The organism is Agarivorans sp., from assembly GCF_050295395.1.
In the GTDB taxonomy this organism is placed as follows: Bacteria; Pseudomonadota; Gammaproteobacteria; order Enterobacterales; family Celerinatantimonadaceae; genus Agarivorans.
The window spans coordinates 1-50,902 of the sequence record NZ_JBNKPP010000022.1 but is presented as its reverse complement, the minus strand read 5'-3'; the positions used below and the strand labels follow the sequence as shown (position 1 = coordinate 50,902).

Below are 50,902 nucleotides of genomic sequence, written 5' to 3'. Positions count from 1 at the left end.
AGAGTTTCTCGAAAAACAAGTACAAGTGCTCACGTATGTTTCAATTGGCTTTACTTTGCAAAAGTTTAACTCTATAGCTGAAATGGACAAGTCAATAACTCGGTTGTTCCAGGTGGTCGATAACCCGAAAATTTTGGATTCTCTTTATGCTTCTCGTGGTGAGAGCTTTGACTTCGGTGAGCAATAAAAACATGACAAAGTATTTAAGAGCGATTTACAACGCTTGGTATTTTTAGTTTAAGGTTGGGTTTTGTATCTTAGTTGTATGATTGGGCTTTGTGGTAGCGTTGCTCACTATTGAATGCGGCGTTAATTGCCATTTGCTAACAGGTTTTTTCAAAATAGTGGCAAAGCTTAGATACTAAAAAAGCCGCTGTTGCGGCTTTTTGTTATTAAGGGTGGCAGTTTAGAAGGTGGGCGGGGTGGCCGCACTAATTAATTCACACTCTTCTTTGCTTTTATTGCGGAAACGGTGTGGTCTACGCGTTTCAAAGTAGTAGGAATCACCGGCCTTGAGTACCTTAGACTTGCTGCCTACGGTGATCTCGATTTCACCACGAATGATGATGCCGCCTTCTTCGCCTTCGTGTTGAATAAACTCGGTGCCGGTATCGGCGCCAGCGGGGTAAACTTCGCGCAATATGGCGAGCTTGCGGCCATTGTGCTTGCTGCCCACTAGCAACATTTTAACTAAGCCGTCACCCAAATCGGTTAACTCATCTTCGCTATAGAAAATTTTATCGTCGCTCTCCATTTCTAGGGTGAAAAACTCACCCATGGAAATGGGAATGGCGTCGAGGATTTTCTTCAACGAGCCCACCGAAGGATTGACCTGATTCTGTTCGATTTGCGAGATCATGCTGTTGGTGACCCCGCTAATTTTGGCGAGTTCGCGTTGCGAAATACCGCGCATTAATCGAATACTTTTTAGGCGTTTTCCAACATCCATTAATTTTTTCCCTCAATAGAAACGCTTAGCTTGCATTGGCTGTTTTCAGCTCCTGCATGCGGCGTTTTTCGGCCTTGGCCATGACCCACCAGGCAATAAATGTTGCTACTGATACTACAGCAATAATTAAGGTAGCAAGGGCATTAATTTTGGGACTTACCCCTAACCTTACGCTAGAAAATACTACCATCGGTAAGGTGGTTGCACTGGGGCCTGACACAAAACTGGCAATCACAAGATCGTCTAAAGAAAGGGTGAAGGCTAGTAACCAACCCGCTACCAAAGCAGGCAGAATAGTGGGTAAGGTTATCACAAAAAACACTTTAAAAGGGGTTGCGCCTAGGTCCATTGCGGCTTCTTCGATACTTTTGTCCAGCTCTCTAAGGCGAGAGCTCACCACCACCGAGACATAGGCGGTACAAAAGGTCACATGGGCGATCCAAATGGTGAGCATGCCGCGTTGGCTAAAGAGGTCAAACACTTGGCCTAAAGAGATGAACAAAAGCAGTAGGCTTAAACCAGTAATCACCTCGGGCATTACCAGCGGAGCGGTAATCATGAAGGCAAAGCTGGTTTCACCACGAAACTTCTTAAAGCGGGTCATCACGAAGGCGGCTAGTGTGCCTAAGATTACCGCGGCACTGGCCGACAGAAAACCGATGGTTAAACTGAGGGTAATGCCGTTCATTAATAGGGTGTCTTCAAACAGCGCGCCGTACCACTGGGTAGAAAAGCCACTCCATACGGTCACTAAGCGGTTAGCGTTAAATGAATAAATGACTAAGCTGAGAATAGGTAGATAAAGGAAGGATAAGCCCAAACCTAAAATTAGCCATTTCCACTTGGTTTTATAGACTGGTATTGCGTCCATTAAGCCGCCTCCATCTCACGTTTCTGATAACGATAGAACAATAATATCGGTACCATTAAGAGTAATAACATCACCGATGCAACGGCTGCTGCCACTGGCCAGTCTCGGTTGTTGAAGAATTCTTGCCAGAGGATCTTACCGATAAGGATAGAGTCTGGACCGCCGAGCAATTCGGGAATCACAAATTCACCCACAGCTGGAATAAATACCAACATCGAACCGGCGATAACGCCTGCCTTAGTCAATGGCAATAGCACCTTAAACAGTACGGTGGAGGTGGATGCACCTAGGTCACGCGCCGCTTCAACTAAGGAATAATCCACACGCATTAGCGCGGTGTACAGTGGCAATACCATGAAGGGCAAGTAGGTGTATACAATGCCGATATATACCGCTGTATCGGTGTGCAAAATCTGTAATGGCTCGTCTATGAGCCCAAGGTAAAGCAGGATGTTGTTGAGAAAACCGTTGTTTTTCAGAATGCCTATCCACGCGTAAACACGGATTAGAAAGCTGGTCCACGATGGCAAAATAATTAGCATTAACAATATATTACGGTTAGCCGGGCTAGAATGAACAATCGCCCAGGCCATCGGAAAACCAATGATCAAGCACAGCAGGGTGGAAACTGAAGCGATCCGCACCGATTCTAAGTAGGAGCTGATGTAGAGATCATCACTAATCAGATAAGCGTAATTGCCTAGGTTAAGCAGAATTTGCACCTGCTCATCCACCATGGTCACCAACTGGCTATAAGGTGGTATGGCGATCATCGCTTCAGAGAAACTAATCTTGAAAACGATGAAAAACGGCATTAAGAAAAACAAAAATAACCAAAAATAGGGCAGCGATAATATCGCGCAGCGCCCACTGGGAATAAGCCGCGCCAAGCGCTGCTTAAACTTGTGCTTTGCTTGAGTTGTCATATTTTTAGTACCACGCAGCTATCGGCTTGCCAGCATAAGTAAACTTGGTCTTCCCAGGTAGGCATATTATTGCGATGGCGGCTGCTATTGGGCATGGCAACGGTAACGCGTTTACCACTGGCCAATCGCACGTAATAGATAGATTGTTCACCCAAGTAGGCGATATCTTCAACCTTACCCTGACAGACGTTGTTATTGCGGCCTTTTAAGGTTTTAAAAATGCTCATTTTTTCTGGACGAACTGCCACCATGAAGGGCACGCCCGGTGCGGCAGAAACCCCGTGATTGAGGCTGATGGGATAACCTAAATCTGGGCAATCGATGGTGGCGCTGTCGTTGTCGTTATCGCTAACTACCCCTTCAAATACGTTTACCGAGCCAATAAATTCTGCACTGAAACGCGAGTTGGGGTACTCATAAATCTCTTCCGGTTCACCCACTTGCACAAACTGCCCGCGGTTCATAATGGCGATGCGACTGGCCATGGTCATGGCTTCTTCTTGATCGTGGGTTACCATTACACAGGTCACACCAACCTTTTCAAGAATATCAACCACTTCTAGTTGCATTTGCCCACGTAGATTTTTATCTAGTGCGCCCATGGGTTCATCCAGTAACAAAAGCTTAGGGCGTTTGGCTAGGCTGCGTGCTAAGGCGACCCGTTGGCGTTGGCCACCCGAGAGTTGATGGGGCTTACGGCGTGCATAGTCTTTCATGCGTACCAGCTCTAACATTCGAGCCACGGTATCACCGATTTCGTCTTTGGGTAGTTTGTCTTGCTTTAAACCGAAGGCAATGTTTTGCTCAACCGTCATATGTGGGAACAAAGCATAAGATTGGAACATCATGTTGACAGGGCGTTGATGGGGGGGAACACCAATTAATTCCTGTTTATCGAGAATGATTTTGCCTGCACTGGGTTTTTCAAAGCCAGCTAACATGCGTAATAAAGTTGACTTACCACAACCAGAAGCACCTAACAGGGCAAATATTTCGCCTTTGTTAATGGTTAAACTAACATTGTCAACCGCGATGGCTCCATCGTAATCTTTACTAATATTTTCTATCTGTAACAAAGGCTCTGGAGCCGTTTCACCGTCTACCGGAAGCTTTTGTATGTGTGACACCGCAGCCATTGCGGACCCTCCATAAAGAAACAAAAACGTGCTTGCCACCCGAGGGTGGCAAGCGACTAGTTAGTTTTGAAGAAACTTCGTCCAAGAACGAGTCAGCGTTCTAGATACCTTAGCTGGCATTATTTTCGAGCCATACAGCTTCGCTAGGGTCTCGTCGCTGGGGTAAATACCGGGGTGGTTGATAATTTCAGGGTCAATAAACTCTTTTGATGCGGGCGTTGGGTTGGCATACCACACGTAGTTAGAGATTTCTGAAATTACCTTAGGCTGCAATAAGAAGTTAATGAATTTATGAGCGTTGTCTTTGTGCGGAGCGTCGGCAGGAATGGCCATTAAGTCAAACCACGCCAAGGCACCCTCTTGAGGAATCACGTATTCCACTTCAACACCATTATCAGCTTCGGCGGCGCGGTCTGAAGCCTGTAGTACGTCACCCGACCAACCTACAGCAACACAAATATCGCCATTGGCGAGGTCGTTGATGTACTGAGAAGAATGGAAGTAGGTGATGTAAGGTCGCACAGCTTTTAGCAATTTATAGGCTTCGCCGTCGTCTTTATAATCGTTAGGATCTGTACTGTTGGGATCTTTACCCAGATAGTGTAGAGCCGCTGCAAATAATTCCGTCGGAGCATTTAAGAAAGCTACGCCACACTGTTGGAGTTTTTCCATGTTTTCTGGTTTAAACACTAAATCCCAACTGTTGACGGGGGCATCTTCGCCTAATACTTCTTTAACTTTGTTTGTGTTGTAACCTAAGCCGGTGGTTCCCCATAAATAAGGCACTGCGTACTGATTACCAGGATCGGCAGTTTCGTCAAGCATGCCCATGATTTTAGCATCTAAATTGCCGTAATTGGTGAGTTTTGTTTTGTCTAATTTCATAAACGCACCGGCTTGAACTTGCCGAGCTAAGAAGTCTGAAGTGGGGACAACGATGTCAAAACCGGTTGAACCCGATAAAATTTTAGCTTCCAGTACTTCGTTTGAGTCGAATACGTCGTACACAACCTTAATACCGGTCTCGGCTTCAAATTGAGCGATGGTATCTTCGGCAATATAATCTGACCAGTTATAAACGTTCAGTACTTTATCTTCTGCTGCCTGCAGATTCATCGCGCTGGCAGTTAACAGGGAAGCTAGGGTTAGCTTCAGGCTAGCGTTTTTCATCTTTATTCTCCAATTCCTTGTGGTGATTGCTCGTACTGCTTCGCGGATTAACTCAATGCCTGCAGAGTGTCATCCAAACTTTGTTTTGCCAGTGTGACTAACTGGTCTATTTGTTGTTTTGTTATCACTAATGGTGGCGAAATAATCATGGTTTGGCCACAGGCACGCATGATTAAGCCATTGTTTATACATATATCACGGCACACTTCACCGGCGTTAACTTCTTTAGCAAAGCGTTGCTTAGTTTGCTTATCGGCCACTAACTCTAAAGCTGCAACCATGCCTTTGCTGCGAGCTTCGCCAACTAAAGGATGGTCGGCCAACTCTTGCCAACGCTGAGCCAAATAAGGTGCAAGCTCGTCACGCACTCGGCTAACGATGTTTTCCTGTTGCATGATGCGAATATTTTCGATGGCTACCGCACAGGCGGCCGGATGACCAGAGTAGGTGAAACCGTGGGCAAATTCGCTATTGGCATCGGTAATTACCTTGGTCACTTCATCAGAGACCATCACCGCTCCCAGCGGCAAGTAGCCAGAGGTAATGCCTTTGGCCAAACACAGTAGGTCGGGTTTGATATTGAAGGTGTCGCAGGCAAACCATTCGCCAGTGCGGCCAAAACCACAGATCACTTCATCTACCACCAACAAAATATCGTATTTGTCGCAGATCCGTTGGATCTCCGGCCAGTAGCTTTCAGGAGGAATAATGACTCCGCCAGCGCCTTGGATAGGTTCGGCAATAAACGCCGCTACCTTGTCTTCGCCTAATTGCAGGATCTTCTGCTCTAATTGACGAGCGCGTTCTAAGCCAAATTGCTGAGGGTCTTGCCCCTGGCCTTCTTCAAACCAGTAGGGTTGGTCGATGTGGCTAATATTAGGGATGGGCAGGCGACCTTGCTGGTGCATAAAACCCATGCCGCCCAAACTTGCCCCAGCTATGGTACTGCCATGGTAGGCATTTTTACGGCTAATGATTTCTACTTTATCGGGCTGGCCTTTGCTGGCCCAATAGTGGCGAACCATGCGTACTACGGTGTCATTACATTCTGAACCCGAGCCAGTAAAGAAAGCATGATTTAAGCCCTTTGGCGTTAATTCGGCTAACAGCGTGGCGAGTTCAACAGCTGGGCTGTGAGTGGTTTGAAAGAACAAGTTGTAATAGGGCAACTGTTGCATTTGTTTAGTGGCCGCATCCACTAGCTCTTGGCGGCCATAACCTAAATTTACACACCATAAACCGGCCATGGCGTCGAGCAACTTGTTGCCCTCACTGTCGTATACAAAAACACCTTCGCCTCGTTCTATCACTCGCGCTCCTTTAGCATTTAACTCCTTGAAGTTAGTGAAAGGATGTAAGCAGTGGGCGCTGTCCTGTTGTTGTATCGTCAATGTTGTGCTCATTTCGCCTCCTTGTGGCTTGAGTTTGCTCAGTCCTTAAACATTAAGTAGTAAGAACTCTCGTTCCCATGAACTGATCACTTGAAAATAGGTTTGATATTCTTTGCGTTTTACTGCGACGTAGCAGTTAACAAAGCGTTCGCCGAGGATTTCTTTCAGTTCTTCAGATTGCTCCAGTTCGGCCAGTGCTTCTTCCAGTGTACCTGGCAGGGTGTAGCGGTCTTCACTTACGTCAGCGGTTTCTTGTGCTGAAGGTTGTAGTTGCTGCTTCATGCCAAGATAACCACAGGCTAAAGTGAGGGCCATTGCCAGATAAGGATTCGCATCGGCGCCGGCAAAGCGGTTTTCTACTCGGCGGTTACGTGCATCACAGTGAGGAACACGTAGACCAACGGTACGGTTATCCACCCCCCATTGCAGGTTGATGGGGGCCGAATCGCCAAACATCAAACGACGATAGCTGTTTACGTTGGGAGCATAGAAAGCAATGCTGGCAGGGGTGTATTTTTGTAAGCCTGCGATATAGCTTAAAAACAGTTGGCTATTGCTACCATCACTGTTTGAGAACAGGTTATTGCCCTCTAAGTCTTCCAAACTTTGGTGAATGTGCATCGCGCTGCCAGGCTCGTCTTCCATGGGTTTAGCCATGAAGGTGGCATAAATATCGTGTTGCAAAGCGGCTTCGCGCATGGTGCGCTTAAATAGAAAAACCTGATCACATAAAAGAGTGGGTTCACCGTGGTCGAAGTTGATTTCCATCTGCGCCGCGCCAGACTCATGCACTAGTGTATCTACTTCTAGTTGCTGAGCTTCACAGTAGTCATACATGTCTTCAAATACTGGGTCAAATTCGTTAACCGCATCGATGCTGAAAGATTGACGAGCGGTTTCTGGGCGACCATTTCGACCGATTGGCGGTTCCAGTGGGTAATCCCAGTCGAGGTTTTTCTTCACTAAGAAGAATTCTAACTCGGGGGCGACGATTGGCTTCCAGCCTTCTTTTTCATAGAGGCTCAACACCCGTTTTAATACTGAACGGGGAGCAATTTCTATTAGTTTGCCGTCGCGGTCGTAGCAGTCGTGAATTAATTGAGCGGTGGGTTCTTTAGCCCACGGAACGAAGCGTACGCTATCAGTGTCTGGCTCAAGGTTCATGTCCTTTTCGGTCCAGTCGAAGTGCTCTTCTCCCTCGTCTGGCCATTCACCAGTCACTGTTTGGTAGAAGATTGATTCGGGAAGGCGCATCCCACCTTCTTTAAGGTATTTATTTGCCGGGATAATCTTACCGCGAGCATTGCCTGTAATATCGGGTATCAGACATTCAACTTCGGTTATTTGGTTCTCCGTAAACCATTTCCTGACGTTTTCCATAATCACCTGTCATAGTTTGTTAAGTAAACAGGGACAAAAATCATAATTGATGAATTTTCGCTCCGTGCTATTAAGGAATGTCAGAATTTGCCGTCGTTGTCAATAAGGTGTTAAATAAAAACTAAATAACCGCCTATTTTGCAGTTATTAACTAAAATAGTTTGCATTATACTTAACACTGTGGTGTAAATTTAAGGGCTAAAAGGGATGCTTTTACCAAAGGACTGTTAATTATGTTGAAACACCAGCCGCAAATTCAGCCAGTCAGTTTACTGCAACAAGCCGAAGATTTTTTGGCGCTTCACCCGGGCTTAGAAAGCATCGATTTGATGCTTTCTGATATGAATGGGGTGATTCGAGGAAAGCGTATCGAAGCCGCTTCGCTGCCTAAAATCGCCGAAGAAGGCATGTGTTTACCCGCATCGGTATTTGCTTTAGACATTTGTGGAGAAACGGTCGAAGAGACTGGGCTTGGCTTCGAGCAGGGCGATAGCGATAGAATTTGCCATTTATTACCACATAGCTTAAGTCTGATCCCTTGGAAAAAAAATGCCGGCCAAGCCTTGGTGAGCATGCATGAAGTGAACGGCGATCCATTTTTTGCTGACCCTCGACAACTGCTAAGCAAAAAGTTGGCGAGCTTACATCAGCAGGGCTTATTTCCCTGTGTGGCGATTGAATGGGAATTTTATCTGTTAGACGCGCGCAGTGAAAACCGTCAGCCGCAAGCGCCCTTGTTACCTAAATCGCAACAGCGAATGAAGCAAACCCAAGTGTATTCTTTAGATGAGTTGGATGAGTTTGCCGAGTTTATTCGTGATATTCAAGATTATTGCCATACCCAAAATATCCCTAGTGACAATGTTATTGCCGAGTATGCCCCTGGCCAGTTTGAAGTTACTCTGCAACATCAAACCGATCCATTACTGGCCTGCGACCAAGCGATTCTATTGAAGCGGGCGATTAAAGCGGTGGCTAAGCAGCATGGCTATGTGGCCACCTTTATGGCAAAACCCTATGCCGAGCATTCTGGCAATGGTTGTCATGTGCACATTAGTATGTTGGATCATCAAGGTAAAAATCGTTTTGCTAACGATTTGCAGTTATTAGAGTATTCCTTGGCTGGGTTACTAGAAACTATGCCGCAGGCGATAGCCCTGTTAGCGCCTAATGCTAATTCTTACCGTCGTTTTCAGCCTGATATGTTTGTGCCGCTACAGGCCAACTGGGGCTGGGATAACCGCACCGTTGCTTTACGTATTCCCTCAGGCAGCAAAGCCAATCGACGTATTGAACACCGCGTGTCGGGCGCCGATTGTAATCCTTATATTGTGATGGCAGCCTTGTTTGCCGGTATTGAATATGGGATTAGCCAGAAATTAGAGTGTCCACCACCGGTGAGTGGTGATGCCAGCAAAGTACCTGCGCCAGCCTTGCCCATTTCATGGGAGCAAGCCTTGGACGCGTTTTCCGAATCTACATTGTGGTCACTACTGGGTGACGACTTTAGCCATGTTTATTACGCCAATAAGCTGAACGAGTTACAGCGCTTTGAATCACAAGTAACGCCACTTGAGCAGCAGTGGTATCAGCAAATGGTATAGCAGCCCTATTCGGTCAGAAACAGTCTCAGCAGAGGCTGTTTTTTGGGTTGCAGACAAAGACAGAATTATTTTCACAATCTAAAGGGGAGTGTATGAAAGAGCAGCATGCAAATTCATATTACGCGGCGAGTGCTAACTTACAGTTAGATTATCCGCAGTTGCAAGGAGAGCAACAAGCAGATGTATGTGTAGTGGGGGCCGGAATTACTGGTGCCACCACCGCCTTAGAGTTAGCTGAAAAAGGCTATAAGGTGATTTTACTTGAGGCCGAGCGCGTTGGCTGGGGCGCTTCTGGGCGCAGCGGTGGTCAGGCTATTTTTGGCTGGGCGGCAGAACAGTCCACCCTAGAAAAGCTCATGGGTAAAGATGATGCTAAAACCATGTGGGATCTGTCGGTGGAGTCTTTGGCGGTCACTAAGGAAAACATCCAAAAACATAACATTGACTGTGATTGGCAAGATGGCCAAATGCATGTGGCAGTGAAGCCGCGCCAGGTAAAAGAGCTAAACTTCTGGCTTCGTCAGCTTCGTGACGATTATGGTTACGAACATCTAGAATACTGGGACCGCGAGAAACTGGCCAGCCAACTCAAAAGCCCACGTTATTTAGGTGGCATGTTCGACCCAAATAGTGGTCACTTGCATCCGCTTAATTACACTTTGGGTTTGGTTAAAGCCGCTGAGTTGGCCGGGGTTGAAATTTACGAAGACAGCAAAGTCACTAAGCTGACTCACGGCAATAAAGTGACCCTAGAAACGGCTCAAGGCAAGGTGACTTGTTCGCATGTGGTATTAGCCTGTAATGCTTATATGCAAGGTTTGAACAGCAAGCTAGAAAGCAAGGTGATGCCGGTGGGCACCTATATCTGTGCCACCAAACCGCTGGGCGAAGAGCGGATCCGCGAGCTGATTGGTAATAACATGGCGGTGTGCGACATTAACTTTGTGTTGGATTATTACCGTTGTTCTGCCGACCATCGTATGTTGTTTGGTGGCCGCGTGAGTTATTCGGGCATTGAACCGAGAAACCTCGCCGCCACCATGAAAAAACGTATGGATTGGGTCTTCCCCCAATTAGCGGATGAGCCAGTGGAGTTTGCTTGGGGCGGTAATGTAGGCATTACCATCAACCGCGCACCGCATTTCGGGCGGATTGCGCCTAATGTGTATTTTGCGCAAGGCTTCTCTGGCCACGGTATTGCGGCTACAGGCTTAGCTGGGCGCATGATGGCAGAATCCATTAGCGCAACTTCGGAGCGCTTTGATATTTTTGAAAAAATTCCACACATGCCGTTCCCTGGTGGGCGTTTATTCCGCACCCCGGCATTGGTCTTGGCCATGACCTACTATCGCATTAGAGACCTACTCTAGTTGCTCACAAGGGCCTGTTGTTGTTGGCTGGTAATATCTAAGCGCAACCAACAATAGGCCCTGCTTAACTTGGCTAGAACCGCCTAAGCATTCGTACCATAGTTCGTGTTTTTATCCTGGCTACGCTTCGAGCTCACTTCGGTTTACCGCTATACTTGCGCCATCGTAGTATTTACTGAGGTTGCTAAGTTATGGCTGAATCGCCAATTAATCATTTTTTTCCACAAGCTAGCCGTTTAGTTTACGGTTGCATGGGTCTAGGTGGCTCATGGGACGGTAGCGAGCTAGAATCTCATCATTTGGCTCAAGCTCACGCGGTGGTTGATGCCGCACTGGAGATAGGCATCAACTATTTTGACCATGCCGACATTTATACTCTGGGCAAGGCTGAACAAGTCTTTGGTCGAGTTTTGGCCGAGCGCCCGGAACTACGCCAGCAAATCATTTTACAAACCAAGTGTGCGATCCGCTTTGCCGATGAACAATGGTGCGGCCGTTATGATTGGTCGGCCGATTATATTCGAGAAAGTGTTGAAGGCTCATTACGTCGCCTGCAAACCGATAGCGTGGACGTGTTATTACTGCATCGCCCCGATCCTTTAGCCGAGATGGACGAGGTGGCTGAAGTACTACAAGCATTGAAAGACAGCGGCAAGGTACAGCAATTTGGCGTTTCCAATATGAGTGGGGCACAATGCGCCTATTTGCAAGCGGCGTTGGGAATGCCGCTGGTGGCTAATCAGCTAGAAATGAGCTTAGCTAAGTTAGATTGGCTAGAGCACAATATTGCGGTAAATGACGAGCAAGTTAAAGGACATAGTTTTACTGCCGGAACTTTAGAATATTGCGCCATGAACAAGCTGCAAGTGCAAGCTTGGGGAAGTTTGGCGAAGGGGTTATTTAGTGGCGCAGATTTAAGCCAAGCGACTCAGGCTCAGCGCGATACTGCCAACTTAGTTGGCCGATATGCTGAACAACTGAATAGCTCGCCAGAGGCGGTGGTATTAGCGTTTTTATTGCGCCATCCCGCGGGTATTCAGCCGGTTATTGGCACCGTTAATGTTGACCGGATCCGCGCTTGCGCCGATGCCACTCAGCTAAACTTAAGCCGCGAACAGTGGTATCAGCTATATGTATGCTCTCGCGGTCGAGCTTTGCCTTAGGTTTGATAAGCATGGTTAGTGTTGGCGGAGCTGCTGGCGTAACTTGATTAGCCAGTAGCCCACCACAAAACTTAAGAGCACCGTGGATAGCGGCATCACTAACCAGATGCCGCTAATCCCGAACAAGACCGGCAGTAGTAGCATAAAGGGTAATTGAATCAACATATTACTCACCGAGATTAGGTTGGCTCGTGAAGCTTGATTGAGCGATTGAAAGACCACTGCGGCAGTAAATATCAAACCATCTAATGGCATTGCCCAAAGGTGTAAACGGATCCCCAATACCGTGGCTTCCAGCAACGCCGGATCGTTGTTGTTAAATACCGCTACGCTCAGTTCACTAAAGCTATTTAATAACATCACACAGGCAATACCACTGCCGATGATAATGCTAAAGCCTAGGCGCAAAACCTTTAGTACATTGTCGTAACGTTTTGCCCCATAGTTATATGAAATCAGCGGTTGCATGCCGTTGGCAAAGCCCTCGGCAATGAAATAGTAAACCACACTAATGTATAACACGATGGCGTAGGCGCCGGTTTCTGTGACACTGCCATATTTCAAAAATAGGTAGTTATAAATCACGGTAATAAAAGCGGTATATAGAGTGGTGAAAAAGCTACTTAAGCCTAAGTTCGCGATGCGATAAAAGTAGCGGGGCCTAAAGTCAAAGTTTGGCTGGAACAATTTTAGTTGGCTGCTGGCTGAGCCAAAGTAGACTAAGGCCAGCAGCAATACTAAGGCCTGTGCCGCTAAGGTGGCATAAGCTGCTCCTTTTAAATCCCAATTCCATTGCACAATAAAAAGATAATCGAGGCCAATGTTGGCCAGTGCGCCTACTACCATCAAGCCGGTGGCGTAGTTAGGGGCGTTATCGTTGCGCACTAAGATCGGCAGAGCGCAGCTTGCCATAACTAGAAAGGATCCGTATCCCATGATGCTGAGGTAGTGTTCGGCCAATAACTGAATATGGCCAGACGCACCTTGCCAGCGAATTGGCGCCGCTTGCAAGTAATGTAAGCTCAGGCTGATTAAAGCAGCTAACAGCATGATTAATAGCAGCGCGTGGCCAAACAGGTTTTGGGCTTTCTCGGGGCGTTTTTGACCTTGGGCAATGGAGATTAACGCGCCGCCTCCCACTCCAATCATTAAGCCCATGCCGGTCACTAAAAACATGATTGGCCAAGCTAAGTTGATGGCGGCTAGGCCGTTGGCTCCCAGCACTTGGCCGATAAAGATCCCATCCACAATTAAGTAGATGCCACTGACGATCATCGCCATTACCGAAGGGATGGAAAAACGCCAAAATTGTCGGCTAATGTTTTGACTGAGCATGGGTCGCCGTTGCTTGAGCTAAGTGATTAAAAACGGGGCAAAAGTTTGCACCTGCTCCATCATAGGCATTTTAACAAGCGAGGCAATCAACAACGCTGCAATTTTTGTAGCTGCTTATTCATTCTTCGGTTATTCGGTTTAAACCTAGACGATATAGTGGTAAAAGTGTTTAAAATTAGATACTCACTCTTGATTGAGCGGGAAAAAAGTGGACTTTTATTAATCAGTAATAAGCGGCGAACTAAGAGGGTTGTTGGAAAATTCTGCAATCACCAGTTTTTTTATAAAATGTCTGGACAGCGTCGAGTGAAAACCCTAATATACGCCTCCGCCAGCGTTGAGCACCCGTAGCTCAGCTGGATAGAGCGTCGCCCTCCGGAGGCGAAGGTCACAGGTTCGACTCCTGTCGGGTGCGCCATAGCTTCGGATTTGCTCGAAATACTCAGTGGTGGGTATAGCTCAGTTGGTAGAGCCCCGGATTGTGATTCCGGTTGTCGTGGGTTCAAATCCCATTACTCACCCCATTATTTAAATATGAGGCTGGGCCTTGTATTGACAACGTTACATGGAACAACAAGCGCTTAATCGCTGATTGAGTTCGCTTTAACAAACGCCATGTAAAATGCTAAACTTAGTTTAGATTAGACCGATGATACGCCACTTGATAGCGCGGTATCACAAGGTTTAAAATACTAGGTAATTGGCGATTAGCGCAGCTTGGTAGCGCATCGTCGCGAAGCTCATAAAGGGCGGGACCAGAGGCTTGTTTAGCTCAATGTATCAAGACAAATCGGTGATTAGCGCAGCTTGGTAGCGCATCTGGTTTGGGACCAGAGGGTCGGGAGTTCGAATCTCTCATCACCGACCACATTTAGAAAGCCCCGTCAGTAATGACGGGGCTTTTTTGTACTTGATAGTTAAGAACTCGGAGTTCGCCTTTTAATCTTGGCTCATCACCGACCACCTTCAAAAGCCTGCTCATTTGAGCAGGCTTTCTTCGTTTCGATTACTTGTTTGTGAACTTGTCCAATTCATTTATATACGCTTAGCTATAGCTAGGGCATGCGTTTAATGTTCAGTTAAATTTCTGAGTAAATGGGTGGTAATTGCTGCCTATTCGTCAGTTTCTTTTGCAATGACTTTGTACAATGCGCCTATGAAGATGAATACTATATTTTGGAGTAAGTTCTCGCTGGCTATGCTGTTATTGTTTGGTTTGGGCCAAGTCAATGCTTCAGTGTTGGTGATTAAGCATGCTCAAGCTGAAAGCCAAAACGATCCGCGTAACCAATACTTCTTAGATCTGCTTCGCTTAACTTTAGATAAAACCGTTGCTACAGATGGCCCCTACAGTATCCAAGAATGCGAGCAGCGTATGCCGCAGCGTCGAGCCCTGCAGCAGATGCAAAAGAAGCGTTGTATCAACCTTGTGTGGACCATGACCAACACGGAGCGAGAACAGCAGGCCTTAGCGGTTCGTATTCCGTTGCTAAAAGGTTTGCTCGGCCAGCGGGTATTGTTGATTCGTAAGCATGATGTGGCGCGCTTTAAAGATATTCAAACTTTGAGTCAACTGGGGGAAATGTTAGCTGGTCAGGGAATGGGGTGGCCGGATGTGGATATTCTTAAGGCCAATCAGTTACCGGTAATTGAAGGTACCTTGTATGAGGGCTTGTTTGGCATGTTACAGCTTGGCCGTTTTGATTACATGCCACGCGGACTTAGCGAGGTGGAACAAGAATTAAACTTACATCCAGAATTGGATTTGATGGTAGAGCCTCACTTACTACTAAGTTATACCGCACCCATTTACTTCTTTGTTAAGCGCGATAACTATCACTTAGCTGCTCGCTTAGAAAAGGGGCTACGTTTAGCCATTGAGGATGGTAGCTTTGATGCCTTATTCAAACGCTACCGCTACCATGAGCTATTAGCGCAGCTGGGGCAGCGACGAGTATTAAAACTTTATAATGTGAATTTGCCAGCTAAAACGCCGGTGGGCGACGATAGCTTATGGGTTATCCCCGAACGACAGCGAAGTTTTGGCCAAGACTAATTTACTAAACGGGCTTTACTGTTTGTAGTTCGGCCAACAATCCCCTTGGGATAGATGAAAACGTCATCACCATCGTCAAATTAACTGTGATTCAGCTCCGCTTTTTGTTGATAGGCCCATTATGATTTTTCACTGTTAAGTTGAATTGTGTGTAGCATCATGAACCTGCTCTGAAGCTCAGATACTATCGGCATATTTGCGGGTTTGCTGGGCCTTTTCCCCCGCAAATCTTCGTCTTTTTTTTATTACCAAGGAGTATTTTAATGCCACTCACACAGCCAACACAAAAAGTGGAAACGTTTACCCTCAAAAACAATCGAGGTAGTGAAGCGACTCTATTAGCTTGGGGGGCTACCTTAGCTAGCTTTAAAGTACAATTAGTCAGCGGTGAGCGCCGCGAAGTAGTATTGGGTTGCGATAGCATTGAAGACTATCAAAAACAAGAAGCCTACTTAGGCGCAACCGTGGGGCGTTACGCAAATCGGATTAAACAAGCCACGATTAGTCACCAAGGGAACGCGCTATCGTTAACAGCTAACCAAGGTGTGCACCAATTGCATGGGGCCGATGATTTCAGCCATCGAGAGTGGCAGGGTGAACAGTTGGCCGATAATAAGGTAAGTTTTACTCTATTTTCTGCAGACGGCACTTGTGGCTACCCCGGCAATATGCAGGCACGAGTGGACTATACCTTAGACGACGATAATCAGTTAATTATTGATTACTCTGCCAGTGTAGATAAAACCTGTCCGGTAAATTTAACTGATCATAGCTACTTCAATTTGAACGCAGCGGCAGATTCCACGATCAAACAACACCAACTGTACATCGCTGGAGACTATTATCTCCCCGTTGATAGTGAAGGCATTCCTCAAGCAGGCTTGAAGTCGGTAGAGAATACTGGTTTTGATTTCAGACAGGCGAAAACTATCGCAGAAGACTTAGGTAAAGATGACGATCAAAAACTGGTTGGCGGTTACGACCATAGCTTCTTACTGCAGCCAGCGGTGATTGAACGTGGCGAGGCGGTGGCGCGCATCGTAGCCGATGACCAGTCACTCGCCATGGAGGTGTATACCGATAAACCGGCTATTCAGTTGTATACCGGAAATTTCCTCGCTGGCACACCGGCACGCAGCGGCGATAGTTATCAAGCGCACTCTGGATTGGCCTTAGAGACTCAGTATTTACCTGACTCTCCCAACCGCCCAGACTGGCCTCATAAAAGCTGTTGGTTGGAACCCGGACAAGGCTATTGCACGCAAACTCGTTACCGGGTGTATGAACCAAATAACTAACTTTGGCTGATTTCGTCAACGAGGCGGAAAATATCGCGAGTTGGCACTATAGTGTATGCTCAAAGTAGGTATTTGAAGGTAGGTAAAATTTATGAAACATATATTGGTAATGCTGCTGGCTATGGTGACTTTAAGTTTTCAAGCGGTAGCGGATGACTACCAGTCAACCATTACTACATTTAGACAAGCGCCAGAAACAAAACCGTTTTTTTCTAACGCTTATGCTTATGCTGTGTTTCCTACTATTGGTAAGGGGGGCATTGGTATTGGTGGCGCCTATGGTGAAGGTAAGGTGTATCGCGGTGGCAGTGTGACCGGTTCGGTTAACATGGCCCAGCTTACCCTTGGTTTTCAGTTAGGTGGGCAAGCTTTTAGCCAAATTGTGTTTTTACAAGATAAGCGTGCTTACGATGAGTTTACCAGTGGTAGCTTTGAATTTGGGGCGCAAGCTAGCGCTGTAGCGATTACCGCTGGGGCTTCTGCTCAAGCTGGTTCCACGGGGACGGGTGCGGCCGCTGGTAAATCTCAAGCTAAAGCTAATTATGTGAGTGGTTACGCGGTGTTTACCGTGGCCAAAGGTGGACTGATGTACGAAGCCAGTATTGGCGGGCAAAAGTTCAATTTTAAGCCTAATTAAGCGGCTCATTAAGAGAACAAAACGGACCTTTATGGTCCGTTTTTGGGTTTTAGCACCGAGTAAGGAATCAGGCGTATAGCTTGGTATGCTTAAGTCACCTGGCTTATTTGGGGCCAAGGATGACTATTCCAAGGAAACGATGCCAGTATCTATGGGCTGTGGCTCAAAGTGGCTCGTTTTCGGCGGCAGGGCGTATGTTGGGGGATGGTGTATATAACTTTGCACATGGCCGCTTTAAGTTGCGTAATTAAGATACTTATAATGTCGTTCTAAGCTACACGAGTTGAAAAATGCGCAGCAGCTGCTTTGTGCTGACTTGGTTGAGCAGTGAAATGCGGGTTATCAATATGCCCAGTGGAGTCGCTGTGAGCTGGAACTAGCCTCTCACTAAGCTAAATAGTTCAAATAACCGCCCTAGTTGGGGCGGTTTTGACTTGTCTCTTGTTATAAGAAAAAGGAATTTCTCTAGATGATGGATTTACAACAGCGATTTAGTCATTACTTACAGCAGCTGAGAGCCATGCTGTTGAAAGTGCCCGAGCCGCTATTCGACAGCAGTTTAGCGCCAGATATGTTTCCTTTGGCCACCCACGCCAAAATTGCCGCTAACTTTAGTTTACGCGGCTATTGCCCCTTAATCGGCTGTGAGCCGGTGTCATTTATTCGCCCTGAGCAGACGCGAGCCGCAGTACTTCAGCAGATTGATGATAGTTTGCAATATCTGGCTAAGGCCAAGCCGGTTACTCAGTTTGATGATAGCGTGATGCTAAGTGATAAAGCGGGCTTTAATCAGCTTGAGCTATGCCAGTCTGACTTTATCAATGTCTATATTTTTCCTAATTTCTTGTTTCATATCAGCATGGTGTATGCCATCGCTCGGGCTAATGGCGTGGCCTTAAGTAAGGGCGATTTTGATGGCTTACACAGTTATCCAGAAGGTTTTAGTTTCATCGAATAGCGGTGATTTAGTGAGTTGTTTACATCGTACTAGGTTACATCAAGCTGACTGGACTAACTAGAATAAGCTGCACTGTAGTTGTGTCTTAGCTCCCACGCCTTGAGAGCGGCGATTTAGTGGTATAATCAAGGCTCACTAGCAGTGGGTGTAATTAGGCCCTAGTTATTGGTCAATTTTATGAGGCAGTTAAGTAGTATGACGTGGGTCAGTAAAAGTATTAGCAGGGCAAAGGAGTTGCAGTTAGGCTTTTCCATAGTGGTGAGTATTGTGCTGGTGGGTTGCTCGGCAACGCATTGGAGTAGCAGCGTTACCCCGGATGAAGGCAGCATTCAAAAATTATTATCAAATACCCGTTTGTCTGAACGTGAAGACCATTATTTTTACCATCACCAACAACTGGAAATGCCGCAAAATGTGCGTCCTTGTTGCGCCTTTGGTAATAACCAGCAAGTAGAGCTGGGTAAGATGAAAATTCCTTTCTTCCAGTTATCCAATACCGTGGGGATCGACGATATTGGTCCGCATATTCATAACGCCAGTCAATTTACCAAACGAGTTGATGAGCGTAAGGGTAAAAAAAGTACCGAAAATAATGGCATTGTTTATACCTTGCGCGGCGGTTTCATCGACTTAGCCCACGTACGTGATACTGCCGACAATACCTTCAGTTTGTTCTACAACATCTACCAGCATTTGGGTGAAGCCTTCACTATCGAATTGCCTGCAGAGTTAGGTGAGCGAAAAATCACCTTTAGTGAAGTCGATCTTTCCCACTTAAGTAGCCAAGACCGCAAGTTTGTGAGTATTCAGCTGGCCGCCTATTACGCCTTTAAAATGGCAGCTGGTCACGAGATATCGCAGTGGCATGGTTATGAAAGTGTGCCAATGTTTTCTGAATTAGTTTCGGCTTACTCTCCGGAAGATTTGTTTTCCAATATGCTAGGAGCCAAGTTGGCAGCTAACTTGCTGGTGGACGACTTAGCTCGTTCTAGTGATGATTTTAATCGCCACATGACCTTGTGGTTGGATCAAGCCTTACGTTACCTTGGCGCCGTCACTAAAGAGCAAACCGCTTTAGCCTTTGAAGCGGTGGACGGACTGTGGTGGGATTCCAGCGCACGGATCCCGCAAAAGTATTTGGTGCTTAAACGTAATTACAATGTAACCCCAATTCAAACGCCGCTGGTGATTGATAGCCATAAGATGGCTGAGCAGAATTATGCTTTAGTGGCGAACTTTGTTCCGCTGCAGCTTGAGCCCTTAACCATGTCTTTACCAGTGAGTGATTATGGGGTTAACTTTAGTTTGATTTCGCGTTTCACCATGAAAGTCGATGAGAAGTACCGCGAGTCGTTTGCTCATATTCCCGAGCAATATTATCCCAACTTTGAGTTAGACAGTGTTAACTTCAGACACATTGCCCAATACGATAAGGCCTTTGATCAGCAAGAATATGCTGAATATGTAGTCGAACGAGAGGCGAAGCAGCAAGCTAAGTAGTCGACTTAACTAGGCCTGCCAATCTGCAGGCCTAGTGATTTAAAGCGCTAAGGCGGCCTAGCTTAAGTGAGTGGTTCTTAGCAAACTAGCGGGCTGGCGCTGTACCAGTATTTCCCCTTGGCGCACTGAATATAGCACTTCTCCCTGTTGCTGAATCACCGCTAAGTCATCGCAGCCCTGCAAGATGATGAAATTGGCTGGTTTTCCTTCTTCGATACCATACTGCTGTTCTACTTGCAGGGTTTTAGCACCGTTGATGGTGATTAAGTCCAGTGCGGTGGACAAGTCGCGATAACCCATCATGTGACAAATATGTAGGCCAGCATCTAATACTCGAAGTAGCTTACCATTGCCGAGGGTATACCAAGGATCTTGGATCGAGTCTTGAGCAAAACAAACGTTCATGCCGGCTTCGCGTAACTCTTTGACGCGAGTAACGCCGCGACGCTTGGGATAAGTATCGAAGCGCCCTTGAAGGTGAATGCTTTCGGTGGGGCAAGAAACAAAGTTAATTTTGGACTTTTTCAGTAGCCGAAATAATTTAGAGCAATAGGCATTGTTGTAAGAATGCATGGCGGTAGTGTGGCTGGCGGTGACGCGTTCGCCCATGTCTTGTTCCAGGGCGGCGGTGGCGAGCACTTCCAAGAAGCGCGAGGCTTCATCATCAATTTCATCGCAGTGCACATCTACTAACAGCCCATGTTGCTTAGCCAAGGCTACCACCCAGTGCATAGACTCCACGCCATATTCCCGGGTAAATTCAAAGTGGGGGATGCCGCCAATCACATCGGCTCCATGCTCAATCGCTTGCTCCATTAGCTGTTTGCCATTAGGAAAAGAGCAGATCCCCTCTTGAGGAAAAGCCACAATTTGTAGCTCAATCACCTTAGATAATTTTTCTTTTAAGCCGGCAATGGTTTTCAGCGCCGTCAGTGAAGGATCGGTAACATCCACGTGAGTTCGAATATATTGCACGCCATTTTCTACTAATAGCTGCACTGTTTTTAACACCCGCTGTTCAATGTCTTCGGGAGTGAGCTGGGGTTTGCGTTCACTCCAGCGCTCAATCCCTTCAAACAAGGTGCCGCTTTGGTTCCACTTAGGCTGACCGGCGGTGAGGACCGCATCCAAATGGATGTGCGGCTCGACAAAAGGCGCGCAGACTAAGTTGCCTTGTGCGTCTATTTCCGATGGGCTCGCCGATGGGCTTAGCGTGGCGGTTTGCGGCTCAATGGCGGTAAATACGCCTTGCTCAACACGTATGCTATATAACGAAGTTTGGCCACGCAGGCGAGCGTTAATGATGTTCATAATTATCCTTATTCTTTAGTTGCTTGGCGCTGAATAGCCAAAGGCTCCATCAACAAAGCATTTTGTAGCTCTAAGCGTTGCTGAGCATGATTAAGTTGGCAACCGGTCAGCGCTTGCAGTTTGTTTAAGCGATGATTCAGGGTATTACGGTGAATGTTGAGTTCTTTAGCGGTTTGCCGCAGTGAACCTAAATTGTCGAAATAACAGCGTAGAGTATGTTTTAGCTGGCTCATGGCTGGTTGTGCATTACCAAACAAGGGGCCCAACCTGAGCCGACAAAACTCCACCAGAAGCTGGCTGTCTTCTACCGCGGCAAATACCCGACTAATGCCTAAATCGAGATAGTGCACAATGGCACTATGTTGTTGCAGTTGGGCGAATTCGGCTGCTTGCTTAGCCTGTTGGGCGGCCTGCCCTAGCTGTAACCAGCCGCCTAAGCTGGCACTAATGCCTAAATTGAAGTTAAGCTGTTGTTGTTGCAAATGGCGCTTCAGCCCAAGCCAATGACTGCGCTGTTGTTCAATGGAATCTTGCGCGGTTAAGGGGAGCAACAAATACCAACCATGATGATACTCAAGCGGAGGGTAGGGGCTGTGCACATGATTTAGCCACTGCTTTAGTTGAAAAAGCCAGACGCTAAGATTGATGTCTTCATCTTGCTGCGGCTGGAGCAGGGCTACGCCCATCGCTTGATTTAAATTTATACCTAATTCTTGCCCTCGTTGTTGTGATAGCGATGACAGGGGTTTAGGGCTGCCTAGCACATCACTTACAAAGTGTTGTAGTGAATGGCTAGATAGATTGTCTTGGATTAAGGCGTTACAAATTAACTCGGTGACCTTTACCATGGGCAGCGAGTAAGGTTGCTCTAAAATAGCAAAGTGTTTGCTGCGCGCGTAATCCAGCACTCCGGCGGGTATGTGGTCAATAAACTCCGAGTCGGTGAGGATCACGATACCGGCAGCGGATTTTTCCAAGGCTTCATCAATCAGCTGGCAGTATTCTTGTTCGCTGCGTTGTAAGTTAATGCCGGTGACAAACACTAGTTCGCCACCAACTAACCAAGGGGCTAGTTCGCGATTCTCCGCCAGATAAGGCCAGCGAATCGCTTGCTGTGAATGTTCGCCGGTGAGCAGCTTGATGCTGCCTAAACCGGCAATTAAAGGAATGTCACGAGCGCGTAAAGCCAAGTTAGCTCCTAGCTAGCTGAGGGTTTGGCCACCGGTTGAGCTGAACGGATGTATAGCAATAGCGCATAAACACTGGCTGATACAACAATACCCACTAACGGTGCAATCCAAGGTGAGAAATAAGCAGCAGCAGAACCCACGGCATAAGCGCTCAAACCACAGGCATCGAAGGCTGGCAGTTTGATATTATCTAAACTGGGTGGGTTGCTGCGATGTTTAAACCAAAAGTCAGCCATGATGATGGCGCCAATTGGCGGAATAAAGGTGCCGAGTAAAATCAGGAAGGGGATCAGCATGTTATACATACCAAACACGGCTAATACCGTACCAATGGCCGCCCCCACAACGGTAATGGTGCGTCGTTTGTCGGTGCGTAATAGGTTACAGCCGGCGGCGGCAAAGTTGTAAATGGTATTGTCTTGCGTGGTCCAAATATTGGCAAATAACATCAGTACCGCAATCAGTATGAAGCCCTGAGCAACCAGTACATCAACGATGTCGGCTTGTTGATAAATCATCGCGCCGAAGGCTCCCACAAACACCATTAAACCGTTGCCAATAAAGAAGGCCAATAAGGTGGTCACTACCGCAATTCGTCCGCTTTTGGCAAAGCGGCTCCAGTTGGTGGCTTGAGTACCACCACTTACGAAGGTGCCAAATACCATGGTGATGGCGGCGGCTAAGGGCATGCTGTCAGTTGGCGCGATGTCGCTTAGTTGCGCTAGGCCGCCGATGTCGATGCTGCCTTGGTAAATCGAAATACCAATAAACGCCAACATGGCGGGCACCGATATTTTAGATAGCAGCGCTAAGGCCTGATAACCGATGAATGCGGTCACGCAAAAGCCGAAGCCGAATACAATCATTAATGGTGTGGTATAGCTTTCTGGCCACTCTAATAACTTAACCAAAATAATGGCGATGGTCGCCGTGCCCCAGGCATACCAACCAATTTGGGTGAAACCCAATACAAAATCGGCCAACTTACTGCCTTGTTCACCGAAACAATAACGTCCCAACAAGACCGAATTTAAACCAGTTTTATAGGCTACGTAGGCAAGGCCGGCGGCGTAGCTGCCGAGTAATAGGTTACCAATTAAGATGATCCAGAGTAGCTCGCCAAAGCTAAAGGATGTCCCCAGTGTGCCACCGGCCCACATGGTAGAGGTGAAAAAGGTAAAACCTAACAGAACAAAAGCGGTAGACCAAAATCCTTTGCGGGCGCTTTGTGGCACCGCCGAAAGGGGATAATCATTGGTTTGGCTCATAGTGTTAACTCCATTTAGTTACGGCGACAAGCGAAACTGCGAGTTGTCACACCGTGTGATGTTGAAATCCTAGCTCTAACCCTCCAAATCCTATGCCAATGTTGCGTCTTCTTTCGACTCAGTAAACTTGTGCAGCGGGTGATTTTTGCTCAGCTAAAAATGTACCATTTGCACAGTTAAAATGAAATAAACGCGTTCGTTGCTCTGCTTAGTCAAAACTGGGAAAAACGCTGCACTAGATTGGCGCGCCCTTGCTAAGCAATGGGGCGTAATTAGCTTGCTTAAAGGCTAGTAAACTGGGCTATGAGTTAAGCTCTTGAATGGTTGATTTAGCTGCCAGAACGCGTTATTCGCACTAAACCGGAAGGGCTAATAGCCAAGCGAACGCTTAAGCTGAGAGTACAGGCCAGCGATAAACATAGCATCACCAGAATAGCGACTAAGATCAGAATTTGATACTTCACCGCAACTAGGGGATCGCTGCCGCCAAGAATTTGCCCGGTCATCATGCCGGGCAGGGTTACCAGCCCCACGGTACTCATCGAAGCCAGTAATGGCGCCAGTGCTTGTTGCATGGCCGATTGCACAAAGCTTTCGGTGGCTTGTTGGCGGTTCGCTCCCAGCGCTAAGTAGCCTTGATATTCGATTTGTTGTTCACTGAGAGCGCTAAATAAGCGTTGCAGGGCGACGATATTTCCACTGAGGCTATTGCCCAGCAACATGCCCGCCAGCGGAATTAGGTACTGGGTATGGTACCAAGGCTGCAGCTGTAGCACACCCAATAGCAAGATTAGCAATACCGGGCTTAAGCCTAGTACTAAACCTGCTAATACTGGCAGTAGTAGTAATTTTTGCGGTAGCTTCGCCTTGCTTACAATGGCGCTAGCGCCTACTAATAACATTAGTGTTAGCCAGCCTAGGTTGAGCCAAACATTGTTAAGCTGAAACAAATACTGCAAGTAAAGCCCAATTAAAACCAGCTGTACCAGCATACGTAGTAAGCTGCTAATTAAGTCTTTAGCAAGCGCTAACTTAAAGTAATGGTTTAAGCCTAGAGGAACCACTAGTATCAGAGAAAAGCTAGCCAAGGCCAGCCAGCTAATGTCGGCGCTCATTTTTGGATTTCCTCGGCAACAACAGGGTTTACGGCGGCTAGCCACTACTATACTAGACTGAGCGCTTCGCCGAGTATAGCCCTTAGCTCACCTGTTTTTGCGCCGAATCTTGATATACCCGCACACAGTTTTTACCGTCGGCTTTGGCTTGATAAACCGCTTTGTCGGCGGCTTTGATCAGCATCTCATGATGCTCCATGCTCTTATCTAGTGAGGCGATACCAATGCTCACACTGACCGAGTATTTGCTGTTGTTGAGCGGCATTTGGCTGATCCGTTCGCGTAATGAGTGGCCTAATTGATGGGCGTCTTGCAAGTTGGTATTAGGGCAGATTAACAGAAACTCGTCTCCTCCTAAGCGGGCCACCACATCGTCGTTTCGTACCGATTCTCGTAGGGCTCTCGCTAGTAACATTAATACTGCGTCACCTGCATCATGGCCATTGTTGTCATTGATTTGCTTGAAGTGGTCGGCATCTATCATCATGCAAGATAAAGGTTGCTGCAGTTGCGCGGCTTGTGTCCATAACTCCTTTAGCTGCAGCATGGCGTGACGTCGATTGGGTAAGCTGGTGAGTACGTCGGTATGGGCTAAGGATTGTAAATGCCGGTTGGTTTTCTGCAAGGCTAGGGTGCGCTCTTGAACCTTCTTTTCCAGATTCTGGTTGAGCTCAACCAGTTCGTGGTTGCGAATGCTCACCTGATGAAATAACCCGCGTAAGGCGCCAATTAGGGGTTCGGTGGCTAAGTCATTCGGTTGCTCACTGTCCTCATAAGCTTGGGCTGCTGAGTGGCCTTGTTGAATGGCTTGTAACTGCTTAGCTAGCACTTGGTCGATGCCCAAAATGTGGTAGGCCAACCACTGGATTAAGTAATCAAGTAGGTTTTTAACCTGCTGATATTTTGCTGATTGGTCGAGTTGATTTAACTTGGAAATTTCATTCAAAAACTCATGATGGGCTTGCACATGCGGCTTAAGATGGCGAACATCGACTCGATGTTGCGCCATTAACTGCTCTTCGGTTTGAAAGTGTTCTTTTACGTAGGTATGCAACTCGATGTTGAGCGATTTTAGTTCGCTGCTTGAGGTTTGGTTTTCAGTGAGTAGTTGACCGATTTTATTAATCAAGTTGATTAGCTGGCGATGCTGCTGGTCGACCTGAGTGATGCCTGTCTCAAAATCTGCAGTCCAACGAAATGATTCCATAGTGTGTTATATCCAGCTTACCATAAGACAAAATTTTCCCTATTTAGCGATGTCTATCGCAGTTACCGCTCAGCCTAGCTAGAAACCAATTGGGCTGTATCAATCTACATCAAATAAAGCTCATTTTAGAAGCTAAATTGTATAAAATTTACTCTATCACAGTGAAGATAAAGATTATCCATAATGATGATTTATAAATGGGTAAAGAATGGCTGTTTCAGAGCGGGCTTTGGCGTATTCTCTATCGTAGGTATCTAACGATAAGAACTATTTCTAGCTTCAAAGAGGTGAACGTGGAACAAAATTTAAGCCTTGAACAACTGCGAGTGATAGGAGCCCTATTAGAAAAGGAAACTACCACTCCAGATCAGTACCCCTTGTCGCTCAATGCGCTGACTTTAGCCTGTAATCAAAAAAGCAATCGAGAGCCAGTCATGGCCTTAAGCGAAGCCGAGGTACAAGATGTTTTGCAGCAATTGCAAAATCTGCGTTTGGTTACCGAAGCGCCAATGTCGGGGCGAGTAGTGCGTTACCAGCATCGTTTTTGTAATACCCCTTTTGGTGGTTTACAACTGAGTGAGCAGCAGCGAGCGATTATTTGTTTATTGTTTTTACGTGGCCCGCAAACGCCAGGAGAGTTGCGTACCCGTAGCCAGCGTTTAGCTAACTTCGCCAGTGTTCAGCAAGTGGAGCAAAGTTTGAACGAGTTGGCCGAACATGCAACTGGAGCCTTAGTGGTAAAACTCGAGCGTGAACCTGGCAAGCGTGAGTCGCGTTATGCGCATTTGTTCTCTGCAGAGCAGCCACTAGCAGTAGCGAGCGAGTCGCCGGTAAGCCCTGTAACAGAGACTGATTTACAGGCGCAAATTGACCAGCTAAGGGCTGAATTGGTGGCGCTGACTCAGCGGGTACAAGATTTGGAATCTGAGGCTCATTAAGTAAATAGAATCTTAAACGGGCTAGCTAAGGCTAGCCCTAAATGATCACTTAATGGAAGGGGAATATGTAGTTCAGCCAGCCTTGCATTCTAAGCAATACTTTACGCATCACCGAAAGGTGATGGAAGTGCTCAGTATAAATGGCAACTTGACCGCTGACTCCCATGGGAAAGTCAAATTCGTCAAAGCGAGGTTCGGGGTCTATTAGTACTAGGCTGCGACTGTGTTTAAAAAATACCTCTGCGCCCAGTAGTCGTCCGTTGGCTTGAAACTCGCCTTCGGCAATGGCTGGCAGCACTTGGCGCACTTTACCCTTAAATACCATGCCCGGTTTAGCGTCCACAATAAACTCAGCAGGGTCGCCTTCTTTTAAGCGGTGAATCGAGTTTTCCCAGAAGGCGCCTACAAACAGTGACTGCTCTTTGGGAATGAAGGTCATCACCGGGCGCAATGGCATGGGTACCGCCACCATACCAACTCGTAAGCCTAATTGCGTGACATAGCCGTCGGTGGGCGCGCGAACTACGGTTTGCTCTAGATCGAATAAGGCTTTGTCTAATAGACTTTGTAAGCGCGCTACGTTGGTATTTACGCCGTCAATTTGTGAGTCATAAGCCATTCTTGCTGCGCTTTCATTCGACAAGGCCACCTGTAATCTGGCTTCGGCGCTAAGATAAGCCTGTTGTCGATTCTCTACTTCTAACTCACTAAAGGGGCTATTGGCTCCGCCTTTTTTACGCCCTTCGGCATAGCGCTGATAAGCTTTTTGGGTGCGATCGCGTTCTGCTTTGGCGGCGTTAGTAGCGGCTTGTGCGCTGCTAAATTGAGCCAATAGCTGTGGTACTTGTTGTTGCGCTGCTGCCACTTCGGCACGGCGTTGGTCAACCACCGCTTGAAAGGGCTCTGGATCTAACTTAAATAACACATCGCCTTGTTTTAACAGCTGATTAGGCTGAACCGGCACCTCAATCACTTTGCCTCTTACCAGTGGCATAATTGGTACCGAAGTATAAATTTGCCGACCATTGGCGGTGTAGGGGTGGTTATAGTTCATCAGAATAATCAACGCCCCGACCATTACCACCCCACCTAATACGGCGGTAGGCACGGTCCACTTGGTGAGCGGAATATTAAAGATTTTAAAGATGGCGATACACACACTGGCGTAGGTGAGAATGAGCAATAAATCCATTATTTACCCTCCCCTTGTTCGAGCTGTTGAACGTGCTTGCTGATGATGGCCACCTGACGTTTTAGCTTGGTGATCTCTTCACTTAACTCTTGCTCTCGTGAAGCCAGTTGTTGCTCGTCTTGTTCTAACTGTTGTTCTTTTTTCTGCAGTTGTTGAAAGCCCCAGCCTCGCTCTTCGCGATAAAGCGTGGCCCAAATCCAGAGGAAGGGCCAAAGTACATGTAAGGTAAATAAGCTGACCCAACCAGCAACATGGATGGCATCTTGGTGAGGGTGGTTGCGGTGCTTGGATATTTCATAGGGAATATCGTGAATGGCGATGATCCCGTAAAATAGAGTGAGTCCAACAAAAAGCAGTAAACCTAGCGCGAAGAAATCCAAAAACATACTCCCTCCTTGGGGTATTTTTGCGATCAGTAAGATAGTTTATCTCATTGATAATAGCTGATTGTAAGGCTAATTCATTAATAAATGTGTTAAATGATAAAGTGAATATTATGGCCAGCTAGGCTTATTCGGTTCGACTTAAGCGAGGCACACTATCGCTTAAGCCGAGTCGCCTATTAGGCCTTAGAAGTTGTAGCCAAAACCAAAGGCGGCAATGCTGCCTTTGCTGTCGTAAAAGCCAATATTGGAGTCACTTTGGCTGTAACCTGCGAGAAGGTTGAAAAAAGCGTTTTTCCAGGCAAAAGGTTGGTTGTAGACATACAGGGCGAATAAGGAATAGCTATCATCTTGCTGAGTTTGATTGGCGAATACCGGGTTGCTAGCAGAATATTTGGTATAGCTATATTCGGCATTGAGGTTGAGCAAGTGTTGTCCCGAACGGTATAAAGCATTCAGTCGCAGCGCGTATTGGTTGAAGTCGTTAGCACTGCCCTGAGCCTTGGCGGTGGTATACGCTAGCGCAGGAGTAAAGGTCCACTTTTTCGAGAGAGGAACGAAGCCTTCGGCGATAATACGATGTAAGTCTGCTTCTCGGCGCAGCGCTTGGGCTTGAGTCGAGTTCGCGCCAAATAGCGCGTGGCCGCTGGTTTCTTTGTCTATAGTGCGTTTAGCATAGACATACTCTAAGGTCACTGGACTATCGCCTATCGCTTCATAGCGCAGTCTGCCCCCTTGATAGTTTTCTTCGGTTTCCTGTCTAGCTACATTGGTCAGATAAGGATCGCTCCAGGTTTCATTCAACAGTGGAAGTTCGGGAAAATAAGCCAGAGTCAGCTTGCTGCGCTGGCTTAGCATGCGGCGATAACCTAGTTCGTATTGAAACTGAGCACGGCCTAAGTTTTCGCGACTGTTCCCTAAAAAGAACTGGTTACGTAAATCTTGGCTGGTGTAATTAATGGTGAGCAATGGGAAGAGCAGCGCAGAGCTAATGGTTTCACCGCTGTTATTCAAGTCGCTAGTGACCTGGTTGTCGTCATCGGTAGAAAACTGATTCTGGCTATTGCTGTAGCCTAGGTTAAGGTTAATTGCCCCCGACCAGCCAGCAGGCTCAGATATCGGGCGAGCATGAGCTGTTATGCTAAGCAGCAGACTTAAACCGAGTGCGGGACTGAAGTATTTTGGCATCTTAACATCCTTATTCGATACGAGATTATCTAGCTATAAAAAGAATTCAATTAATAGCCATAGTAACGAAGTTTTTAGAAACTTGGATTACCATTGCTGAAAAAAAGCAAACTTTAGCCACCGAGTTTTGCTGAGATGTAAAGCGTTATAGACATTAGATTAGTGCGTGTTGCCTCACCGAGCTTAAATGCTCCGTGAGGCTGAGTGGATGTGGTGCTTAATCGAGTTCGGAGAATAGGCTGCGATCAAAGGATTTCTCGCAGTAATGGCATTTTAATTTAATCTCTTGCTGCTGGTGGCGCACATAGAAGTTACTGTCTATGGGTTCGTTATGGCTAATGCAATTACTGTTAGGGCAGGCAAAGACCCCTTTGATTTGTTCCGGAGTAGATACATGGAATTTACGTACTACTTCGAAATCTTCAATTACATTGATGGTGGCGTTAGGTGCGAACAAGGCCAGCTGATTGGCTTGGTTCTCGTCAAATACGGTATTTTCTACCTTGATAAGATCTTTTTGTTGGCGCTCGCCACTGGGTAAGTTAAGCCCTACGGTGATTCGCTCTTGTGCCGCAGACAGTTGGAAAAACTTTAAGATTTTAATGCCTTGGCCAGCCGGAACGTGGTCGATTACCGTACCATGAGCAATTGCTTCTACCTGTAGTTTTTTCTTCATGATTAGGCTCCAAATTCGTTGGTCATTACCAGCGCCAACAAGGCTTGGCGAGCATATACACCGTTTTCCGCTTGCTCAAAGTAGTAGGCGTAAGGGGTGCTATCAACATCGGTGGTGATTTCATCTACCCGTGGCAGCGGATGAAGAATTTTTAAATTGTCTTTTACCTCGGTCAGCATACTGGCGCGCAGAATGAAGCTCGATTTCATGTGCTGATATTCGGTCTCATCGAAGCGCTCTTTTTGTACACGCGTCATGTACAAAATATCTAATTCGCCGACCACCTCTTCAATGCTGTCGTGCAAGCTGTAGCGAATATTGCGTTCATTCAGCTCTTCGATGATGTAGTCAGGCATGGCTAGGGCACTGGGGGCGATGAAGTAGAACTCACAGCCAAATAAAGATAAGGCTTGGGTGAGAGAGTGAACCGTGCGGCCATATTTTAAATCACCGACAAAGGCGACTTTTAGGCCTTCTAAAGAACCTTGGGTTTCGTAGATAGTAAATAAATCTAACAAGGTTTGGGTAGGGTGTTGGTTAGAACCATCGCCGCCGTTAATCACCGGCACCGAGGAAAACTCACTGGCTAGTCTGGCTGCGCCCTCTTGCGGATGACGCATAAAAAACGCGTCGCTGTAAGACGAAATAACCTTCACCGAATCGACCAAGGTTTCGCCTTTTTTCCCTAAAGAGGTGTTTGCTCCATCGGCAAAGCCGATCACGCTGCCGCCTAAGCGTTGTACTGCGGTTTCAAAAGACAAACGGGTGCGGGTAGAGGCCTCAAAAAAACAGCTGGCAACCACTTTATTTTTAAGTAATTCAGGGCGGGGTTGTTGTTTAATACTTTGGGCAGTATCGACAATTAACTCTAGATCCTGACGAGATAAATCAGGGATGGAGATAATGTGCTTTTGGTAAAGCGGGTTGTTCATGCTCGCTGATCCTAATCCGATGTGAAATCGGAGTGGAATTATAGCAGCGAGCAGGCCTAGTGAATATGATCTTAATAAGGAATACTAAGATTATTTATCAGCGGTTTAAGCGTACTGACTATTTTTGCGTTCGCGGTAATCTTGGCAGTCGATACAATAGCGAGATTCTGGGCGAGCATTGAGGCGCGCAACGCTAATATCTTCACCGCAGCCTTCACAAAAACCATAGTCTTTATCTTCAATGCGGCGCAGTGCGTCTTTTATGCTTTTCACATGGGCAAGATCATGTTGACGACGATTAAGCTGCAGTTGCTGAGACTCTTCTTGGTTGGCCCGGTCTACGTCATCGCCTAAGTCGCTCTTATCTTTAATTAGATGGTCGTCTTGTTCTAGGCGTTGTTGGATTTCACTGAGTTGTTGGCTCAATAGTTGACGTATGGTCTCGATTTGTTGATCGCTAATCATTGTTTTTTAGGTCTTCCTTCCTGTTGTGTTAAGCGCTCTAAGTCCAGCTATGGCGCAGTTTATTGCCGTAAATTTAGGCTAATCGTCGATTTTAACGAGGAGTAAAGCCTTTTCAAAGCGCTTTTTTGGATAAATGTTAGCCAGCTAGCACTTGGGTTTCGGTTAATTACCCGTTACTATCTCGCGGCGCTTTTAACTGGCCAAAAGTCGTGTTTTTGTCGGCTGAACAGCGCCTCTTAAACTAAACTGAATATTTAACTATCACCGTGGTGGTTTTACTGTCACCCGATATTGAGGATTGCATGAGTGAATAGAATAAACATGGCGCTGGTGAGCTTATTAGCGTTAAGCACTAGCGGAGTAATAGCTCAAGAAGAGAAAGTACTTAATGTTTACAATTGGACTGAGTACATCGCAGAAGACACTATTTCTGAGTTTGAAAAAGAAACCGGAATTAAGGTGATTTACGACGTATTTGACTCCAATGAAGTATTAGAGGCCAAGTTACTTTCGGGTAGCACGGGTTTTGATATTGTTTCACCCTCTCACGACTTTTATGCGCGACAAATTACCGCTGGGGTTTATCAAAAGCTAGACCGCAGTAAGTTGAGTAACTGGGATAATCTTGATCCTAAATTGCTGGCTACCTTGGAAAACTTCGACCCAGGCAACCAATACGGTATTCCCTACATGTGGGGAACCACCGGTATTGGCTACAACGTGAACAAGGTAAAAGAAATACTGGGTGAAGACGCAGAGATAAACTCTTGGTCTTTAGTGTTTGATCCAGCGATCGTTAGCCAACTAAGCGAATGTGGGGTGGCCTTTTTGGATGCGCCTAGCGAAGTGGTGGCGGCGATGCTGAACTACATGGGCAAAGATCCTAACAGCAGTAAGCCTGCTGACTATCAGGGTGAAATTGAACAGTTAATGGAACAATTGCGTCCCCATGTTCGCTACTTTCACAGTTCGCAGTACATTAATGATTTAGCCAGCGGTGATATTTGTGTGGCGATTGGTTGGTCTGGTGATGTATTGATGGCGGGTGACCGAGCGGCTGAAGCCGATAATGGTGTTGAACTGGAATACATTATTCCGAAAGAGGGCGCTGCGGTTTGGTTTGATATGTTTGCTATTCCTAAAGATGCCAAACATCCTGAGAATGCGCATGCCTTTATCAATTACATTCTTCGTCCTGAAGTGATTGCTAAAGTGACTGACTATGTGTGGTACGCCAACCCTAACCTTAAAGCGACTGCGCTAATTGACCCAGAAATTGCTGCCCATGAAGGGATTTACCCTAGTGAGGAAGCGGCGGAACATCTTTATGGTTTTGTTAGTATTCCACCTCGAGTAGAACGAGTGCGTACACGTTTGTGGACTAAGTTTAAAACCGGTATATAAGTTAACTTCAGCTAAGAAAAGTGCCGATGTTTCATCGGCATTTTTGTTTTCAGCCCTTGGGCTACCTTAGGTAACGATGACGTTGTTGATAATGTGCCCAGAGGCTGGCGATAATAAATGAACAACTTAAACCGAAGTAGTTAAGTAGTAGGTCGGTTAAGTCAAAGTCTCGAGTTGGTAGCGCGATCTGTGCTAACTCGTCTAGGGTAAATATCAAATAAAGTAAACAGTACAGTTTGGGTAGGCCAAGCCAACGCTTGATTCTGAAACTCGGCCAATAAGCCCATTGCAGCAAAGTTGCCACCACAAATGCGCTGCTCCAATGGATGACCCCGTCGCCACCGGCTATATGTTCGATGTTTTGCAGCTCAACATTAAAAATGCCAGCGGACTTCATTATGCTGCTAATTAAGGGCAGCAGGCATAGAACAATAACAATGGCTCTTAGATGTTTGTCTTTCACGATGATTCGATTCACTTGATAATTTTATTAAATGCTAAGGATTATATATACCTTAAGTTGCCAAGGCTGATGCCTTTTGCTTCAAAGGCGACGCTGCTAACCAGTATCGGATACAAACATGACTCAATATAGTATCAGAAGCTTGTTGATTCATTGGTGATTACTTTTGAAGCCATAACCGCTCTAGCCGAGTGTTGAGGTGCCTTATTCATCTTGCTGATGCTGTTACATATCAGTAGGCTTGAGAACAGCAACAACCAAACGATGCCGTTACCGAGCATGGCCCCACTCGATGCGGCTGAAAACAGCAGCACGCCGACCATTATCGCTACTATCATGGCTAAGAAATTGGCATGTTGAGAACTCGGCGTGGCGGTTAATAGTGCGCCGACGGCAGCACGAATTAATAGCCCTAAAAATAATATTGAGGTGGGGTAACCCACGCCTAAGATGATATCTACATAGGAGCTATGAGTGGATTTCGCTTCCCAGCCAAATTCACTGGAAAACTGCAACATAATTTCGGGGCGATGAAAGATGCCTAAGCCGTAACCCAATATCGGCTTGTCAAAACTGAGTTGCACCAGTACATCCCATAGACCGGTGCGCCCGGTAAGCGAAGGGTCTTTGCCAAAGAAGGCTAAAATGTCTTCTAAGTAAGTGGTTAATAAGGTATAGCCAGCGGTGAGTATGCTGGCATAGCCGATTAGTAGCCATAGTTTGGCGCGACTAGACGATAGCTGAGTCACTAGCATCATGACCTGAAAGGAGCCGATACAGCCCAATAAAATGAAGATGGCGGTGGTGGAATGAGCGAGCAATACGAAGAGGCAACTTAGGGCAAATAACAGGCTGTAAACATTGAATTTGCTGCGCTGATAATAAAAAGCTTCAAAATAAAGTAAGCAACTGGTTAAGGCAAAAAAACTGCCAGCCATATTTTTATGGACGAATAAACCGCGCCATGCGCCAGCATGGTTGGCACTCATAATGCCATATTGAGGAAAGGCTAAAACATAAAGAAAATTGATGATGATGCAAGCCATGGCAAAGTTTAGCCAAACTCTATATAAGGCATAACTGCCATAAAAGCGGTAAAACACATACAGTGGTAGGGTAATGGCGAGCATCGATATTAAAAAGCGTAAAGCCAGCAAACTATGCTCGGAATTAGCAATAGATAGCAGTATGCCTAGCATTAGCAAATATACAGCCGTGCTAATTTTAAACCATTTAATGCTGGCCCAACCATTCACAAAAATAAACAAAGCCAGTAACAATAAGGCCAGCATCTGCATCAGTTTTTGCGGTGTAAAACTAATTCTCGATAACAGGTATTCTGCACTGGGGTAGCCAAAACCCATGCTTGAGGTGCGTAACAATACTAAGTAGGCCAACGAATACAGTATCAATTGACTAAATTTTTGGCGATTGATTTCCATTGCTTAGTCTGCCTTATTGTAAATGAATATCTCGGTATTCCACCACGATGTCGTTTTGTTGATACCAAGATGTGGGTTTGTAGATCCCAAGCTTTAGGTAAGGTGGTTTAACGTCGTTGTAAGTATTTGGCCCTTGCACATCAGCAACCAATTGCTGGTCTATGGTGATGCGCAGGTAGCCATCGTCTTCGAGGCTCATCAAACCGTTTATTTCAACTTCGTGCCACTGATTTGGAATTAAGTTAAGACCTTGAAATACGGTGCGGTGTTGCATGCTATTTTGTTGATTAGCACAAGTGGTTTGGCTGGTATCACTAAGCGCGCTGAGGTCCCAGCGATTGAACATGCGTAGACTACCATTTATCGATTCTAAGGCGGCTATAGGGCAGCGCCACTGTTCACCTTCGTCTGGAAAAGAATGAATTTGCAAATATGAATGCCAGTAAGGATCGTTGGGCTCGACATTGGTAAGCTTGATTTGAAACGAAAAACTAAATGCTTGTTGTTTTTGTAAGCCGTGATGAATGGCAAATTCACAACGCCGTTGGGCTTTGTCCTGATAACGCATGGTGGCTCGAATGACGGGGATAGGCTGGTCTATTAGCGCTAGTTGCTGTTGTTGGCACTCTAAATATAGACTGGCGTTGGCTGGTAAGTTCATCACCGCGGCCAACTGTTCTGCGCTCAGTAGCTGCTCCTCGGCCGATAGTGGCCAGCAGCTAAAGATTAGCCATAGCGCAGTGCAATAGCGTTTTGTTAGTCGACCTATTGTTTGCTGCTTAATCATTCACTAATCCCTGTCTTAATCTTAGGCTGCACAGCCGCGACATAAAGGTGGTATTTCCCCAAACATAACGCTTAAACAGTCTTTTGGGCTCACGATATAAACGGTAGGTCCACTCCATCCCGAGTTGGCGCAGCCATAGCGGTGCTCGGCTAACTTCTCCGGCCATGAAGTCAACAATAGCGCCACCGTTGATCACCGACATCGTGGCGAATCGCTGGCTAATCGCTACGCTGAGATATTCTTGTTTAGGCATGCCCATGGCTAGCAGTACCAGCTGAGGTTGAGTTTGTGCCAATGCGTGTAAGTAGTGCTCCGTGGAAAGAAAGCCATTCAGCAGTAATACCGGCTTTAGCCCCAAGTTTTCAATGTGAGGACGAGCCTTGGCTAGGGCTTCATCAGAGGTGCCCAATAGCGCGATACTTTGTCCAGCGAAGACTTGTTTTAGCAGCAGTGGAATAAAATCGGTGCCGTTTAAATTGGCCCCTGCGGCTTGGTGCTGTGAACGACAAAGCAGCTTAACGCCGATGCCATCCCTCAGCAGTAGGTCGCTGTGCAGTAAGCTACGTAGAAAGTGCCGGTCCTTACAAGCCATATTGAAGGCATGCGCATTGGCAAAAGAGACCGACACCTTGCCATGTAGATTTAACCGCTGAGTGATTTCGTTTAAGGCATCATTGGGCTGCTCAAATAATGTAAGTGCCTTGAGCAATTGGCGAAATACCGGTTGAGCATCGCGCCGCTGGCACTCGCGGGCCTGTGTAATAGCCTTCAACGCTTGCAGGCTTCTATGCTGCCAAGTATTTTGCGCGATATAACTCAAGCGTTGTTGGCGTTTATCCGCAGAGTTCTCGGCTAAAGCTTGAGCCGTTTTGCGAATGAAGTCTTGTTCGTTATCGGCTTGATAAATCAAGGCTAGGGCCTCGCTAGAGAAGTCGCATTCGCTGCTGACCACTGGCAAGCCTTGCGTTAGGTATTCATAGATTTTCAGTGGATTTCGATAGCGGTTGAAAGGTGAATCGGCATAAGGACACAAGCCCACCGAAAATCCGGCGATATGCCCAGCCAGCTCTTGATACGGCACTTTGCCTACCAAGTTTAAATTAGCGTAGCGCTGTTGCAGGCCGAGGATGGCTGCGTTGCTGACCGGCCCGATAATCTTTATTTGTTGCTGCGGAAATGAGGCGCATAAGTGTTCAATTAAGCTCGCTGAAATGGATTGATCGATGGTGCCAACTAAGCCGAGTATCTCACCATCAGCGATGGCTGGTACCTCTGCACTAGGCTCTAGCAGCACCTCGTCTACCGCATTGGCTAAATATTGCACTTTGTCTGGATTCGGTAGCTTTTGGATTAAGCGTTCACTGGTAGCGAAGCTCACTAGACTGTTGTTTATACAGCGTTTCAGGGTATCCGCAAAAGCAGCACTACGACTGAAAGGGTAGTCGGCATCGGCTTGGTAGTCATCATAGTGCAGGTAAACATAGGGCAGCTTTAATGCACTCAAGTACAAATACTGATCCGGCTTATAAAACCAAGCAGTGGGCTGCTCAAGCTGGTAGCGCTTGATTAGTCTGGCGACTTGCCATTTAATCGGTAACGCAACCAGCAAGTAGCGTAACAACTTATGCTTATAGGCTAGGCGCATTGGCAGCAGGGTGATTAATTGATGACAATGAATATTGTCGGCGGGCGCCGATTCGACCGCGGCTGGTTTTTGTTTGCTCAGCACAAACCGCGGTTTGCTAAAGTAAAGCAAGGCTTGTTGCTGCTTGGCTAGGTTTTTTGCCATTGCGCGAATAAAAGGCTCGCGATGAAAACCGCGTAGCCGGTCACTAATTGAAAAATAAATAAGAGCCATACCGAGCTTCCTTTAGTTGCGTTAGCGTTTACTGGCTATGCCACCGTCAAACAGCAGTGCTTTGTAGCAACCAAACATCCAACTTAAGCCGCATAAATACATGCTGGGACAAAGAATAAATAGCATTAGCGGACTCGCCTTATATCGAATATTTCGCAGATTAATGCGGGTGATTTTGGCTAACATCATTAGCGGCAATAACACAAAAAGTACGGCTTTAAATAACCAGCTACGTCCTTGGCCAAAACGCAAGAAATACAGGTTGTTGCCGGTAATAAAGATTTTTTTAAAGACTTTTTTCAGTGGCGAGTCTTGGATCTGATAACCGATAACGTCGGGGAAGAAGAATAGGTGTTCCCCTTGCGCAGCCAGCCGTTCGGTTAATTCAGTATCTTGCATTCGCGGAATATCACTAAAACCTCCGGCATCTAAAAATAAGCGGCGGTTAATCACCAACAAAGCTGAGCTGAGATTACTACGCACCGTTGGGTTGCGGGTACTCTGTGACTCATGATTGAAGTAGTAATGCTCGATGTAAGAGCTAAGATTGGTTTTTTGGGTTTTACTGAGCTCTAAGGCACCCCCAAAGACACGCTTACCGGCTTGGCTATGCAGTTGAATGTTTTCCAAGGCATTGGCTTCTAGTACCACATCGGAGTCAATGAAGACGAGGGTTTCACCATGGGCGGCCTTAGCCCCAATATTACGTCCGCCTCCGGGGTTAAAGCGTTGCTGTTGCTTCATCAGTCTTACCGCCGGGTAGCGAGCACATATGTCATCGACCTTCTGATTGGGTGAGCAATCAACCACTATAATTTCGGCTGACAACTGAGTTTGCGGTTGGCTTTGCGCAGCCAAAGCTTGCAGGGTGGCGTCTAAATTATCTTCGGAGCAATAGGATGGAATGATAATGGATAGCATCATAGTTTCTCCCCATCGAGATTGTGGCGGTAGTGCTTACTGCCTAGAGCAGAAGCTTGCAGTTGTTGTTGCTTGATTGTTTGTTGATAAAGCTGTTCTAAGGCTTGGCATTGTTTGGTCAAATTATGTCGTTGTTGTACTTGGCGAATGGCTGCTTGGCTAAATTGGCGCCAGATAGTGCGGTCTTTTAGTAGTGTGCTTATGGCATCGGCGAGGGCTGTTATTTCACCCGTGGGCACGACAAAACCTGACTCATTGGGAAGTAGCGCTTCTGCCATTCCGCCACTGGCAAACACTACCGCAGGGGTGCCGACGGCTTGGGCCTCGGCAATCGATAAGGCCAACGCTTCTTCATGACCGTTGTCTAGCACCACACTGGTTTGGCAGTACACCAAAGATTCGCGAAGATGCTGTCGAACCTGCTCGGGCGTGCACTTGCCGGTTAGGCGTAGTTTTACGCCTTGCTGCTTGGCTTGCGCCTGTAAGGCTGCTTTTTCTGGGCCATCGCCGATAAATACCAGCTCAACGTCGAAGCTCTGCTGCACCAATTTCATCGCGGCAATTAAAAAGCGATGACCTTTATAAGGCACTAGCCGACCAACGATGGTGACTTGCGGTTTGCGTTGAACGGTTTCATCGGGGGAAAAAAAGCGAGTATCGATACCAATGTAATGGCGAACGATCTTGTGTTTAGCAAAGCCCTGAGCGATCAGTTTATTTTTGATGAAATCGGATACCGCAATAAATAAACTGCCGTGCTCCATGAGTTGATGTTTGTTGTTCATATAATGCAGGTGCAAACGGCCTTGTTGCTGTTTGTTGACCTGATTAATCGTCACATCAAAGCCATGGAAAGTGGTGATTAATGGTACTTGGCAGCGCTTTGCCAGTGGTAAGGCTGTTAGTCCATTCGGCCCAAAGTGGGCGTGGATTAGACTTGGTGTTAACTTGCTAACATAACGGCCGATGCGTGGGGTGAGAATGCCCAGTTTTAACAATACATCATCTAGTTTACCCAGAGCTTGCTGCTGAATGATGTAGCGACGTTGCAGTGGCAGCGAAATGCCTTGGCTTACCGATGAGCTGCCAAGGTAAAAGGCGGAAAACTGCTGTAAGGCCTCTCCCTGTGCCCGAATAAAGGTTTCTGAATAGTTCAGCAGTTGGTTGCTGAAAACAATGATTCTAGGTTTATTCGACATGGCTACACCTATACATAGGAAATTTGTTTACGGCTAACAAACTGTCTGAGGTCGCTGAGCCAGTGCGGTTGCAATAAGGAGTAGCTCAGTAGATAGCAGCTGGCCCCTAAAATGATTGAACAGCTCAGCAAACCCAAGGGGCTTAAGGTTAAGTATTCAGGCAGCGCTAAGACCATTACCAGCATCAAGCTGGCCGCAACTAAGCCATGAATAGAGCTAAGCACCTGAGTTTTGCAGCTTAAACCTAGGGCTTTAGATACCCCTAAGTAGCTAAAAGGTGCCGCAATCAGTGAGCGAGCAATTATGCCCAATGCGCCTGCTTCGGCGGCATAATTGGGTGCCAGCCACCAAGCCACCAGGAGACAACTCAGCGAGGCGAAAACATCTGAGCTTAGGGTTAAGTTTGGTCTCGCTAAGGCGGTGAGTAGGGTTGGCGCATACAGGCGGGTAACACTGTAGGCAGCGGTGAGTGACAGTAGTTGGGTGACCCAGATAGCCTCGCTCCACTGTGCTCCAAATAATAGTGGGATCAATAGCGGTGCGGTGGCCGTGAGCCCAAAAAACAACGGCAAAATGAGGAAGCAAGTGATTCTAGACGCGTAGCAAAACAAGGTTTGCAAGGTTTCTGGTTGATGTTGGTTTCTGGAAAATACCGGTAGTGCAAAGCTGATGATACCACTGGATATGGCACTTCTGGGCATTTCTACTAACCGCCAAGCTAGGGCAAAGGTGCCAACAGCACTGGCACTGGCATTAAGGCCTATGACGATGGGGACGCCTCTTACCGTAATGTCCCAGCTCAAACGTCGTAATGCTAGAGGTCCGCCAATTTTTAGCAGACTCATGGTGGTCGCCAGATTGAAATAAACTTTAGGGCGATAGTTACTGGCAAACAGTAAGGTCAGTAAACCTAAGACTTCGGCGCTGACCGCTTGAATGATGACCGACCATGCTCCCGCCCCATGGGTCACCAGATACAAACCCGATGCAGCTCCGACCAAACGACCAAATAGTGTGCGATGGGCTAACTGTTTAAATGCTCCACTGCGGCGCAGTTGGGCCACGTAAATGGTACTCAGGCTGACTAGCGGCAGCTGGATCAGCGATACCAAAATCAGCTGTTTTAACAGTAACTCAAGTGACATATTTTGGAGAATAATTACACTGACTAAACATAAACTTAAGCTAAGCGAAAGGCTGCTACAGAAGGCCGAATTGAGCTGAGCTGCACCAAGCTTGGGTTGCTGCACTAGCGCATCCTCAAACAGGCTGCCGAAAATTAAGGCCAAGCCTTGGCCAACCGATAACGCCAATACCGCAATCCCCAGTTCGGAAGGGCCTAATATTTTGGCGTAAACAATGAAGGTCAGTAGAGAAATCAAGCTGATGCCAAACTTCTCGAAAACGATCCACATTAACTTGGCTAAACGCGCTGTATTCATATATTAAGCCCGTTTGACTAATGCCGGCTCAATTAGCCAGCAGTTGGCATAACGAGCCAGCTTTCTATAGCTGTTATCGCGCATTCGCACCGGAAGCCCCATGAGCAGGCCCAGTATCATGCCATGCAGCCTATCGGTATCGATGCTCTGGTAGTTAAGGTAATGATTTACCGCTTTTTGAATCATTGAATCACTGAATTTGATCCACAATTTGTCTAGATGTAGATTCAATTTAAACTTGTTTTCTATTCGTGCCAGCTTGAGCAGACTTTGGTAAATAAATTGATCTTTTTTGCTTAATAAGTCGATCCAATCAAAGCTATCTTGATTAACTGAACCTTGGGTGGTTTCAATGTCTTTTCTGCGAAATTGCAGGGTTTGCTTATTCTTGGCTTGTTGCCAAGGAAGGTCTCCTATCAGCATGGTGGCGAGATCGGGAGACAGTTTAACCTTGTCTTTTGACATGTATTGTTGCAATAAGTCGTAAGAGGGTAAGTCGCGAACAAACACCGTGATATTAGGGTGTTGTATATAAGGTTTGAGCGCTTCTGCTATTTTTTCAGTGCTGGAAAAATGCACCGACTGAGGCAATATAACAATCGGGTTATGTTTAAAGCGTTTTATCACTTTTTCTCTCAATTGTTGGTGAGCAGGGTATAGGTCACCGAAGTTACCCCCACCATGGAGTGCTAGTACGGTGTCGCTGCTTACCTCTAGTTGGTAAAGTCGCTTGATATTTCGTTGGGAAAAGCGACCTATAATGTTTGCGCCTACGGCATCAAATAACCGTTCTGCGCCTTGGTGAATGAGCATATCACCAATATTTAAGTAAATTGGGTAATCAACTAAAATCACTTTTTTGTTGGTCAGATGATCAGATAAAGCGTCTATCACCTGATCTTTTAAGTTTAGCCAGTGAGTCTTGTTTTCAGCGATTAACGGTGGGTTTAGCTGCATAAGAAATTCCTTTTAAGTCACGTTTTCTGGCACATGTTTATTTTGCTTAATCCGTATTTTTACTCGCTGCCAAACACTCATTCCTTGTGTGGGAGAGCAGCTGTCAAAATAGGCTTTGGCGGCAGGGTTGCTAACTACCGCGGGTTGACGCCAAGCGTGAATCGCTTTGGGGCTCATTGCTAGCGCACGCCCTAAACCTAATAAAGTGGCGAGTAGCATTTTTGAACGGAAACCTTTGATGACCAATAAACCAGTATGAAAAACGGCCGTGGGAAGAAAGGTTCTAAATTTAATGTGTAAATAGGTTTTATTGCGCACATCAAAAGCCCAGCGGCCGTCGGTCCAGGCGACACGATGCTCATTGGAAACCTTATGGCCGATCACCACTTGAGGGCTATATACGATTTTTCCGCCGTTGTTAATCAGTCGCTTAGCGAGGTCGACTTCTTCGTGCAAAAAGAACAGGGCATCGTCATAACCACCAATTTGCTCAAAGTCTTGACGTCGAAGCATGTGCCCAGCGCCAACAAAGCGGTCGGTGTAAAAGCTGCTTGAAGCGGCGCTGATATCTTGGTGATAGGACCAAGAAGAGGCGTCATCTTGCTCAGTTCCAAAGCACAAAATACGAAAGGCCAGTGCGCTGAGCTCAGGCTGATCATCCATTAGCTGGCAAGCCTTGGCGACTTGCTGCGGGTCAATAAATTCAGCATCGTTGTCCAGCGATACCAAATACTTGGCTTGACCTTGATAGGCTCCTAGGTTTCGACCGCCGGGAACGCCTAAATTTTCTGGGTTACAGACTAATATGATGCGAGAGTCTAGCTCACAGAATTCACGTAATTGCCGCAAGGATTGCTGCTTGGAGCCTTGATCAATCACAATAACTTTCAGCTGCACGCCTATCTGAGCAAGCGCGCTACTTATTGCTGCCTTGGTCTCTTCAAGTCGGTCCCAAGATAAAATAACGATATCTACGCTGGGTTCCATGTTTTCATCCTTGATAATAAGTATTAATCGGAGCCGTTTAGCTCATGTAGCCTTCGTAATATTGATAGTCGGTGGCGGCCTCATTGACTTGGTTAAGAATGATGCCGTCGAGGGCGATGTGCTGTTCGGCAAATTTGTTGAGCGTGTGCTGGACTTGGTTAAGTTGAGTGTCCCCAGCCTTCACCACGATAACGCTGGAGCCAACGTATTTTCCTATTAGCAGCGAGTCGGCAAAGGCAATGGCTGGCGGCGTGTCGATGATGATGCGATCGTAGTGTTGCTCAAAGTATTTCAGTAACTCGGGAAATCGACTGGAGGTTAAATATTCCTGAGGATTGGCGGTATATAAGCCAGCAGGAAGAATATTAAGTTTGGAGCTTGGGTCATGAAAAACGCATTCGTCGATGGGAATGTTCATCGCGATTAGATTGGTTAAACCGGGTCTGTTTTTATTAATATTAAAACGATCGCCGATTGACGGTTGGCGTAAGTCGGCATCAATCAACAGTACCTTCTCAACTTTCGCCATTGACACCGCTAAATTAATTGCAATGCTGGTTTTACCCTCTGAGGGGAGGGATGAGGAAATCATGGTACTTTTGCGCTGTTGAGCGTTCATCATCAGAAGCAGGCTGGTTCTCACTCCTCGAATTGACTCGGCAAAGTAGCTTTGTTGTTTATCGTTAAACGCAGCGGCGTTAACTTCCTGTTTTTTCTTGGTTTCATAAATCGGTACACAACCTAGCGGACTAAGTCGTAATTTTTCTTCAACATCTTTGCGGCTGTCTAGGCTATTGCGTAAGGATTGAGTAAAGAATGCCAGTAAGACCGAGGTGAAAAATCCTAGCGAGGTGCCCAAGGCCACCAATTTCGCTTTAGCTGGTTTGGCTGGGCCGAGCGGAGTGACCGCTGGGTCGACAAACTTGGCGATGGTGGTTTTGAAGTCGCTGGCTGCGGAGTTTTCTTTTTGTTTGCTGACAAACAGGTCGTATAGATTTTTATTACTTTCAAGCTCTCTTTTAAGCGCGTCGTAATGCGCTCTTTTTACCGCGATGCCTTGGAAATCGTCTTTTTTACCCTCTAAGGCTAATAGTACTGAGGCCTCTTTTTCTCGGGCGCTCGTTAGTTCTTTCTCTGCGCCACGAGTTAGCTCTTCAATCAAGGTTTGGGAGCGTGCTTTGGCTGAGGCCAGTTGCGCTTGGGCTTGAATCATCTTGTCGTGTTTGGGGCCGTAGCGCTTAGAAAATTCGGAGACTTTTTTCTCCGCCTCTATCTCTGCTTGGCGGCTGTCGCGGAGCTGGGGATTATTGGCAAATAGCAGGTTTGAGCTTAGGCTGTTTAGACTCAAATTATTTTTGTCTTTTAGCATGACGTAAATGGACTCTGCTGCTATCCGTTTATTTCTAGCATCGGCGATTTGACGATTTAACTCCTGTAGCTCATCACTGATTAAATTGTCGATGCCTTTTACATCAACTAAGCCTTCCGATTCTAAGAATTGGGTTAGTTTTTGTTCCGAGTCGGCAATGGCAGCTCGCAGTATGCTGATCCGCTGGTTGATCCAGTCATCGGCAAGTTGGTTTACTTCCAGCCGAGAATCGAGGTTATTCTGAATGTAAGTTTCCACTATGGCATTGGCAATATCACGAGCCAATACCGGGTCGCTAGACTGAAATTGTACTGTCACCAACTGAGTATTACGAATCGGTTTAATTGAGATCTTAGATTGAAAGTTGGCTATAGCGAGTTGTTGTTGGCGTTGCTTAATTTCATCTAGACTTGGTGCTTTAGCTTGGAGGCGGCCTGGGAATATCCATGTTTGCAAGGTATTGAATTGCTGTTTCAATTGCCCTTTAAAGGTCAGCCAATATGGATATATGCCTTGTCCTTGGCTGGTTCCGTTAAATTCAGCAAGCTCAGCCAAGTTGAATTGCTCAACCAGTTTTTCTGCAATATTACGAGATCTAAGTAGCTCATATTGAGTCTGAAAATACTCTTTCTTATCAGTATCAACGTTGTAAATATCTTCTAAAGACAGCACATTTTTCTGATTAGACTCAAGTAACAGTACCGCACTGGCAACATAGCTGGAAGTCATGCTTTTAACCGCTACTACTGAGATGGCAAAACACAGCATGGTGCTGAACAGAATCCGGTACTTGCGATTGGCTAATACTGAAAAATAGTAACCAAAGTCTATTTTAGTTTGCTCATTTGGCAGCACTAAGCTTTCGTTTAAATTAATCACTTGCACATCCTCTGGTTAGTTCGGGGCTAGATAGCATGCTTAGAAAAAACTGGCTTTTACTATGATGATGTCGCCAGGAGATACCTTGTGGGTTAACGGCAGACGAGATAAATCTGAACCCCCGCCAGAGGGAGTAATGCGAATGCCCTTGGTTGATGCTCGTTCAGTAAAACCGCCTGCTAGCGCAATGGCTTTTTCCACGGTTAAACCTGGTTGAAAGTGGTAACCTCCGGGTTTCGCCACTTCCCCGTTAACATAAATCATTCGATATTCGACAACGTTTACCGATACTTTAGGGTCGATCAGGTAGTCATTTTTGAGCCCGTTACTAATCGCTTGTTGCAATTGACCGGCGGTTTTGCCAAGCACATCAAGTTTTCCCAAGTAGGGATATTCAATTTGCCCACTGGAGGAAACGAGGTATTCCATGGATAAGTCTGGTTCGTTATACACATCAATGCGGATGGTATCGCCAGCGCCGAGTTTATAATTGTTTGAGGCTTGGCTAGTTGCGCTAAAAAACATTGAAAATGCTAGGGCAACTGCAAGTAGGTTTGTCAGATGTTTCATATTAACCTCTATTGCTCTTAATAAGCGGCCTTGTTAACGAAGCCTTTGAAAATGGTTAAAAAGACAATTTTCAGGTCCATCCATAGGCTCCAGGCCTGAATGTACTCAAGGTCGTAGGCGATGCGGCGTTCCATTTTGTCTAAAGTATCGGTTTCCCCGCGGCAGCCGTTGATTTGTGCCCAGCCGGTGATACCAGGTTTTACTTTGTGGCGCAGCATGTAACGGTCTACCACATGGCGGTATTCCTCATTGTGGGCCACCGCGTGGGGACGAGGCCCAACTATCGACATGGAACCCATCAGGACATTAAAAAATTGTGGTAACTCATCTAAGGAGGTGCGGCGAATAAAGGCACCGAAACGAGTGACTCGAGGATCATTTTGAGTGGCTTGGGTGACTTTTCCGCCATTTTCCATCACCTTCATTGAGCGAAACTTCCAGACGCGGATCCTTTTGCCATCTAAGCCGTAGCGGTCTTGTTTAAATATTACTGGGCCAGCAGAGCTAAGTTTCACACCTAAACCTACCGCCAGTAACAGTGGGCTAATTAAGGTAATGATGACACTGGCGAGGAAAATGTCCTGAAGGCGTTTGACCATGACGCTGGTAAAACCGCGGAAGGGGCTATCAAATACGCTCACCGTTTGAATATTGCCAAGGCTGCTCCAACGCGAGTGAATCAAGTTGTAAGTGAAAAAATCGGGGACGATAAAGGTGGTACAGGTGGTATCGGAAAGCTGCTTTAGGTAGCTGCTAATACGGCTTTTGGCATGCATCGGTAGGGCAATGTAGACATGGTCAACCTTGGCGCGCTTGGCTAATTCTAGGGCTTGATGTACGGGGCGTACTTTGCCGTAATATTGCGTATCGTCACTTAAACGTAGTGCATCCCTATCATCAAAAAAGCCCATGAATACAATGCCTAAATCGGCATTGTCGGTGAGTTCTTTTTGCAGGCGTAAGCCTGTTTCGGAAACGCCAATGATGATCGCTTTACGGGTGTTATAGCCGGTTTTTCTGAGTAAGCCGAGAATCTCGCGAAATACAATTCGCCACACAATTAACATCATTGGGGTAACGACCAACCAACCGGCAAATACTAGCCGTGAGTAGTTGTCTGAGGCCTTAAGGAAGTAATTGATGGCTAAGATCACCGCTACCGTAACCAGCCAAACACTGAGTGTGGTATTGGCCTGTTGTTTAACCGACGCTATCCGCCAAGAACGGTATAAGGTGAACGATTCGGCTACGATCAGATAAACAATACCTAAACCGATAGCGAGTTGCTGGAAGTCGCTATCGACATGCCCCGTTCTCCACCAAGCGAGGATCACTAAAGTAGAAAAAATAATCACTAGGTCAGTTATTCGATAAACTATAGCTAGCTCAAATTCGTGACTACGGACCATTCCATTGTTTTCGTTGCCCATAACATGCTTCCTTACCGTGGGGTCAGCCCTTGTCGGCAGCTATTCAATTAACACGAAATAAATAAGATATTCGCTATTAAGTCGCGATATCTGCATCTACAAGTTAATTTATGTTGTCGCTAAGCTGTTGTTGCTTGCCGGCGACTTCTTACTAGTAGTAAAGAAAGGTGTATTTACTTTGGACTAGTCCAGAGCTTTAAGCTTTCTTTTCATTTCTAGCTTTATGAGTAAAAAACATCATTTGTAACTGAGCAATCATTGAGCCAAAAGTGTTAAGTCTGTCACGTTTTTTGTAAGATTATGATTTTATTGAATTAATTTTCATGTATTTGAAGTGGCCACCAAAATAGAAACTTTTAGTTTTGTAAATTAATTCGACAGTCTTTTTTTAAATTACTGAACTGTAATTTTTATTGCATTCTTGGTTCTGAGTTAAGGCTAGTGTTTATTGCTTATTGAGGGGGAGTTGTTATTGGAATGTTAACTTTTTTAACTGGTGATGAGCCCATCTGTAGTGCATTGGTTTTTTTGCGGGCTTGTAAAGACAACTGACAGCTATTATTGCGTAATGAGCGTAGGACTAACTATTTAATATGTAATATAAAAACAGTTTTGATGGTGTTATGGCTTGCCGTGCTGGGCTGAGGTAAAAAAAAAAGCCAGCGTGCTAATGGCGCTGGCTGTTTAAGTTAGTTCGCTTTATTCATCAAGCTGAGGGCCAGCTGCAACCAAGGCTTTACCTTCGGCATTGTCGGTGTACTTGGCAAAGTTGTTGATGAAACGTTTTGCCAAATCATCGGCTTTGCTTTCCCATTGTAATGGATCTTGATAAGTATCTCGTGGATCCAGAATTTCAGGGTCTGCTCCCGGTAAGCTAGTGGGGATCTCTAAATTAAAGATTGGCAATTGTTTGGTTTCTTGTTGTTCAATAGAACCGTCAAGAATCGCATCAATAATCGCGCGGGTATCTTGAATAGAGATACGCTTGCCGGTGCCGTTCCAACCGGTATTCACCAAATAGGCTTCAGCACCTGCGGCTTCCATACGCTTAACCAGTACTTCTGCATACTTGGTGGGGTGAAGGGTAAGGAAAGCTGCACCGAAACAGGCTGAGAAGGTTGGGGTGGGTTCGGTGATGCCACGTTCAGTACCAGCTAGTTTGGCGGTAAAGCCTGATAAGAAGTGGTATTTGGTTTGTTCAGGCGTCAATTTCGCCACTGGAGGTAATACCCCAAACGCATCTGCGGTTAAGAAAATGACCTTCTTAGCATGGCCCGCTTTAGAGACCGGTTTAACGATATTCTCGATGTGGTAAATGGGGTAAGACACCCGCGTATTCTCGGTTTTTGAACCGTCGTCATAGTCTACACTGCCATCGTTTCGCACCGTTACGTTTTCTAACAAGGCGTCGCGCTTGATTGCGTTGTAGATATCGGGCTCGGCTTCTTGGCTTAGTTTAATGGTTTTGGCGTAGCAGCCACCTTCGAAGTTGAATACACCTTCATCATCCCAGCCATGTTCGTCGTCACCAATTAACTTGCGTTTTGGATCGGTTGATAAGGTGGTTTTACCGGTACCTGACAAGCCGAAGAAAATAGCGGTATCTCCGTCTTCGCCAACGTTGGCCGAACAGTGCATAGAGGCGATGTCATTCAGCGGTAGGTAGTAGTTCATCATGGCGAACATACCTTTTTTCATTTCGCCGCCGTACCAGGTTCCGCCAATTACCTGCATTTTTTCTGTCATGTTGAACACAGTGAAGTTTTCTGAGTTTAAACCGTGTTCTTCCCATCTAGGGTTGGTAGTTTTAGAGCCGTTCATCACGACAAAGTCTGGCTCATAATCTTCTAGTTCTTCAGCGCTAGGGCGAATGAACATATTGGTCACGAAGTGAGCCTGCCAAGCTACTTCCATAATGAAACGTACTTTCAAGCGAGTATCGGGGTTGGCTCCACAAAAGGTATCAACCACAAATAGGCGTTTACCGGAAAGCTGGTCAGTAACGGTTTTTTTGAGGTCGGCCCAAACCGCGGGAGTAATCGGTTTGTTATCGTTTTTCGCTTGTTCAGATGTCCACCACATACTATCGCGAGTGGTATCGTCTAGTACGATGTATTTATCTTTGGGTGAGCGTCCGGTAAAAATACCAGTATCAACAGCAACAGCACCAGATTTGGTAACGACACCACGTTCGTAGCCTGTGAGTTCGGGGCGGGTTTCTTCTTTGTAGAGAACTTCATAAGAGGGGTTGTACACCACTTCCGACACATCTTTGATGCCGTATTGAGCCAGGTCGATAACCTGATCTTTTTCTGCAACGTCAAGCATAGCAGTCTCCTGTAGGTAGAGAGGTAAGATTATATTGTTTTATTATTGGTGTTGGTTTCGATTCTATCCCTTCAGTGGTAGCAAAAAGAGAGGGGGGTCAAATTACCAGCACATTTTTTATGGTTATTAGGGTTGTGTTAAGGAAATGCGATTTACACCGCATTTCCTTGGCTCAGTTTAATGAATTTTGGCAGGGTTTGTCGATAAATTGCGCGTGAAAATGTTTTCAATGTCATTTTCAGTAAATTGATAATTATGTCCACAGTAGTCGCAATGCATTGATATATGGCCACGTTCATGGCAAATCTCTAGCAATTCCTTGTGATCAATATTCTGTAATGCCGTTTCGCAGCGTTGCTTAGAACAACTGCACTTAAAGCTCACTTGTTGTGGTTCATACAACCTAACTTTATGTTCATGATAGAGACGGAATAACAGTTGTTCGGCGTCTAACTCAAAGCTTTCTTGAGCGGTGGTGGTTTCGCTTAGCGCCGCTATCAGCTCAAAGTTTTCGTCATCTGTTTCAGTTTGCGCCGGTAAGGCTTGCAGAAATAGGCCGCTAGCATAGGACTTATTCTGAAGCATTCCAGTATATAACCAGATCCGAGTATTTAGCTGTTCAGATTGCTGAAAGTAGCTTTCAATACTGGCGGCTACACCCTTAGGATCAATACTGACAATGCCTTGATAACGTTCACCTTGGTTGGGGGTTATGGTAATCACAATATGACCATTGCCCACTAGGTCGCTAAAGCTGGCGCCGTCTTTGATATCGCCTTCATAGCGCGCCGTGGCGCGCATGGCTTGCTGATCGGTGCCGCTGACAGCAATCACCGCTAAAGGGCCATCGCCTTGTAATTGAACCGTGATGTCACCTTCAAACTTTAGCGTTGCCGTTAGCAAGCAGGTGGCTGCCAGCATTTCTCCAATTAGGCTCTTTACTGGTGTCGGATAGTTTTTCTGTTCGATGATGTCTTGGTAACTCTGCTGCAGTTGCACGAGTTCACCGCGAAGGTTGTATTCTTCAAAGAGATAACGATTAAGAATGTCTTGCTTCATATTGGGCCTGACTATTGTTGTTTAAACTGAATAATTTGCCGACGTTGCTTTTTATCGGGTCGACGTTGTGGAGCGGCTGATTCTGCCATTAGCTTGCGCTGAAGTGCAGATTGTTCACGCTTGTTTAGGCTTTGCTCTGTCTCTTGATAAAGCTGTTGAGCCTGTGGTGCAGGCCCGCGTTTGTCGCTGAGTTGAGCC

Annotated in this window: 44 protein-coding genes, 3 tRNA genes and 1 pseudogene; 14 read left to right on the top strand and 34 right to left on the bottom strand. The window is 46.4% G+C overall.

All coding sequences use genetic code 11. The features are described 5' to 3' along the window. Positions 1-187, top strand: a 187-nt coding sequence (locus ACQY6Q_RS01860) for a hypothetical protein (protein ID WP_427977202.1), incomplete at its 5' end; no start/stop codon positions are given. A 219-nt stretch (positions 188-406) separates the two neighbouring features. On the opposite strand, the gene ACQY6Q_RS01855 is transcribed toward ACQY6Q_RS01860, so the two are convergent. From ACQY6Q_RS01855 to ACQY6Q_RS01825, 7 genes are read right to left on the bottom strand one after another with little or no spacing between them, the layout of a single operon-like run. Next, a complete protein-coding gene (locus ACQY6Q_RS01855) occupies positions 407-949 on the bottom strand; it encodes a cupin domain-containing protein (protein WP_427977199.1) in 543 nt (180 codons plus the stop codon). 25 nt (positions 950-974) lie between these two features. Then, complete coding sequence (locus tag ACQY6Q_RS01850) at positions 975-1,820, bottom strand: ABC transporter permease subunit (protein WP_427977196.1); 846 nt, start codon at positions 1,818-1,820, stop codon at positions 975-977. Further along, positions 1,820-2,746, bottom strand: a complete 927-nt coding sequence (potH, locus tag ACQY6Q_RS01845; protein ID WP_427977193.1) for a putrescine ABC transporter permease PotH — start codon at positions 2,744-2,746, stop codon at positions 1,820-1,822. The genes ACQY6Q_RS01850 and potH overlap by 1 nt, the downstream gene beginning before the upstream one ends. Beyond that, on the bottom strand, positions 2,743-3,882 hold the full coding sequence (potG, locus tag ACQY6Q_RS01840) for a putrescine ABC transporter ATP-binding subunit PotG (protein ID WP_055733765.1): 1,140 nt from the start codon (positions 3,880-3,882) through the stop codon (positions 2,743-2,745). Before potG ends, potH begins: the two co-directional genes overlap by 4 nt. A gap of 60 nt (positions 3,883-3,942) precedes the next feature. Then, the gene (locus ACQY6Q_RS01835; protein WP_427977189.1) at positions 3,943-5,052 is read right to left on the bottom strand and encodes an extracellular solute-binding protein; all 1,110 of its coding nucleotides are present in this window, start codon (positions 5,050-5,052) and stop codon (positions 3,943-3,945) included. Between the two features lie 47 nt (positions 5,053-5,099). Then, on the bottom strand, positions 5,100-6,455 hold the full coding sequence (locus ACQY6Q_RS01830; RefSeq protein ID WP_427977187.1) for an aspartate aminotransferase family protein: 1,356 nt from the start codon (positions 6,453-6,455) through the stop codon (positions 5,100-5,102). Between the two features lie 33 nt (positions 6,456-6,488). Then, positions 6,489-7,823 (bottom strand): glutamine synthetase family protein, encoded by a 1,335-nt coding sequence (locus ACQY6Q_RS01825; protein WP_427977184.1) that lies wholly within the window; start codon positions 7,821-7,823, stop codon positions 6,489-6,491. Between the two features lie 233 nt (positions 7,824-8,056). Between ACQY6Q_RS01825 and ACQY6Q_RS01820 the strand changes: the two genes are divergently transcribed. The 3 genes from ACQY6Q_RS01820 (at position 8,057) to ACQY6Q_RS01810 (ending at position 11,960) form a co-directional block, all read left to right on the top strand. Continuing rightward, positions 8,057-9,427 (top strand): glutamine synthetase family protein, encoded by a 1,371-nt coding sequence (locus tag ACQY6Q_RS01820; protein WP_427977181.1) that lies wholly within the window; start codon positions 8,057-8,059, stop codon positions 9,425-9,427. 92 nt (positions 9,428-9,519) lie between these two features. Beyond that, entirely contained in the window at positions 9,520-10,797 is a 1,278-nt protein-coding gene (locus tag ACQY6Q_RS01815; RefSeq protein WP_427977178.1) for an NAD(P)/FAD-dependent oxidoreductase, read from the top strand. A 191-nt stretch (positions 10,798-10,988) separates the two neighbouring features. Next, on the top strand, positions 10,989-11,960 hold the full coding sequence (locus tag ACQY6Q_RS01810; protein WP_427977176.1) for an aldo/keto reductase: 972 nt from the start codon (positions 10,989-10,991) through the stop codon (positions 11,958-11,960). Between the two features lie 15 nt (positions 11,961-11,975). On the opposite strand, the gene ACQY6Q_RS01805 is transcribed toward ACQY6Q_RS01810, so the two are convergent. After that, positions 11,976-13,295: an MATE family efflux transporter gene (locus tag ACQY6Q_RS01805; RefSeq protein ID WP_427977173.1), complete on the bottom strand. Its 1,320-nt coding sequence runs from the start codon at positions 13,293-13,295 to the stop codon at positions 11,976-11,978. A 341-nt stretch (positions 13,296-13,636) separates the two neighbouring features. Here ACQY6Q_RS01805 and ACQY6Q_RS01800 point away from each other — a divergent pair. The 8 genes from ACQY6Q_RS01800 (at position 13,637) to ACQY6Q_RS01765 (ending at position 19,744) form a co-directional block, all read left to right on the top strand. Then, positions 13,637-13,713 (top strand) — tRNA-Arg (locus ACQY6Q_RS01800). Positions 13,714-13,743: 30 nt separating this feature from the next. Continuing rightward, positions 13,744-13,819: transfer RNA gene (locus tag ACQY6Q_RS01795), tRNA-His, on the top strand. A 267-nt stretch (positions 13,820-14,086) separates the two neighbouring features. Further along, positions 14,087-14,163: transfer RNA gene (locus ACQY6Q_RS01790), tRNA-Pro, on the top strand. A 294-nt stretch (positions 14,164-14,457) separates the two neighbouring features. Further along, positions 14,458-15,351 carry a substrate-binding periplasmic protein gene (locus tag ACQY6Q_RS01785; RefSeq protein WP_427977170.1) on the top strand — a complete coding sequence of 298 codons (894 nt, stop codon included), beginning with the start codon at positions 14,458-14,460 and terminating at the stop codon, positions 15,349-15,351. 263 nt (positions 15,352-15,614) lie between these two features. After that, entirely contained in the window at positions 15,615-16,649 is a 1,035-nt protein-coding gene (gene galM / locus ACQY6Q_RS01780; protein ID WP_427977167.1) for a galactose-1-epimerase, read from the top strand. 91 nt (positions 16,650-16,740) lie between these two features. Continuing rightward, the gene (locus ACQY6Q_RS01775; RefSeq protein WP_427977165.1) at positions 16,741-17,286 is read left to right on the top strand and encodes a YSC84-related protein; all 546 of its coding nucleotides are present in this window, start codon (positions 16,741-16,743) and stop codon (positions 17,284-17,286) included. A gap of 469 nt (positions 17,287-17,755) precedes the next feature. Then, positions 17,756-18,244, top strand: coding sequence for a DUF1993 family protein (locus ACQY6Q_RS01770; RefSeq protein ID WP_427977162.1), 489 nt, complete (start codon positions 17,756-17,758; stop codon positions 18,242-18,244). 177 nt (positions 18,245-18,421) lie between these two features. Beyond that, entirely contained in the window at positions 18,422-19,744 is a 1,323-nt protein-coding gene (locus ACQY6Q_RS01765) for a DUF4056 domain-containing protein (RefSeq protein ID WP_427977159.1), read from the top strand. A 57-nt stretch (positions 19,745-19,801) separates the two neighbouring features. On the opposite strand, the gene codA is transcribed toward ACQY6Q_RS01765, so the two are convergent. From codA to ACQY6Q_RS01740, 5 genes are all read right to left on the bottom strand, one after another. Next, positions 19,802-21,055, bottom strand: a complete 1,254-nt coding sequence (gene codA / locus ACQY6Q_RS01760) for a cytosine deaminase (RefSeq protein WP_427977157.1) — start codon at positions 21,053-21,055, stop codon at positions 19,802-19,804. A gap of 8 nt (positions 21,056-21,063) precedes the next feature. Then, positions 21,064-22,245, bottom strand: coding sequence for a PucR family transcriptional regulator (locus tag ACQY6Q_RS01755; protein ID WP_427977154.1), 1,182 nt, complete (start codon positions 22,243-22,245; stop codon positions 21,064-21,066). Between the two features lie 8 nt (positions 22,246-22,253). Next, the gene (codB, locus tag ACQY6Q_RS01750; RefSeq protein WP_427977151.1) at positions 22,254-23,513 is read right to left on the bottom strand and encodes a cytosine permease; all 1,260 of its coding nucleotides are present in this window, start codon (positions 23,511-23,513) and stop codon (positions 22,254-22,256) included. A 329-nt stretch (positions 23,514-23,842) separates the two neighbouring features. After that, entirely contained in the window at positions 23,843-24,628 is a 786-nt protein-coding gene (locus ACQY6Q_RS01745) for an ABC transporter permease (protein ID WP_427977148.1), read from the bottom strand. A gap of 82 nt (positions 24,629-24,710) precedes the next feature. Continuing rightward, positions 24,711-25,835, bottom strand: coding sequence for a GGDEF domain-containing protein (locus tag ACQY6Q_RS01740; RefSeq protein WP_427977145.1), 1,125 nt, complete (start codon positions 25,833-25,835; stop codon positions 24,711-24,713). Between the two features lie 293 nt (positions 25,836-26,128). Here ACQY6Q_RS01740 and ACQY6Q_RS01735 point away from each other — a divergent pair, with 293 nt between their 5' ends. Then, positions 26,129-26,773, top strand: coding sequence for a YceH family protein (locus ACQY6Q_RS01735; RefSeq protein ID WP_427977143.1), 645 nt, complete (start codon positions 26,129-26,131; stop codon positions 26,771-26,773). Between the two features lie 49 nt (positions 26,774-26,822). Here the strand turns inward: ACQY6Q_RS01735 and ACQY6Q_RS01730 are convergent, their stop codons facing one another. The 6 genes from ACQY6Q_RS01730 to ACQY6Q_RS01705 all read right to left on the bottom strand — a co-directional run bounded on the left by ACQY6Q_RS01730 (position 26,823) and on the right by ACQY6Q_RS01705 (position 31,609). After that, a complete protein-coding gene (locus ACQY6Q_RS01730; protein ID WP_427977141.1) occupies positions 26,823-27,965 on the bottom strand; it encodes an HlyD family secretion protein in 1,143 nt (380 codons plus the stop codon). Continuing rightward, on the bottom strand, positions 27,965-28,351 hold the full coding sequence (locus ACQY6Q_RS01725) for a DUF3302 domain-containing protein (RefSeq protein WP_427977138.1): 387 nt from the start codon (positions 28,349-28,351) through the stop codon (positions 27,965-27,967). Before ACQY6Q_RS01725 ends, ACQY6Q_RS01730 begins: the two co-directional genes overlap by 1 nt. Positions 28,352-28,534: 183 nt before the next feature. Beyond that, entirely contained in the window at positions 28,535-29,536 is a 1,002-nt protein-coding gene (locus ACQY6Q_RS01720; RefSeq protein ID WP_427977136.1) for a DUF2860 domain-containing protein, read from the bottom strand. 217 nt (positions 29,537-29,753) lie between these two features. Beyond that, positions 29,754-30,212 (bottom strand): aspartate carbamoyltransferase regulatory subunit, encoded by a 459-nt coding sequence (gene pyrI / locus ACQY6Q_RS01715; protein WP_055733786.1) that lies wholly within the window; start codon positions 30,210-30,212, stop codon positions 29,754-29,756. Positions 30,213-30,214: 2 nt separating this feature from the next. Then, entirely contained in the window at positions 30,215-31,144 is a 930-nt protein-coding gene (gene pyrB, locus ACQY6Q_RS01710) for an aspartate carbamoyltransferase (protein ID WP_427977131.1), read from the bottom strand. A gap of 105 nt (positions 31,145-31,249) precedes the next feature. Continuing rightward, positions 31,250-31,609, bottom strand: a complete 360-nt coding sequence (locus ACQY6Q_RS01705; protein ID WP_427977128.1) for a TraR/DksA family transcriptional regulator — start codon at positions 31,607-31,609, stop codon at positions 31,250-31,252. A gap of 306 nt (positions 31,610-31,915) precedes the next feature. Between ACQY6Q_RS01705 and ACQY6Q_RS01700 the strand changes: the two genes are divergently transcribed. Then, positions 31,916-33,013 (top strand): extracellular solute-binding protein, encoded by a 1,098-nt coding sequence (locus ACQY6Q_RS01700; protein ID WP_427977125.1) that lies wholly within the window; start codon positions 31,916-31,918, stop codon positions 33,011-33,013. Between the two features lie 61 nt (positions 33,014-33,074). Here the strand turns inward: ACQY6Q_RS01700 and ACQY6Q_RS01695 are convergent, their stop codons facing one another. The 15 genes and pseudogenes from ACQY6Q_RS01695 to ACQY6Q_RS01625 form a co-directional block, all read right to left on the bottom strand. Beyond that, a complete protein-coding gene (locus ACQY6Q_RS01695; protein WP_427977123.1) occupies positions 33,075-33,476 on the bottom strand; it encodes a hypothetical protein in 402 nt (133 codons plus the stop codon). A gap of 134 nt (positions 33,477-33,610) precedes the next feature. Next, positions 33,611-34,918 (bottom strand): O-antigen ligase family protein, encoded by a 1,308-nt coding sequence (locus tag ACQY6Q_RS01690; RefSeq protein ID WP_427977121.1) that lies wholly within the window; start codon positions 34,916-34,918, stop codon positions 33,611-33,613. A 13-nt stretch (positions 34,919-34,931) separates the two neighbouring features. Further along, complete coding sequence (locus ACQY6Q_RS01685; protein WP_427977119.1) at positions 34,932-35,705, bottom strand: heparin lyase I family protein; 774 nt, start codon at positions 35,703-35,705, stop codon at positions 34,932-34,934. Continuing rightward, positions 35,698-37,563: a WecB/TagA/CpsF family glycosyltransferase gene (locus ACQY6Q_RS01680; protein WP_427977116.1), complete on the bottom strand. Its 1,866-nt coding sequence runs from the start codon at positions 37,561-37,563 to the stop codon at positions 35,698-35,700. The genes ACQY6Q_RS01685 and ACQY6Q_RS01680 overlap by 8 nt, the downstream gene beginning before the upstream one ends. A gap of 21 nt (positions 37,564-37,584) precedes the next feature. Beyond that, positions 37,585-38,487, bottom strand: coding sequence for a glycosyltransferase family 2 protein (locus ACQY6Q_RS01675; RefSeq protein ID WP_427977113.1), 903 nt, complete (start codon positions 38,485-38,487; stop codon positions 37,585-37,587). Further along, on the bottom strand, positions 38,484-39,683 hold the full coding sequence (locus ACQY6Q_RS01670) for a glycosyltransferase (protein WP_427977110.1): 1,200 nt from the start codon (positions 39,681-39,683) through the stop codon (positions 38,484-38,486). Before ACQY6Q_RS01670 ends, ACQY6Q_RS01675 begins: the two co-directional genes overlap by 4 nt. 8 nt (positions 39,684-39,691) lie before the next feature. Next, positions 39,692-41,125, bottom strand: a complete 1,434-nt coding sequence (locus ACQY6Q_RS01665; protein WP_427977108.1) for an oligosaccharide flippase family protein — start codon at positions 41,123-41,125, stop codon at positions 39,692-39,694. Positions 41,126-41,128: 3 nt separating this feature from the next. Continuing rightward, a complete protein-coding gene (locus ACQY6Q_RS01660; protein ID WP_427977106.1) occupies positions 41,129-42,082 on the bottom strand; it encodes a polysaccharide pyruvyl transferase family protein in 954 nt (317 codons plus the stop codon). Between the two features lie 12 nt (positions 42,083-42,094). After that, entirely contained in the window at positions 42,095-43,069 is a 975-nt protein-coding gene (locus ACQY6Q_RS01655; protein ID WP_427977103.1) for a glycosyltransferase family 2 protein, read from the bottom strand. A gap of 37 nt (positions 43,070-43,106) precedes the next feature. Further along, entirely contained in the window at positions 43,107-45,317 is a 2,211-nt protein-coding gene (locus tag ACQY6Q_RS01650; protein WP_427977100.1) for a GumC family protein, read from the bottom strand. A gap of 39 nt (positions 45,318-45,356) precedes the next feature. Next, positions 45,357-45,887: a polysaccharide biosynthesis/export family protein gene (locus tag ACQY6Q_RS01645; RefSeq protein ID WP_427977099.1), complete on the bottom strand. Its 531-nt coding sequence runs from the start codon at positions 45,885-45,887 to the stop codon at positions 45,357-45,359. A gap of 17 nt (positions 45,888-45,904) precedes the next feature. Next, a complete protein-coding gene (locus ACQY6Q_RS01640; RefSeq protein ID WP_427977097.1) occupies positions 45,905-47,317 on the bottom strand; it encodes an undecaprenyl-phosphate glucose phosphotransferase in 1,413 nt (470 codons plus the stop codon). Between the two features lie 699 nt (positions 47,318-48,016). Next, the gene (gene pckA, locus ACQY6Q_RS01635; RefSeq protein WP_427977095.1) at positions 48,017-49,645 is read right to left on the bottom strand and encodes a phosphoenolpyruvate carboxykinase (ATP); all 1,629 of its coding nucleotides are present in this window, start codon (positions 49,643-49,645) and stop codon (positions 48,017-48,019) included. A 177-nt stretch (positions 49,646-49,822) separates the two neighbouring features. Beyond that, complete coding sequence (hslO, locus tag ACQY6Q_RS01630) at positions 49,823-50,704, bottom strand: Hsp33 family molecular chaperone HslO (protein ID WP_427977093.1); 882 nt, start codon at positions 50,702-50,704, stop codon at positions 49,823-49,825. A gap of 11 nt (positions 50,705-50,715) precedes the next feature. Beyond that, positions 50,716-50,902, bottom strand: a pseudogene (locus ACQY6Q_RS01625) (heat-shock protein); the annotation flags it as partial.

What these genes read in the sequence shown, in the direction of transcription:
- ACQY6Q_RS01855 (WP_427977199.1), bottom strand. Translation starts at nt 949, where the DNA reads ATGGATGTTGGAAAACGCCTAAAAAGTATTCGATTAATGCGCGGTATT.
- ACQY6Q_RS01850 (WP_427977196.1), bottom strand. Translation starts at nt 1,820, where the DNA reads ATGGACGCAATACCAGTCTATAAAACCAAGTGGAAATGGCTAATTTTA.
- potH (WP_427977193.1), bottom strand. Translation starts at nt 2,746, where the DNA reads ATGACAACTCAAGCAAAGCACAAGTTTAAGCAGCGCTTGGCGCGGCTT.
- potG (WP_055733765.1), bottom strand. Translation starts at nt 3,882, where the DNA reads ATGGCTGCGGTGTCACACATACAAAAGCTTCCGGTAGACGGTGAAACG.
- ACQY6Q_RS01835 (WP_427977189.1), bottom strand. Translation starts at nt 5,052, where the DNA reads ATGAAAAACGCTAGCCTGAAGCTAACCCTAGCTTCCCTGTTAACTGCC.
- ACQY6Q_RS01830 (WP_427977187.1), bottom strand. Translation starts at nt 6,455, where the DNA reads ATGAGCACAACATTGACGATACAACAACAGGACAGCGCCCACTGCTTA.
- ACQY6Q_RS01825 (WP_427977184.1), bottom strand. Translation starts at nt 7,823, where the DNA reads ATGGAAAACGTCAGGAAATGGTTTACGGAGAACCAAATAACCGAAGTT.
- ACQY6Q_RS01820 (WP_427977181.1), top strand. Translation starts at nt 8,057, where the DNA reads ATGTTGAAACACCAGCCGCAAATTCAGCCAGTCAGTTTACTGCAACAA.
- ACQY6Q_RS01815 (WP_427977178.1), top strand. Translation starts at nt 9,520, where the DNA reads ATGAAAGAGCAGCATGCAAATTCATATTACGCGGCGAGTGCTAACTTA.
- ACQY6Q_RS01810 (WP_427977176.1), top strand. Translation starts at nt 10,989, where the DNA reads ATGGCTGAATCGCCAATTAATCATTTTTTTCCACAAGCTAGCCGTTTA.
- ACQY6Q_RS01805 (WP_427977173.1), bottom strand. Translation starts at nt 13,295, where the DNA reads ATGCTCAGTCAAAACATTAGCCGACAATTTTGGCGTTTTTCCATCCCT.
- ACQY6Q_RS01785 (WP_427977170.1), top strand. Translation starts at nt 14,458, where the DNA reads ATGAATACTATATTTTGGAGTAAGTTCTCGCTGGCTATGCTGTTATTG.
- galM (WP_427977167.1), top strand. Translation starts at nt 15,615, where the DNA reads ATGCCACTCACACAGCCAACACAAAAAGTGGAAACGTTTACCCTCAAA.
- ACQY6Q_RS01775 (WP_427977165.1), top strand. Translation starts at nt 16,741, where the DNA reads ATGAAACATATATTGGTAATGCTGCTGGCTATGGTGACTTTAAGTTTT.
- ACQY6Q_RS01770 (WP_427977162.1), top strand. Translation starts at nt 17,756, where the DNA reads ATGATGGATTTACAACAGCGATTTAGTCATTACTTACAGCAGCTGAGA.
- ACQY6Q_RS01765 (WP_427977159.1), top strand. Translation starts at nt 18,422, where the DNA reads ATGAGGCAGTTAAGTAGTATGACGTGGGTCAGTAAAAGTATTAGCAGG.
- codA (WP_427977157.1), bottom strand. Translation starts at nt 21,055, where the DNA reads ATGAACATCATTAACGCTCGCCTGCGTGGCCAAACTTCGTTATATAGC.
- codB (WP_427977151.1), bottom strand. Translation starts at nt 23,513, where the DNA reads ATGAGCCAAACCAATGATTATCCCCTTTCGGCGGTGCCACAAAGCGCC.
- ACQY6Q_RS01745 (WP_427977148.1), bottom strand. Translation starts at nt 24,628, where the DNA reads ATGAGCGCCGACATTAGCTGGCTGGCCTTGGCTAGCTTTTCTCTGATA.
- ACQY6Q_RS01740 (WP_427977145.1), bottom strand. Translation starts at nt 25,835, where the DNA reads ATGGAATCATTTCGTTGGACTGCAGATTTTGAGACAGGCATCACTCAG.
- ACQY6Q_RS01730 (WP_427977141.1), bottom strand. Translation starts at nt 27,965, where the DNA reads ATGGATTTATTGCTCATTCTCACCTACGCCAGTGTGTGTATCGCCATC.
- ACQY6Q_RS01725 (WP_427977138.1), bottom strand. Translation starts at nt 28,351, where the DNA reads ATGTTTTTGGATTTCTTCGCGCTAGGTTTACTGCTTTTTGTTGGACTC.
- ACQY6Q_RS01720 (WP_427977136.1), bottom strand. Translation starts at nt 29,536, where the DNA reads ATGCCAAAATACTTCAGTCCCGCACTCGGTTTAAGTCTGCTGCTTAGC.
- pyrI (WP_055733786.1), bottom strand. Translation starts at nt 30,212, where the DNA reads ATGAAGAAAAAACTACAGGTAGAAGCAATTGCTCATGGTACGGTAATC.
- pyrB (WP_427977131.1), bottom strand. Translation starts at nt 31,144, where the DNA reads ATGAACAACCCGCTTTACCAAAAGCACATTATCTCCATCCCTGATTTA.
- ACQY6Q_RS01705 (WP_427977128.1), bottom strand. Translation starts at nt 31,609, where the DNA reads ATGATTAGCGATCAACAAATCGAGACCATACGTCAACTATTGAGCCAA.
- ACQY6Q_RS01690 (WP_427977121.1), bottom strand. Translation starts at nt 34,918, where the DNA reads ATGGAAATCAATCGCCAAAAATTTAGTCAATTGATACTGTATTCGTTG.
- ACQY6Q_RS01685 (WP_427977119.1), bottom strand. Translation starts at nt 35,705, where the DNA reads ATGATTAAGCAGCAAACAATAGGTCGACTAACAAAACGCTATTGCACT.
- ACQY6Q_RS01680 (WP_427977116.1), bottom strand. Translation starts at nt 37,563, where the DNA reads ATGGCTCTTATTTATTTTTCAATTAGTGACCGGCTACGCGGTTTTCAT.
- ACQY6Q_RS01675 (WP_427977113.1), bottom strand. Translation starts at nt 38,487, where the DNA reads ATGATGCTATCCATTATCATTCCATCCTATTGCTCCGAAGATAATTTA.
- ACQY6Q_RS01670 (WP_427977110.1), bottom strand. Translation starts at nt 39,683, where the DNA reads ATGTCGAATAAACCTAGAATCATTGTTTTCAGCAACCAACTGCTGAAC.
- ACQY6Q_RS01665 (WP_427977108.1), bottom strand. Translation starts at nt 41,125, where the DNA reads ATGAATACAGCGCGTTTAGCCAAGTTAATGTGGATCGTTTTCGAGAAG.
- ACQY6Q_RS01660 (WP_427977106.1), bottom strand. Translation starts at nt 42,082, where the DNA reads ATGCAGCTAAACCCACCGTTAATCGCTGAAAACAAGACTCACTGGCTA.
- ACQY6Q_RS01655 (WP_427977103.1), bottom strand. Translation starts at nt 43,069, where the DNA reads ATGGAACCCAGCGTAGATATCGTTATTTTATCTTGGGACCGACTTGAA.
- ACQY6Q_RS01645 (WP_427977099.1), bottom strand. Translation starts at nt 45,887, where the DNA reads ATGAAACATCTGACAAACCTACTTGCAGTTGCCCTAGCATTTTCAATG.
- ACQY6Q_RS01640 (WP_427977097.1), bottom strand. Translation starts at nt 47,317, where the DNA reads ATGGGCAACGAAAACAATGGAATGGTCCGTAGTCACGAATTTGAGCTA.
- pckA (WP_427977095.1), bottom strand. Translation starts at nt 49,645, where the DNA reads ATGCTTGACGTTGCAGAAAAAGATCAGGTTATCGACCTGGCTCAATAC.
- hslO (WP_427977093.1), bottom strand. Translation starts at nt 50,704, where the DNA reads ATGAAGCAAGACATTCTTAATCGTTATCTCTTTGAAGAATACAACCTT.